The organism is Gilliamella sp. wkB72, assembly GCF_001693745.1.
In the GTDB taxonomy this organism is placed as follows: domain Bacteria; phylum Pseudomonadota; class Gammaproteobacteria; order Enterobacterales; family Orbaceae; genus Gilliamella; species Gilliamella apicola_E.
In genome coordinates, this window is sequence record NZ_LZEI01000009.1 from 115,343 (window position 1) to 173,013 (window position 57,671).

49 protein-coding genes, 1 tRNA gene, 1 other RNA gene, 1 CRISPR repeat array and 1 riboswitch (2 of these 53 running past the window's edge) are annotated in these 57,671 nt (G+C 35.6%); of the genes, 32 read left to right on the top strand and 19 right to left on the bottom strand.

The window, feature by feature from the left end:
• The 4 genes from A9G07_RS04975 to raiA all read right to left on the bottom strand — a co-directional run.
• Positions 1-840, bottom strand: partial view of an MFS transporter gene (locus A9G07_RS04975; protein ID WP_065734278.1) — the 5' portion only. It extends 345 nt beyond the left edge of the window; the window shows 840 of its 1,185 coding nt (coding positions 1-840); its start codon is at positions 838-840; its stop codon lies beyond the left edge, outside the window.
• 74 nt (positions 841-914) lie between these two features.
• Positions 915-1,949, bottom strand: coding sequence for an A/G-specific adenine glycosylase (gene mutY / locus A9G07_RS04980; protein WP_065734279.1), 1,035 nt, complete (start codon positions 1,947-1,949; stop codon positions 915-917).
• A complete protein-coding gene (gene pheA / locus A9G07_RS04985; RefSeq protein ID WP_065562227.1) occupies positions 1,949-3,100 on the bottom strand; it encodes a bifunctional chorismate mutase/prephenate dehydratase in 1,152 nt (383 codons plus the stop codon). The genes mutY and pheA overlap by 1 nt, the downstream gene beginning before the upstream one ends.
• Positions 3,101-3,194: 94 nt before the next feature.
• Positions 3,195-3,524 (bottom strand): ribosome-associated translation inhibitor RaiA, encoded by a 330-nt coding sequence (gene raiA / locus A9G07_RS04990; protein WP_065562226.1) that lies wholly within the window; start codon positions 3,522-3,524, stop codon positions 3,195-3,197.
• 246 nt (positions 3,525-3,770) lie between these two features.
• On the opposite strand from raiA, the gene trmJ reads away from it, so the two are divergent.
• Complete coding sequence (gene trmJ, locus A9G07_RS04995; protein ID WP_081303351.1) at positions 3,771-4,508, top strand: tRNA (cytosine(32)/uridine(32)-2'-O)-methyltransferase TrmJ; 738 nt, start codon at positions 3,771-3,773, stop codon at positions 4,506-4,508.
• A gap of 47 nt (positions 4,509-4,555) precedes the next feature.
• Here trmJ and cysS read toward each other — a convergent pair whose 3' ends face one another.
• From cysS to mog, 5 genes are all read right to left on the bottom strand, one after another.
• A complete protein-coding gene (gene cysS, locus A9G07_RS05000; protein WP_065734280.1) occupies positions 4,556-5,947 on the bottom strand; it encodes a cysteine--tRNA ligase in 1,392 nt (463 codons plus the stop codon).
• Between the two features lie 530 nt (positions 5,948-6,477).
• Positions 6,478-6,720: a GlsB/YeaQ/YmgE family stress response membrane protein gene (locus tag A9G07_RS05010; RefSeq protein ID WP_065562224.1), complete on the bottom strand. Its 243-nt coding sequence runs from the start codon at positions 6,718-6,720 to the stop codon at positions 6,478-6,480.
• Between the two features lie 301 nt (positions 6,721-7,021).
• The gene (gene lysC, locus A9G07_RS05015) at positions 7,022-8,383 is read right to left on the bottom strand and encodes a lysine-sensitive aspartokinase 3 (protein ID WP_065734282.1); all 1,362 of its coding nucleotides are present in this window, start codon (positions 8,381-8,383) and stop codon (positions 7,022-7,024) included.
• Positions 8,384-8,457: 74 nt separating this feature from the next.
• Positions 8,458-8,632: riboswitch (Lysine riboswitch) on the bottom strand.
• A 97-nt stretch (positions 8,633-8,729) separates the two neighbouring features.
• Positions 8,730-9,188: a transcriptional regulator ArgR gene (gene argR / locus A9G07_RS05020; protein WP_065734283.1), complete on the bottom strand. Its 459-nt coding sequence runs from the start codon at positions 9,186-9,188 to the stop codon at positions 8,730-8,732.
• Between the two features lie 184 nt (positions 9,189-9,372).
• Entirely contained in the window at positions 9,373-9,951 is a 579-nt protein-coding gene (mog, locus tag A9G07_RS05025; protein WP_218060001.1) for a molybdopterin adenylyltransferase, read from the bottom strand.
• 111 nt (positions 9,952-10,062) lie between these two features.
• Between mog and A9G07_RS05030 the strand changes: the two genes are divergently transcribed.
• Positions 10,063-11,001, top strand: coding sequence for an ABC transporter ATP-binding protein (locus tag A9G07_RS05030; RefSeq protein WP_065734285.1), 939 nt, complete (start codon positions 10,063-10,065; stop codon positions 10,999-11,001).
• Positions 10,994-11,764: an ABC transporter permease gene (locus A9G07_RS05035; protein ID WP_065562219.1), complete on the top strand. Its 771-nt coding sequence runs from the start codon at positions 10,994-10,996 to the stop codon at positions 11,762-11,764. Before A9G07_RS05030 ends, A9G07_RS05035 begins: the two co-directional genes overlap by 8 nt.
• Before the next feature lie 46 nt (positions 11,765-11,810).
• On the opposite strand, the gene A9G07_RS05040 is transcribed toward A9G07_RS05035, so the two are convergent.
• From A9G07_RS05040 to accB, 3 genes are all read right to left on the bottom strand, one after another.
• Positions 11,811-12,449 carry a bifunctional 4-hydroxy-2-oxoglutarate aldolase/2-dehydro-3-deoxy-phosphogluconate aldolase gene (locus tag A9G07_RS05040; RefSeq protein ID WP_065562218.1) on the bottom strand — a complete coding sequence of 213 codons (639 nt, stop codon included), beginning with the start codon at positions 12,447-12,449 and terminating at the stop codon, positions 11,811-11,813.
• Between the two features lie 65 nt (positions 12,450-12,514).
• Positions 12,515-13,861, bottom strand: a complete 1,347-nt coding sequence (accC, locus tag A9G07_RS05045) for an acetyl-CoA carboxylase biotin carboxylase subunit (RefSeq protein WP_065562217.1) — start codon at positions 13,859-13,861, stop codon at positions 12,515-12,517.
• Between the two features lie 40 nt (positions 13,862-13,901).
• The gene (accB, locus tag A9G07_RS05050) at positions 13,902-14,357 is read right to left on the bottom strand and encodes an acetyl-CoA carboxylase biotin carboxyl carrier protein (RefSeq protein ID WP_065562216.1); all 456 of its coding nucleotides are present in this window, start codon (positions 14,355-14,357) and stop codon (positions 13,902-13,904) included.
• 368 nt (positions 14,358-14,725) lie between these two features.
• Here accB and A9G07_RS05055 point away from each other — a divergent pair, with 368 nt between their 5' ends.
• The 6 genes from A9G07_RS05055 (at position 14,726) to A9G07_RS05080 (ending at position 20,911) form a co-directional block, all read left to right on the top strand.
• Positions 14,726-15,769 (top strand): rod shape-determining protein, encoded by a 1,044-nt coding sequence (locus A9G07_RS05055; RefSeq protein ID WP_065562215.1) that lies wholly within the window; start codon positions 14,726-14,728, stop codon positions 15,767-15,769.
• A 109-nt stretch (positions 15,770-15,878) separates the two neighbouring features.
• On the top strand, positions 15,879-16,718 hold the full coding sequence (mreC, locus tag A9G07_RS05060; RefSeq protein ID WP_065562214.1) for a rod shape-determining protein MreC: 840 nt from the start codon (positions 15,879-15,881) through the stop codon (positions 16,716-16,718).
• Positions 16,708-17,199, top strand: coding sequence for a rod shape-determining protein MreD (gene mreD, locus A9G07_RS05065; protein WP_065734286.1), 492 nt, complete (start codon positions 16,708-16,710; stop codon positions 17,197-17,199). The genes mreC and mreD overlap by 11 nt, the downstream gene beginning before the upstream one ends.
• Before the next feature lie 12 nt (positions 17,200-17,211).
• Positions 17,212-18,687, top strand: coding sequence for a ribonuclease G (gene rng, locus A9G07_RS05070; RefSeq protein WP_065562212.1), 1,476 nt, complete (start codon positions 17,212-17,214; stop codon positions 18,685-18,687).
• 49 nt (positions 18,688-18,736) lie between these two features.
• The gene (gene tldD / locus A9G07_RS05075) at positions 18,737-20,194 is read left to right on the top strand and encodes a metalloprotease TldD (RefSeq protein WP_065734287.1); all 1,458 of its coding nucleotides are present in this window, start codon (positions 18,737-18,739) and stop codon (positions 20,192-20,194) included.
• 30 nt (positions 20,195-20,224) lie between these two features.
• Complete coding sequence (locus tag A9G07_RS05080) at positions 20,225-20,911, top strand: DedA family protein (protein WP_065562210.1); 687 nt, start codon at positions 20,225-20,227, stop codon at positions 20,909-20,911.
• 2 nt (positions 20,912-20,913) lie between these two features.
• Here A9G07_RS05080 and rnpB read toward each other — a convergent pair.
• The 3 genes from rnpB to A9G07_RS05095 all read right to left on the bottom strand — a co-directional run bounded on the left by rnpB (position 20,914) and on the right by A9G07_RS05095 (position 22,334).
• Positions 20,914-21,302: RNase P RNA component class A (rnpB, locus tag A9G07_RS05085), an RNA gene on the bottom strand.
• A 178-nt stretch (positions 21,303-21,480) separates the two neighbouring features.
• Positions 21,481-21,843 carry an outer membrane protein assembly factor BamE domain-containing protein gene (gene bamE / locus A9G07_RS05090; protein ID WP_065562209.1) on the bottom strand — a complete coding sequence of 121 codons (363 nt, stop codon included), beginning with the start codon at positions 21,841-21,843 and terminating at the stop codon, positions 21,481-21,483.
• Positions 21,844-22,052: 209 nt separating this feature from the next.
• Positions 22,053-22,334: a helix-turn-helix domain-containing protein gene (locus A9G07_RS05095; protein WP_065562208.1), complete on the bottom strand. Its 282-nt coding sequence runs from the start codon at positions 22,332-22,334 to the stop codon at positions 22,053-22,055.
• A 177-nt stretch (positions 22,335-22,511) separates the two neighbouring features.
• Here A9G07_RS05095 and A9G07_RS05100 point away from each other — a divergent pair, with 177 nt between their 5' ends.
• The 20 genes from A9G07_RS05100 to A9G07_RS05190 all read left to right on the top strand — a co-directional run bounded on the left by A9G07_RS05100 (position 22,512) and on the right by A9G07_RS05190 (position 46,319).
• Complete coding sequence (locus A9G07_RS05100) at positions 22,512-22,868, top strand: DNA-binding protein (protein ID WP_065734288.1); 357 nt, start codon at positions 22,512-22,514, stop codon at positions 22,866-22,868.
• Between the two features lie 64 nt (positions 22,869-22,932).
• Complete coding sequence (gene proQ / locus A9G07_RS05105) at positions 22,933-23,469, top strand: RNA chaperone ProQ (RefSeq protein ID WP_065562206.1); 537 nt, start codon at positions 22,933-22,935, stop codon at positions 23,467-23,469.
• Positions 23,470-23,478: 9 nt separating this feature from the next.
• Entirely contained in the window at positions 23,479-25,551 is a 2,073-nt protein-coding gene (gene prc / locus A9G07_RS05110; protein WP_065734289.1) for a carboxy terminal-processing peptidase, read from the top strand.
• 29 nt (positions 25,552-25,580) lie between these two features.
• Positions 25,581-25,670 carry a cytochrome bd-I oxidase subunit CydH gene (gene cydH, locus A9G07_RS11945; RefSeq protein ID WP_141673908.1) on the top strand — a complete coding sequence of 30 codons (90 nt, stop codon included), beginning with the start codon at positions 25,581-25,583 and terminating at the stop codon, positions 25,668-25,670.
• 68 nt (positions 25,671-25,738) lie between these two features.
• Positions 25,739-25,826, top strand: a tRNA-Ser gene (locus A9G07_RS05115).
• 125 nt (positions 25,827-25,951) lie between these two features.
• Complete coding sequence (gene prmB, locus A9G07_RS05120) at positions 25,952-26,845, top strand: 50S ribosomal protein L3 N(5)-glutamine methyltransferase (RefSeq protein ID WP_065734290.1); 894 nt, start codon at positions 25,952-25,954, stop codon at positions 26,843-26,845.
• A 35-nt stretch (positions 26,846-26,880) separates the two neighbouring features.
• Positions 26,881-27,948 (top strand): chorismate synthase, encoded by a 1,068-nt coding sequence (aroC, locus tag A9G07_RS05125; RefSeq protein ID WP_065734291.1) that lies wholly within the window; start codon positions 26,881-26,883, stop codon positions 27,946-27,948.
• A 2-nt stretch (positions 27,949-27,950) separates the two neighbouring features.
• Positions 27,951-28,706 carry a TSUP family transporter gene (locus tag A9G07_RS05130; RefSeq protein ID WP_065734292.1) on the top strand — a complete coding sequence of 252 codons (756 nt, stop codon included), beginning with the start codon at positions 27,951-27,953 and terminating at the stop codon, positions 28,704-28,706.
• Positions 28,707-28,994: 288 nt separating this feature from the next.
• On the top strand, positions 28,995-29,948 hold the full coding sequence (cas1f, locus tag A9G07_RS05135; RefSeq protein ID WP_065734293.1) for a type I-F CRISPR-associated endonuclease Cas1f: 954 nt from the start codon (positions 28,995-28,997) through the stop codon (positions 29,946-29,948).
• Complete coding sequence (cas3f, locus tag A9G07_RS05140; protein ID WP_065734294.1) at positions 29,945-33,304, top strand: type I-F CRISPR-associated helicase Cas3f; 3,360 nt, start codon at positions 29,945-29,947, stop codon at positions 33,302-33,304. The genes cas1f and cas3f overlap by 4 nt, the downstream gene beginning before the upstream one ends.
• A 414-nt stretch (positions 33,305-33,718) precedes the next feature.
• Entirely contained in the window at positions 33,719-34,042 is a 324-nt protein-coding gene (locus tag A9G07_RS05145; RefSeq protein ID WP_065734295.1) for a hypothetical protein, read from the top strand.
• A 70-nt stretch (positions 34,043-34,112) separates the two neighbouring features.
• A complete protein-coding gene (gene csy1 / locus A9G07_RS05150) occupies positions 34,113-35,492 on the top strand; it encodes a type I-F CRISPR-associated protein Csy1 (protein ID WP_065734296.1) in 1,380 nt (459 codons plus the stop codon).
• Complete coding sequence (gene csy2 / locus A9G07_RS05155) at positions 35,492-36,415, top strand: type I-F CRISPR-associated protein Csy2 (RefSeq protein WP_065734297.1); 924 nt, start codon at positions 35,492-35,494, stop codon at positions 36,413-36,415. The genes csy1 and csy2 overlap by 1 nt, the downstream gene beginning before the upstream one ends.
• A gap of 30 nt (positions 36,416-36,445) precedes the next feature.
• The gene (gene csy3, locus A9G07_RS05160) at positions 36,446-37,450 is read left to right on the top strand and encodes a type I-F CRISPR-associated protein Csy3 (RefSeq protein ID WP_065734298.1); all 1,005 of its coding nucleotides are present in this window, start codon (positions 36,446-36,448) and stop codon (positions 37,448-37,450) included.
• A gap of 5 nt (positions 37,451-37,455) precedes the next feature.
• Complete coding sequence (gene cas6f, locus A9G07_RS05165) at positions 37,456-38,019, top strand: type I-F CRISPR-associated endoribonuclease Cas6/Csy4 (protein ID WP_065734299.1); 564 nt, start codon at positions 37,456-37,458, stop codon at positions 38,017-38,019.
• 349 nt (positions 38,020-38,368) lie between these two features.
• A CRISPR array of direct repeats spans positions 38,369-39,356; the repeat unit is 28 nt; unit sequence CTTTACAGCTGCATAAGTTGTTTAGAAA.
• A 201-nt stretch (positions 39,357-39,557) separates the two neighbouring features.
• Positions 39,558-40,481, top strand: a complete 924-nt coding sequence (locus A9G07_RS05170) for a LysR family transcriptional regulator (protein ID WP_065562201.1) — start codon at positions 39,558-39,560, stop codon at positions 40,479-40,481.
• A gap of 146 nt (positions 40,482-40,627) precedes the next feature.
• The gene (gene rpsO / locus A9G07_RS05175; protein ID WP_065562200.1) at positions 40,628-40,897 is read left to right on the top strand and encodes a 30S ribosomal protein S15; all 270 of its coding nucleotides are present in this window, start codon (positions 40,628-40,630) and stop codon (positions 40,895-40,897) included.
• Positions 40,898-41,214: 317 nt separating this feature from the next.
• Positions 41,215-43,329, top strand: a complete 2,115-nt coding sequence (pnp, locus tag A9G07_RS05180) for a polyribonucleotide nucleotidyltransferase (protein WP_065562199.1) — start codon at positions 41,215-41,217, stop codon at positions 43,327-43,329.
• A 25-nt stretch (positions 43,330-43,354) separates the two neighbouring features.
• Entirely contained in the window at positions 43,355-44,206 is an 852-nt protein-coding gene (gene nlpI, locus A9G07_RS05185; RefSeq protein ID WP_065734300.1) for a lipoprotein NlpI, read from the top strand.
• A 352-nt stretch (positions 44,207-44,558) separates the two neighbouring features.
• The gene (locus A9G07_RS05190) at positions 44,559-46,319 is read left to right on the top strand and encodes a DEAD/DEAH family ATP-dependent RNA helicase (RefSeq protein WP_081303352.1); all 1,761 of its coding nucleotides are present in this window, start codon (positions 44,559-44,561) and stop codon (positions 46,317-46,319) included.
• Between the two features lie 29 nt (positions 46,320-46,348).
• Here the strand turns inward: A9G07_RS05190 and A9G07_RS05195 are convergent, their stop codons facing one another.
• The gene (locus A9G07_RS05195; protein WP_065734301.1) at positions 46,349-47,746 is read right to left on the bottom strand and encodes an MFS transporter; all 1,398 of its coding nucleotides are present in this window, start codon (positions 47,744-47,746) and stop codon (positions 46,349-46,351) included.
• A 146-nt stretch (positions 47,747-47,892) separates the two neighbouring features.
• Here A9G07_RS05195 and A9G07_RS05200 point away from each other — a divergent pair, with 146 nt between their 5' ends.
• The 3 genes from A9G07_RS05200 to recB are packed head-to-tail and all read left to right on the top strand — an operon-like array spanning position 47,893 to position 52,092.
• Positions 47,893-48,189, top strand: a complete 297-nt coding sequence (locus tag A9G07_RS05200; RefSeq protein WP_065562196.1) for a YfcZ/YiiS family protein — start codon at positions 47,893-47,895, stop codon at positions 48,187-48,189.
• A gap of 25 nt (positions 48,190-48,214) precedes the next feature.
• Positions 48,215-48,658 (top strand): phosphohistidine phosphatase SixA, encoded by a 444-nt coding sequence (gene sixA, locus A9G07_RS05205; protein ID WP_218060002.1) that lies wholly within the window; start codon positions 48,215-48,217, stop codon positions 48,656-48,658.
• Positions 48,637-52,092: an exodeoxyribonuclease V subunit beta gene (recB, locus tag A9G07_RS05210; protein ID WP_065734303.1), complete on the top strand. Its 3,456-nt coding sequence runs from the start codon at positions 48,637-48,639 to the stop codon at positions 52,090-52,092. The genes sixA and recB overlap by 22 nt, the downstream gene beginning before the upstream one ends.
• Positions 52,093-52,144: 52 nt before the next feature.
• Here the strand turns inward: recB and A9G07_RS05215 are convergent, their stop codons facing one another.
• The 3 genes from A9G07_RS05215 to A9G07_RS05225 form a co-directional block, all read right to left on the bottom strand.
• Positions 52,145-55,231, bottom strand: a complete 3,087-nt coding sequence (locus A9G07_RS05215; protein ID WP_256122088.1) for a beta-galactosidase — start codon at positions 55,229-55,231, stop codon at positions 52,145-52,147.
• Positions 55,232-55,445: 214 nt separating this feature from the next.
• Complete coding sequence (locus A9G07_RS05220) at positions 55,446-56,450, bottom strand: substrate-binding domain-containing protein (protein ID WP_065734305.1); 1,005 nt, start codon at positions 56,448-56,450, stop codon at positions 55,446-55,448.
• A gap of 329 nt (positions 56,451-56,779) precedes the next feature.
• Positions 56,780-57,671, bottom strand: partial view of an alpha-galactosidase gene (locus A9G07_RS05225; protein ID WP_065734306.1) — the final stretch only. The gene runs 1,226 nt beyond the window's last position; 892 of the gene's 2,118 nt are visible here — the last part of the coding sequence; the start codon falls outside the window, past its right edge — the gene reads right to left on this strand; its stop codon occupies positions 56,780-56,782.

Here is a 57,671-nt window from a genome sequence, read left to right on the forward strand (position 1 = left end):
GGCTAAAAAGCCTTTTCCTTTGTCTGATAATTTGCCAACGATAGGTGAACCTAGTGCACCAGCGGCACCGGCTAGGCCGAATAAACCGATTATAAAATCAGAATAATAGTAAGGTTTATTACTTAATAAAAAGGCAAGCGGCGTCCATAACAGTGAAAATAACGCAAAGGAAATAACTGCCAACAATGAGCGAATTCGTAAAACAGGTTCTTGTTTATATAGTGAGCCAATTGATAATAACAGTTGAAAATAGTTAATACAGATGGTGTTATTATAAGTTGGTAATGATAACCAAAGTAGCAAAGTAACAATGATCATTACTGACGCGGCAATCCAATAAACATAATGCCAATCAGTCATCGAAGAAACAAAACCAGCGAATGCACGACCTAATAATATACCTAGCAACATACCACTCATCAATGTACCGACAATTTTACCTCGATGCTCTGGTCGTGATAGTGTTGCGGCAAATGGAATTAGTACTTGGGCTACGGTTGAAAATAGACCTGTCATAGCCGTACCAAGCATAAGTAACCATAAGTTTTGTGAAGTTGCACTAATAATTAGCCCACAGGTTGATAATATCATCAAGGTCAATATTAATCGTTTACGTTCTATTTTGTCACCCAGTGGGGTAATGAACAGCAAGCCAACAGCATAACTAAATTGTGCAGCCATAATGATAAAACCTGCATGTTTAATTGCAATATGTAAATCATTAGTTATCGAGTGTAATAGTGGTTGTGCATAATAATTACTCGCTACCGCGACGCCAATGGCAAATGCCATTAGGAATACTAACCATGCAGATAGCCCTTGAGCTTGTTTGCTATTCATAATAAACAATTTAGAAAATAAATAATGTGTAATTATATATCAAAAGGTTGTTAGATACTGATAGATTGTGTTGATTATTGATTTAATAGATTATAAATAGGTGTTGCTAAGCCAATTTTTGCATTTTCCGATTTTAGTTTATACCAATAACCATTCGATTCATCTAGACATTTAGTATTGCCTTTGATCTCACAGTAAATAGGCACAATATCTAAATGAAAATGGCTAAAAGTATGTCGAAATGCAATTAACTGTTTGGGTTTGCTAGTTTTAATACCATGGCTGTCTAGCCAGTCAGTTAATGCTTGCTCGCTTGCAAATTGTGGTAAACAATATAATCCGCCCCAAATACCAGCAGGCGGTCTTTTTTCAAGCCAAATCATGTTGTTATGTTCAAGCATTAAAAAGTAGGCGGTTTTTTCAGGAATAGTCTTTTTAGGTTTTTTAGTTGGATATTGTTGCCAACTGTCGGTCTTATAAGCAATACATAATTGATGTAAAGGGCATAAAGTGCATTTGGGTTTAGAACGAGTACAAACCATTGCACCAATATCCATCATGGCTTGATTAAATTTAGCAACTTCATTTTTAGGCGTGACTTGCTCACTTAATTGCCAAAGTTGATTTTCGACATTTTTATTACCAGGCCATCCTTCTATAGCAAAAGTTCGGGTTAAAACCCGTTTTACGTTACCATCTAATATTGGATAATGTTGATTTTGTGATAGAGATAGGATAGCCCCAGCGGTTGAGCGCCCAACGCCTGGTAAGGCGATAACATCCTCAAATTTGGTTGGAAATTTTCCCCCAAACTTGTCAGCTATAACTTGTGCTGCTTTATGTAAATTACGAGCACGTGCATAATAACCAAGTCCAGTCCAAAGATGTAAGATATCGTCAATTGGAGCCTTCGCTAAATCGGTAATTTTAGGAAACTGTTTAATAAAGCGCTTAAAGTATGGAATAACAGTTGCAACTTGAGTTTGTTGCAGCATAACTTCTGACAACCAAACATGATAAGGGCTTTTTTCAATTTGCCATGGTAATGATTTTCTGCCGTACTGTTCATACCAGTTGAGTACGGCATTTGAAAAACTTAAGTTAGTCATTACATGACAGCGGTAATAGAATCACTAGGATAACAACCAAGCACTTTAGTATATAAAGTGATGGAAGCTAATTCTTTAAGTGCGATCTGCATTTCGTAATCGTTAATATTACCTTGTAAATCAATATAAAACATCTCTTCCCAAGATGTGCCATGGATAGGGCGTGATTCAAGTTTTGTCATAACAATATTATGATTACGTAATACGGATAAAGCATCTACCAAAGCCCCAGCTTGTTGGCCCGTTTTCATCAAGATTGTAGTTTTGGCCGGAATTTGATCGGAAACTTCAATCGATTCACGCGATAACACAATAAAGCGGGTGATATTCTCTTTTTGATTAGCAAAATTGTGCTCCAGAACTTGTAAGCCATATAATTCACCACCGTCTTTATTTCCCATAGCTGCGATGTTTGGTTGATTTAATTTAGCTACGGTTTCCATTGCTGACGAAGTGCTATCACAATAAACAATTTTCCAATGAGGATACTTTTCTAAGAAATTACTACATTGTTGGAATGGTTGCGGGTGGCTATAAATAGTATCTATTTGCTCAAGTTTAGTGTTAGGAAGAGCTAAAATGCAGTGATCAATCATTAAGGATAGTTCACCAATAATATGTAAATTGGTTTTTTGTAACAAATCATACACTTCATTAATAGATCCCGAACTCGAGTTTTCTATCGGTACAATTCCATAATCAACAACTTTTGATTCAATCTTTTCAAAAACATCTTTAAATGTATTACAACTTGATTCAGTCAATTGATCAAAATGGGCGCTAGCATAACGGCGAGTTGCTGAATGTGAATATGAACCTTTTGGTCCTAAGAAAGCAATTTTAGCTGATGAGATAACGCCTTGGTTGAGTTTTTCTTGTAAAAACTTCTGTTGTAGTAGAACCGAATCTTCAATAATAATTTGGTATAAACGCTTAATTAATAGGTCATCAAGATGATATTGTTTACCTTGTTCGATTAATGCCTTAATCAATGAACGTTCACGATCTAAATCACGCACAGGGATATTTGCTTTTATTTTAGCCTGGATAACTTCGGCTGAAATTTGGCGTCTTTCAGCAATGATTTCAATTAATTTTTGATCAAGTTGGTTAATTTTGTTTCGTAAAGGCAATAAAGGACTGGTTGTCATATTCATTAATAGATTAAAAATTAGATGGGTAATATTATAACAAGCAAAAAAATAAAGGCACTATTAAAGTGCCTTTTTGTTAAATTATAAATTATTATTCTTCTTCAATTACTGTATTTTTAATACTGTCAAATGCACGGCGCGACTCACCTTTATGTTGGAGTTTATTTAGTTGTCTTTCAAGTTTACCAACTAAATCATTAATTGCAGCATACATGTCAGTGTGTTTAGCGGAAGCAACTAGTGGCGAGCCTTTGGTTGCAATGGTTGCATCAATAATAAATCCATCGGGCTCTTTAGATAAGATAAAGTGAGGGTTGATTAGTAGAGCTCTCCATTTATCTAATTTCGAAAACTTATCTTCAAGATAACTACGAATTGCAGGAGTAATGTCCATTTGTTTACTTGTGATACTTAAAGTCATAATTGACCTCCACTATGTTTACTTACTAATTGAGCCATTATTATATTGATTACATTGACAAATTTTTCACATTTCGTCAATAGGTTATTAGGTTTATATTAAGATTTTTGTGACTTTTGTCTAAAATAATTTATTGGTATTTGATATTAGGTAGCACAGAACTGCTTTTAATCTGTTTTTTATTATATACTGTGGTTTATTTAGATTGATTTAAAGTATTAAGTTTAGTTATTTAATGAGGAATATGTGAGCTATTTAGATAATGTTAAGATTGTTTTAGTTGAAACTTCGCATACTGGTAATATGGGGTCTGCTGCTCGTGCAATGAAAACGATGGGATTAACTCGTTTATGTTTAGTGAACCCTGTAATAAAACCCGATTCCCAATCGATTTCACTGGCAGCCGGGGCGAGTGATATTATCAAACAGGCACAGATTTTTTCATCCCTTGAAGAGGCGGTAGCAGATTGTTCTTTGGTTATAGGTACCAGTGCGCGTCCTAGAAGTTTGCAATGGCCAAACTTAACCCCGAAAGAGTGTGGCGACAAAATTATTGCTGAAACCGCGCATCATGCTCAAGTGGCTTTAGTTTTTGGTCGAGAAAGAGTTGGATTAACTAATGATGAATTACAAAAGTGCCATTTTCATGTTGGTATTCCAGCTAATCCAGATTATAGCTCTTTAAATTTAGCTATGTCAGTTCAGGTTCTAACTTACGAAATTCGAATGTCAATGTTGTCAACTTTAGAGGCATCATTAAAACATGATGATGACAATCTGAATGAGGTTCAGTATCCTAAAAGTGAAGATATTGAACGGTTTTATCAGCATTTAGAGCAGACGTTATTAAAAACCGGATTTATTAATCCTAATCATCCTGGGCAGATTATGGGTCGTTTACGTAGATTATTTACGCGAGCTGGTATTGAACAACAAGAACTCAATATTTTACGGGGAATTTTAACGTCAATAGATAAAAAATAGTGAGATTAGTCCCCTAGTTTTGTGTAAATCTAGGGGATTTTTTATTATTAAGTTTTTTTACGCCAAGTTGTGCCGTTAGCACCATCTTCTAAAATAATATTCATTTGATTGAGTTTATCTCGAGCTTCATCAGCTAAAGCCCAATTCTTACTTGCTCGAGCATCGTTGCGTTGTTTAATTAACGCTTCAATTAGCTGTGTATCTTCATCATCTTGACTATTACCTTGTAAGAATTTAACCGGATCTTGTTCAAGTAAACCTAGTACAGAAGATAAATAACGTAACTCAGCAGCTAGTTCATTAGCTAATGGCATGTTATTTTCTGCTTTAGCTTTGTTGATCTCTCGAGCCAAATCAAATAGAGTTGAATAAGCTTCTGGAGTATTAAAATCATCATCCATTGCCTGACAAAATTGTCGATGATAATCGCTATCTGGCGTGTTGTGCGGATAGTTAGCATCGGTGTCTCTCAAAGCCGTATAAAGTCTTTCTAAAGCGGTACGAGCTTGTTTTAGATTTTCTTCACTATAGTTAAGTTGACTACGATAATGGCCTGATAATAAGAAATATCGAACAGTTTCAGCATCATAATGTTTTAAAACATCACGGATAGTGAAAAAGTTATTCAGTGATTTGGACATTTTCTCTTGGTCTATCATTACCATGCCTGAGTGCATCCAATAATTTACATATTGGCCATTATGGGCACAGGTTGATTGGGCAATTTCGTTTTCATGATGTGGGAACATTAAGTCAGAACCACCGCCATGAATATCAAAATGGTTGCCTAATTGATGGCTATTCATTGCAGAGCATTCAATGTGCCAACCAGGTCGACCTTTCCCCCATGGTGAATCCCAGCTTGGTTCGTTGGGTTTTGACATCTTCCAGAGAACGAAGTCCATTGGATTATGTTTTACGTCCACTACATCAACTCGAGCACCTGCTTGTAACTGTTCTAAATTTTGGCGTGATAAAATACCGTAGTTAGGATCACTATCTACCGAAAACATCACATCTCCATTGTCAGCAATATAAGCATGATTTTTTCTTATTAACTCTTCAACAAGTTCAATGATTTGTGACATATGACGAGTTGCTCGAGGTTCGACATCTGGTCGTTTGATATTAAGTGCATCGAAATCGGCATACATCTCATTTAACATACGTTCAGTTAATTCGTCACAAGTTTCACCATTTTCTAATGCACGCTTGATGATCTTGTCATCGACATCGGTAATATTACGAACATAAGTGAGATCGTAACCTAAAAAACGTAAATAACGAGTAACGACATCAAATGCGACAAAAGTACGGCCATGGCCAATGTGGCATAGATCATAGATAGTAACACCACAAACATATAGCCCAACTTTATTTGGTGTAATTGGTTTAAATATTTCTTTCTCACGTGATAATGTATTAAATATTTTGAGCATTTTATCCTGCAGAATAAATTTGATAAATTTTAGTGTTTAATATAACAAAAAACTGGAAGTGGCGAAATTACTTCTTATAATCTCGTTAAATAAATTAAATGGAATTAATTGATGATATAAAAATTTGGGGTAGAAGCTTTCGGGCTAATTTTAATGATTATAATCACTGCCTTTCAAGTTATTTGTATTGCAATAGGCTTTAAATTTGATAATCACTTAGAAAAATTACTATTTTTGTTTACGTGGATTCTTTTAGCAATAGTATTCTTTGTGGTTTTTGTTAACAAGGATTTAGGAGGCTTTGGCAATATAGGGTTTTATAAGTTTATTGCACTTTTTGTTGGTTTTTTGGCATGTCTTCTAGCGTCTTTTGCTAATTTATCACTCACTATTATATATATATTAATTTTGATACTTAAAAAGCTATTTAAGTTAATAGGTTTTAAATATCGATATAAATGAGAGAACTTTGATTGGATAGATGAGTGAAAATTGGCGAGTAAACTCGCCAATTTAAATTGCTATTAAATTTATTTAAAAAGGCGGTAAAGATAAATAAGTAAAATAGAACCAAGCACAGAGATAAACAAGCTTGGGAAGTTAAAACCAGTCACACTACCCCAACCAAAGAAGGTACTGATATAACCGCCGACTAATGCACCAGCTACACCAAGTAGGATAGTTTTTATCACACCAACACGGCCTAATGGCATAAAAAACTTAGCGATCCATCCAGCAATTAATCCTAGAATAATCCAGCTTAAAATACCCATGATAATTTCCTTCGTCTAATTAAGTTGAAAGTTACTAGTATAGCTAAAAAATAACGATGATAGTTGTTGAACAGATATTAATAAAACGTAAATTTACAGCTTTAAAAATTGTTATCTAAATATGAAGAAAAATGATTATTATGTAGAACAGTATGAAGCTATAGATGTATGAAACACAAATTCATACAAATATTAGGCGTAGTTTACAATTATTTTTTCAATTATTCTAGGTATTTTGTTTAATTGTTGATTTATATGATTAATGATTTGGAGCGATAATGTAATCGCCCCTGATATTAAACTATTCGAAAATCGTTTTGTGTAGAACCTTTATTACATCTTCAGCATCATTGCTTCTTGCTAGAAGGCAAAGATTATGGGTGCTAGCACCGTAACAACAAAGTCGAATAATAAAGTCATCTAAAGCGCCAAAGACTTCTTTAGCGATACCTTTTGTTGTGGTTAGATTGTTACCAATGATGGCAATTAGTGCTAAATCTTCTTCAACTTCAACATGGCAAACTGTTGATAATTCATCGAATAATGCTTTTGTTAATAGGCTATTTCCATTGGTATTAGTGCCTGTAGTATCAATGGTTAATGCGATACTAACTTCAGAGGTGGTGACTAAATCAACCGAAATATTATGTTTAGCCAATATGGTAAAGACATTAGCTAAAAAACCTTGTGCGTGTAGCATATTTAAGCTAGTTAAAGTCAATAATGTTTGTTTGCGACGAAGCGCTAACGCTCTAAATGAAGGTAGTGCAGATTTTATGCTATGTGTGTTATAAACGATAGTTCCACCTGCTTCTGGCGCTTTACTTGAACCAACAAATACTGGAATATTGCTACGTACAGCAGGAACAAGTGTTGCAGGGTGTAGAACTTTAGCACCAAAGGTCGCCATTTCAGCTGCTTCAGCAAATGATATTTCGTCAATTCGTTTCGCACCTGATGTGATACGAGGATCGGTAGTATAAATACCAGCAACATCGGTCCAAATGTCTATTTGCGTGGCGTTTAAAGCCTCACCAAGAAGAGCTGCGGTATAATCACTACCACCACGACCTAAAGTTGTGGTTTTGCCCGTACTTTCACTACCAATGAATCCTTGAGTAACTACGATAGCTTCTGGATTCAAAGATTTTAAATGTGCACAGCAAAGTTGTTTAATTTCGTCAATTTTTGGTACGGCTTTACCAAACTTGTCATCGGTACGCATCACTTTACGTACATCAAACCATAGGGCATTTTTTTGTTTTTGTTTTAATATTTCGACAAATAGTTTTGATGACATTATTTCGCCATGACTGACTAATTCATCCGTCAAAGCAGGGGAAGTTGCCAAGCTTGCAGCTTCTGATAATGAGGCAATATTTGCAATTATTTGGTCAATTTCAGCGCGTAGGGTTGGATTTTCAGGAAGATTTTCTAATATGTTGTATTGAATCGATTGAATTTTAGCGATATGTTTTGCTCTTACATTGGCATCACGACCTTCAGCTAATGCTACCAGTAAATTTGTTATACCTGCAGAGGCAGACAACACAACAACTTTGACACTAGGATTAGCTATAACAATATTGGCACTATTAACCATTGCGGGATAATCTGCAACACTAGTACCGCCAAACTTAGCAATTATAAATGATCTTTCCATGTATTCCTCATATTAAAAATTTTTATTTTTAACAGAGATAGAGCGGGCATGTCCTAATACAGTTAAAAAAATACATACCATGAAGCGCTCCACCTGTTAGGGTGACAACCCAAGGGATTCAGCCCTTGCAGTCGATTTAATTGCTTTCTGGAATAACAATTAAACCTCGGCATTACATCCCCTCAATCATTTATTTGCGGCTCCAGTCCCTAAAATGATCTGCCTGAGTAATGCGCCTCTTCTTAATTCTGATTTCAGTGTCGTATAGGATTAACGATTTTACCAAATGTGTCAATAGGTTAAATATTAAAAAAAATTATAGAGCTTTGTTAAAATAAACTGTTAATTATAAACTCCGTTCAAATAATTCAATAATCGTTTGATATAGTTTTTTCACAGAACAATCTTTAGTTGGTGTGCTAAAAATTGTATCATCACCGGCAATTGAGCCTAAAATCCCTTCTGATTTACCGATTGAATCTAACAATCTCGCAATAAGCTGAGCTGCGCCTGGGCTTGTTCGAATAACAACCATTGAACTATTGTAATCAATATCTAATACTAAATTTTTTAATGGACTGCTTGTTGTTGGAACACTCATTTCAGCAGGCAAACAATAAACCATCTCAGATTTTGCGTTGCGAGTTCTTACAGCGCCAAATTTAGTTAACATTCGCGATACTTTAGATTGATTTATATTATCAAATCCTTGTTCTTGTAAGGCTTGTACGATACCTATCTGAGAACTAAACTTTTCTTGTAAAAGCATTTCTTTGAAAGTTTTAGTGAGATCTTTTTGTTTCATACTGTTCCTTTAAATTTAATTTATGACTAACTGATTAAAACAATAAGTCATATTAACGGGTTAACTAAAATGCTTGATTACGGTCAGTTATTTTTAATGATTGCTAATTAAGCAAGTGTTCTTATAAAGCTTCATTCAAATATTGAATATAATCTACATAATTATGCATGACATTTGCATAAAATTAAAGATTAGATTTTATAGCATTTTTGGGACGAAATGATTTAATGATGTGATCATGTGTTTCGATGTAAGGACCTTCTAGCAGATCAATACAATATGGAACACTTGCAAATATGCCAGTAACAATAGTGTTACCTTCATCATCCTTTACACCTTCAAGTGTTTCCTTGATTGATTTTGGTCGGCCTGGTAAATTCAAAATTAAACATTGCTTACGAATAACACCAACTTGTCTGGATAAAATCGCAGTTGGAACAAAATGTAAACTAATCTGCCGCATCTGTTCGCCAAATCCGGGCATTATTCTATCTGCGATAGCTAAAGTTGCGTCAGGTGTTACATCTCTTATTGCTGGTCCTGTTCCGCCTGTGGTTAAAATCAGATTACATTGCAAATCATCAACCAATTCGCATAATGTTTTTTCAATGATGATTTGTTCATCGGGAATAATGCGTTGTTCGGTAATAAAAGCTGTTTTCAATGCAGATTTCAACCATGATAACAAAGCTGGAATACCTTCATCTTGATAAACGCCTTGTGATGCTCTATCTGATATTGAAACTAATCCAATTTTAACCATAACATTTATTCCTTAATCCATATATTTATCTAAATATTAAACAATATTGTCAATTGATTAAACATGATATCATATTATTCAAATAGCAATTTACTCAATTAGGATACATTTATGTCGTCAACACCTGCACTAGAACTTATAGCGCTAAAGAAAAAATATAAAAATGGTGTAGAAGCATTAAAAGGAATTAATTTAACTGTAGCGGCAGGAGATTTTTATGCTTTACTTGGACCAAATGGTGCAGGTAAGTCAACCACCATTGGTATTATTAGCTCTTTAGTTACTAAAACCTCAGGCCAAGTTAAAATCTTTGGATATGACTTAGATACGGATCTTGTTAATGCAAAAAGACAATTAGGACTTGTTCCTCAGGAATTTAACTTTAACCAATTTGAAGAAGTAATCCAAATTGTTACCAATCAAGGTGGTTACTATGGGTTGCCACGAAAATTGGCTTTACAACGAGCTGAAAAGTATCTGCGTATTTTAGATTTATGGGATAAACGACATAGTAGAGCTAATATGTTATCAGGTGGGATGAAAAGACGACTAATGATAGCTCGCGCACTTGTCCACGAACCTAAATTATTAATTCTGGATGAACCTACTGCTGGGGTTGATATAGAGTTACGTCGTTCCATGTGGGATTTTCTACGTGAGATTAATAAACAAGGTATCACCATTATATTAACCACGCATTATTTGGAAGAAGCAGAAATGCTTTGCCGTCACATTGGTATAATTCAGCACGGAGAATTAATTGCTAACTCTTCAATGCGTGATTTACTAGCAAAAAGTCAATCTGAAACAATTATTATTGATTATGTACCAACATCAACACCAATCTCCCTTAAAGGGTATAATTATACTGATATTGAATCTGGCATGTTAGAAGTAAACGTAGATAAACAACAAGGATTAAATCAGTTATTTGAACAACTCAATCAACAAAACATAAAAGTGATTAGTGTTCGTAATAAAGCTAATCGATTAGAAGAATTATTTGTAGATTTGTTGCGAAATGATACCAAAGGAGCTATTGATGAATAATTTATATTGGATTGCCTTAAAAAGTATTTGGCGTAAAGAAGTTACCCGATTTTTAAGAATTTGGATCCAAACACTGATTCCTCCTGTTATTACAATGTCACTATATTTTATTATTTTCGGTAATTTAATCGGTTCGCGAGTTGGTGATATGGGTGGCTTTAGTTATATGGCATTCATTGTGCCAGGCTTAATTATGATGTCGGTCATAACCAATTCATATACAAACGTCTGTTCTTCATTTTTTAGTGCTAAATTTCAACGTAATATTGAAGAAATACTTGTTGCTCCTGTTCCGACTCATATTATTATTTGGGGATATGTTGGTGGTGGTGTAATGCGTGGTTTATTAACTGGTGTGTTGGTCACTGCTGTATCGTTATTTTTTGTTAGATATGAAGTTCATTCGTGGACTTTTGTAGTTTTCACCTTATTATTAACCTCAATTTTGTTTTCATTAGCTGGATTGTTAAATGCAGTATTTGCAAAATCATTTGATGATATAAGTATTATTCCAACCTTTGTATTAACACCGTTAACTTACTTGGGCGGAGTTTTTTATTCAATCACTATGTTACCGACTTTTTGGCAATGGGTTTCTAAACTTAATCCTATTGTTTATATGATTAATGGATTTCGCTATGGTTTTTTAGGTATTAGTGATGTTTCATTAGTCATTACTTTTTCGATGCTTATATTATTTGTTAGCATTTTATATTTTATAGCATGGCGAATAATTGAAAGTGGAAGAGGTCTTAGAAGTTAGACAGAACTGACTAAACCGCCGACCAATGTCGGCGGTAAGATAAAACTTATTTTGCTCCTGCAACGGCTTCTTTTGCCATTTCAGTAATTTTAGCAAAATCACCTTTAGCAATTGCATCAGTTGGAATAAACCAAGTTCCACCAACGCAAAGAACATTATCAAGCGCTAAATAATCGCGATAGTTTTTAGGATTCACACCGCCAGTAGGGCAGAATTTCATATAACCACAAGGACCAGCAAACGCTTTTAACGCAGCAACACCGCCATTAATTTCAGCAGGGAAGAATTTTAATGCTGTTAAACCATATTCTTGAGCTGTTAATAATTCTGAAATGGTTGCAATCCCAGGAATAACTGGCACAGGGCCTTCAACTGCTGCTTTTAAAATAGAGTCAGTAATACCCGGAGTGATGATAAATTCTACACCCGCCTCAGTTACTTGTTTAAGTTGCTCTACTGTGGTTACAGTACCGGCACCGACTACAGCTTCTGGAACTTCGTTAATAATTTTCTTAATTGCGTCAAGTGCACAAGCTGTTCTTAATGTGACTTCTAAAACCTTCACGCCACCAGCAATCAATGCTTTTGCTAAAGGAACGGCATCTTCTAAACGCTCAATAACAATAACAGGAACTACTGGACCTAATGTTAAAATTTCTTCAGCGCTTTTTTTCCAATTTTTCATATGTATTACCTATACTTTATTTACTTCTATACAGCAATAAGCCCTCAAATTATTGAGGGCTTATTTTACTCATAAATACCTAATTTCTTTTCTAAATAGTGAATGTTCGTGCCACCTTTTATGAAGCCTTCATCATTTAAAATCTCTAGATGAAGTTCGATATTGGTTTTTATACCATCAATAACCAGTTCTGCTAATGCATTCTTCATGCGGGCAATAGCGACTTCACGAGTTTCACCATAGGCGATTAATTTACCGATCATTGAATCATAATATGGTGGTACAGTATAGCCAGCATATATATGTGATTCCCAACGGATACCAAATCCTCCCGGAGCATGGAAACGTGTTATTTTGCCCGGAGATGGCATAAATGTTTTTGGATCTTCGGCATTGATTCGGCATTCAATTGCATGGCCTTTAATTTCAATGTCACTTTGCTTAATTGACAAAGGTTGTCCAGCTGCAATCAGAATTTGTTCACGAATAAGATCAACTCCAGTAACCATTTCAGTAACTGGGTGTTCTACTTGAATACGAGTATTCATTTCGATGAAGTAGAATTCACCATTTTCAAATAAGAACTCAAAAGTACCTGCACCACGATATCCAATCTCGATACATGCATTAACACAACGTTCACCGATGAATTTACGCATTTTGGGTGTAATACCAACCGCTGGTGCTTCTTCAAGTACTTTTTGGTGACGTCTTTGCATTGAACAATCGCGTTCACCTAAATAAACTGCATGACCTTGCCCATCAGATAAAACTTGTATTTCGATATGGCGTGGGTTTTCTAGGAATTTTTCCATGTAAACCATATCATTATTAAATGCAGTTTTTGCTTCAAGTTTAGTCATTTTGATTGATTGTTCGAGATCTTTTTCTTCACGAACAATACGCATTCCACGACCACCGCCGCCGCCAGACGCTTTAATAATAACTGGATAACCAATTTTTTTAGCAATTTGCTTATTAAGGTCCATATTACTGCCAAGAGGACCATCAGAACCAGGAACACAAGGTACGCCTGCTTTTTTCATTGCTTCAATGGCTGAAACTTTATCACCCATTAAACGAATAGTATCAGGTTTTGGACCGATAAATATAAAGCCTGAACGTTCAACTTGTTCAGCAAAATCCGCATTTTCTGATAAAAATCCATATCCAGGATGAATAGCTGCTGCGCCGGTTACTTCGGCAGCAGAGATTAATGCAGGGATATTAAGATAACTTTTGGCTGAAGCTGCTGGACCTATACAAACGGTTTCGTCTGCAAGTAGCACATGTTTTAAGTCTTTATCTGCCGAAGAGTGAACAGCGACAGTTTTAATTCCAAGTTCTTTACATGCTCTTAAAATACGAAGAGCGATTTCTCCGCGGTTAGCAATAAGAATTTTATCAAGCATATTCAATCTCTTAATCGTCTAAGTTAACAAATAATTCTGATTATTCAATAATGAATAGTGGTTGATCGAATTCAACTGGTTGACCATTTTCAACTAAGATAGCTTTAATAGTCCCTGCTTTTTCTGATTCAATTTGGTTCATCATTTTCATTGCTTCAACAATGCAAAGCACATCACCAACATTTACAGACTGACCGACTTCAACAAATGCTTTAGATTCAGGGCTTGGAGTTCGATAAAACGTACCAACCATTGGTGATTTTATGGTTGTGCCACTATTAGTTTCTGTGATGACTTCTGCTTCAACTGTAGCCGCAGTGACTGTAGGAGCAGGAACAGCAACTGGTTGGGGAATTTGAATGTTTTGCACTGGAGCTGTATAGGTAGGTGTCGACCGACTAATTCGAACCGATTCTTCACCCTCAGAAATTTCAAGCTCAGAAATACCTGATTCTTCTACTAATTCAATTAACTTTTTAATTTTACGTATATCCATGAATTACACCGTGTTTATTTGATATAAATAACAATTATTTTAATGTACCTTTAATATCTTAAAAGTAATCTTTTAATTCGATACTAAAAATAGTAACTCAACATTAACGCGGAAGGATACACTGTAAATCATAATTTGTCATTATATATCTCCTTTACAAACACTTGTTATACTATTTTCTAGGTATTATTTTTAAATTGCGATACAATATAACCCTTAATTATTATTGAGGCTGGCTGTGGTTTTTATCTGCTAAATGAACTATTATTTGTCGGATAAAATTAAAATATATATTTTGTAGACGCCTAAGTTTGCTTCTAATACTCAAATATATTTAAACAAGATTAATTCTAGGAAGAGTTTTTATTATGTTCAAAAAAGTTCGCGGCTTGTTTTCAAATGATTTATCGATTGATTTAGGTACAGCCAACACGCTTATTTATGTTAAAGGGCAAGGCATTGTGCTTAACGAACCTTCAGTTGTTGCCATTCGTCAAGATCGCTCAGGAACACCTAAAAGTGTTGCTGCCGTTGGCCATGCTGCGAAACAGATGCTAGGGCGAACACCTGGTAATATTGCAGCTATCAGACCAATGAAAGACGGTGTGATTGCAGACTTTTCCGTCACTGAAAAAATGTTACAGTATTTTATTCGACAAGTTCACAGCCATAGCTTCTTAAGACCAAGTCCTCGTGTATTGGTATGTGTGCCAGTTGGCGCAACACAAGTGGAACGTCGTGCTATTCGTGAATCAGCATTAGGTGCTGGTGCTCGTGAAGTTTATTTAATTGAAGAACCAATGGCTGCGGCAATTGGTGCTGATTTACCAGTTTCTGCACCAACTGGCTCAATGGTTGTTGATATCGGTGGCGGTACAACAGAAGTGGCTGTTATTTCATTAAATGGCGTAGTTTATTCCGCTTCTGCACGCATTGGTGGAGACCGTTTTGATGAAGCAATAATCAATTATGTTCGTCGCAATTATGGTGCATTAATTGGTGAAGCGACCGCAGAAAAAATTAAACACTTCATTGGAAGTGCTTATCCAGGTGATGAAGTCCTTGAAATCGAAGTACGTGGTCGTAACTTAGCTGAAGGTGTGCCACGTAGTTTTACACTAAATTCGAATGAAATCTTAGAAGCATTACAAGAGCCATTAAGTGGTATTGTTAGTGCTGTTAAAGTTGCTCTAGAACAATGTCCTCCAGAACTAGCTTCTGATATTTCAGAACATGGTATGGTATTGACTGGTGGTGGTGCATTATTACGTAATATTGATAAATTATTATCTGCTGAAACAGGGATTCACGTTGTTGTAGCTGAAGACCCACTTACTTGCGTAGCTCGTGGTGGTGGTAAAGCTCTTGATATGGTAGATATGCATGGTGGTGATCTCTTCAGTGAAGAGTAATAATATTACTAGCAAGTAACGAATATTTCATTTTTTCCGCCGACATTGTCGGCGGAGTCATATCTTAAAATAGTTAAATTCTAGATATATAACAGGTAAATACTGGACAATGAAATTACTTTTTTCTAAACGTTCGCCTCTGAGTGTTCAATTATTTATATCACTGGCACTCGCTTTGACGTTAATAGTGTTAGATATCAATTATCGTCCTTTTAAAGAGGTTCGTTATTATTTAGATACCTTAATTTCGCCACTTTATCATGTTTCAAATGCACCAAAATCATCATTTGATTCGCTGTATGAAATGTCGAAAACACAAGAGACACTAATTAAAGAAAATGCAGAACTGCAAGAAACCTTAATGCAACAAAAAAGTAATCTATTATTGCTTGAACATTTAAAGCATGAAAATGACCGCCTAAGAGGGCTATTAGGTTCACCTTTAAGACATGATGAACATAAAATGGCTGCTCAAGTATTATTAGCTGATACTGATCCTTACGTTTATCAGGTGGTAATTAATAAAGGTAAAAATGACGGTGTATATATAGGTCAGCCGGTAGTAGATGAAAAAGGTATCGTTGGACAAATTTATCAAACCGCTCAATCAACAAGCCGAGCGATCTTAGTTTGTGATTATCAACATGCAATTCCAGTACAAGTATTAAGAAATGATATTTCAATGGTAGCTGTTGGTAATGGATGCAGTAACGATTTAACGCTTGATTTTTTACCTAACAATGTTGATGTCAAAGTTGGTGATGTTTTAGTCACTTCTGGACTTGATGGTCGCTTCCCAGAAGGGTACCCAGTGGCTGTGGTTAGTTCAGTAAAGCTTGATATAAGTGATTCCACCCCCATTATTTCTGCTACGCCAACCGCAGATTTAAAACGTTTACGTTATCTACTGTTATTGTGGGGCGATCAAGGAGTAAAACATGAGGGGTAATAATCGAATTAGTATACTGGTTATTTGGTTAACGTTGCTAATTGGCTTATGTGTACAAATCATACCGTGGTCACCTGAATATAATATGTTTAAGCCTCATTTATTAATGTTAATTATGGCCTATTGGTTAATAGCATTACCGCACCGAATTGGTATGAGCATAGCATTTTTATTAGGTATCATTTTAGATCTATTCTCAGGATCGCTTTTAGGTATTCACGCATTTATTTTTTCATGCGTGGCTTATTTGTTAATGTTTAAATTCCAGTTAATCCGTAATTTAGCTTTATGGCAACAATCAATTATTATTTTTGCCGTTTCGCTTTGTTATAATATATTAGTATTTCTGTTTCAAGTCAGTATTTATCATACCATAACGATTTCACCTTTAATTTTAGTATCTAGTTTTGTTGATGGGGTATTATGGATAGTGATTTATCTATTCTTACGACTAATAAGACGGAACTTTGCTATTAATTAATAAGGGATCATTATGTCTGTCGAATTATTAATGAACGTAACGCCATCAGAAACTCGGGTGGCATATATTGAAGATGGGATATTACAAGAAATCCACGTAGATCGTGAATCACGTCGAGGTATTGTAGGAAATATCTATAAAGGCAAAATCATTCGTATTTTACCGGGTATGCAAGCTGCGTTTGTTGATATCGGTCTTGAAAAAGCTGCTTTTTTGCACGCCTCGGATATCATGCCGCATACCGAATGTGTATCGGACAGTGAACAAGAACAGTTTCAAGTTAAAGATATTTCTGAATTGGTACGTCAAGGCCAAGATTTAATGGTACAAGTTGTTAAAGATCCATTGGGGACTAAAGGTGCCAGACTTACTACAGATATAACTTTACCTTCGCGTTATTTAGTTTTAATGCCTGGTCCTAACTCTGCTCATGTAGCGACATCGCAACGAATTGAATCGGAAGAAGAGCGTGAAAGGCTTAAAAAAATTGTTGAACAATATGTTACCGATGAAAGTGGTTTTATTGTTAGAACTGCTGCCGAAGGAGCAAATGCTCACGAACTTGAACAAGATGCCAATTTTTTAAAACGTTTATGGGCAAAAATTCAAGAACGAATGGCGCGTCCAATCAGCAAATATTTAGTCTATGGTGAGCTTGCTTTATCTCAACGAGTATTACGGGATTTTGTTGGCGACCCAATTGAACGAATTTTGGTTGACTCTAAACTTACTTATGATTTGTTGGTTGAGTTTACACAGGAATTTATGCCAGAAGTTACCAACAAATTAACCCATTATCGCGGTAATATCCCAATTTTCGATCTGTATGATATTGAAAACGAAATTCAACGAGCGTTAGACCGTAAAGTCAAATTAAAATCGGGTGGTTATTTAATTATTGATCAAACCGAAGCTATGACGACCATTGATATTAATACTGGTGCATTTGTAGGTCATCGTAATTTAGAAGAAACTATTTTCAACACCAATATCGAAGCAACCATTGCGATTGCGCGTCAATTACGATTACGCAATTTAGGCGGTATTATCATTATCGATTTTATTGATATGCAAGAAGATATTCACCGTGAACGAGTGTTACTATCTTTACAAGACTTTTTAGCCAAAGACCGAGCACGAACATCCGTGAACACTTTTTCTGGTTTGGGGTTAGTTGAAATGACACGTAAGCGGACTCGAGAAAGTATTGGTCATATACTTTGTGAAGAGTGTCCTGCATGTAAAGGTCGAGGGATTGTTAAATCAGTAGAAACGGTTTGTAATGAAATACTCCGTGAAATTGTTCGTATATACAAAGCTCACCGCTCTGAATACTTTTTGGTTTATGCCTCAGCTGCAGTGGCTAATGCATTAACGACGGATGAATCACATGCGCTAGCAGAAGTTGAAGTGTTTGTTGGCAAACGTGTTGAAGTAAAAGTTGAACCACTTTATATTCAAGAACAATATGATGTAGTACTTATGTAATAATAAATTTTACAGTTTTTATATTGATAATCATTAGATTAAGGAATTTATGAACGTAGCCCAAGTGAGTGAACGGTTACTCAATCCAAATAACTTAAATCAGCAAGATATAGTAAATTTGCTTGATATGCTTAGTTCAAGGCAAATTGATTTTGGTGATTTATATTTTTTATCTGGTTATTACGAAAGTTGGTCTCTTGAAGATAGCATTATTAAAAATGCCTCTTTTCATCGCGATCAAGGTGTTGGTGTTAGAGCGATTATTGGTGAAAAAACAGGATTTGCTTATACTGATCAGCTTTCTTTAGCTCGATTAGAGCAAAGTGTATTAGCCGCAAACTCTATTACTAAAAATCAAACACCCATTATGGTTACTCCATTTAAAACGGCTAACAATATCATCAAGTATCCATCACTTAATCCGATAAATAGCTTTTCGCAAGAGCAAAAAATTGCCTTATTACACCAAGTTGATAAGTTAGCACGTTCAATTGATCCAAGAGTCATTGAAGTTTCAGCAAGCTTAATTGGTAGTTATGAAGACATTTTAATCGCAGGCACTGATGGTACCTTATGTGCAGATGTTAGGCCTTTAGTTCGCTTATCAGTATCCGTTCTTGTCGAACAAGATGGTAAACGTGAACGAGGGAGTAGTGGCGGTGGTGGTCGATTTAGTTATGACTATTTTTTAACGACTAATGCGAAAACAGGTGAAAGTTATGTAGATAGTTATACCCGAGAAGCTGTGCGTCAAGCTTTAGTTTTGCTCTCAGCCAAACCGGCTCCAGCAGGCACCATGCCAGTTGTTTTAGGTGCAGGTTGGCCAGGTGTGTTACTTCACGAAGCAGTAGGACACGGGCTAGAGGGAGACTTTAACCGTAAAAATAGTTCTGTGTTTTCAGGAAAAATTGGCGAACAAGTTACCTCAGAGCTTTGTACTATCGTTGATGATGGAACCATTGAAAATCGTCGAGGTTCACTCTCTATTGATGATGAAGGTACGCCAAGTCAAAAAACGGTATTAATCGAAAACGGTGTTTTAAAAGGCTACATGTTTGATAAGCTTAACGCAAAATTAATGAATTGCCATTCGACTGGCAATGGTCGCCGTGAAGGGTATGCCTGTTTACCTATGCCTAGAATGACCAATACCTACATGCTAGCGGGAACATCGAGTTTTGATGAAATCATCCAAAGTGTAGATTATGGACTATATGCACCTAATTTTGCAGGTGGGCAAGTCGATATAACTTCAGGAAAATTTGTCTTCTCAACTTCAGAAGCCTATTTAATTGAAAAAGGTAAAATTACTACGGCGGTCACAGGTGCAACGCTTATTGGATCAGGTATTGAAACGATGCAACAAATTTCAATGGTAGGCAATGATCTCGAACTTGATCCAGGTGTTGGTGTTTGTGGTAAAGCAGGGCAAAGCGTTCCTGTTGGAGTTGGTCAACCGACTTTAAAAGTGAATAATTTAACCGTAGGTGGTACTATTAACCACTAATAATAATACATTAATGAGAAAATAAGCTAAATGGATACAATCATTACACTATACCAAGCATTTGTTCATATGGATATAAAAACACTCTCAAACCCAGATGTGTTATGGATATTATATGGAATGCTATTTGTCATCATTCTATTAGAAAATGGTGTGTTACCCGCAGCTTTTTTACCGGGTGATAGTTTACTGTTTCTAACTGGCGTATTGATAAGTCTTGATGTTTTTCATTTTGGTCTTATAAACTTAATTCTAATTGCTGGTGCTGCCTTCGGCACATGGCTCGGTTATGCACAAGGCCGGTGGTTGGGTAATACCAAAACTGTACAGAATTGGATGGCACATTTGCCAGAAAAATATCACCATAAATCAGAGGTACTATTCCACAAATATGGCTTACAAGCACTATTTATTGGACGATTTATTGCATTTGTTCGCACATTATTACCAATGATGGCGGGGTTATCAGGTTTGCATAGCCGTAAATTTCACATCTACAATTGGGTAAGTGCAACATTATGGATATTTTTGATTGTTACATTAGGCTATTTATTTGGTTTATCACCAATTTTTAAAACATACGAAAAACAGATTATGTCTTTATTAATGTTAATACCAGTATTTTTATTGGTATTAGGATTAGTATTTTCGATTTGGTTAGCAGTAAAGCGTTGGTTAAGTAATAAAAAACAAGCAAAGCAAAACCGTAAAGAATAAAAAGGTGAAATTAACCGATAAGCCGGGTTCTGTCGTGGACAATCATTCCTCTAGGCTAATACTCACGCATTAGCTCAAGCAGTCTACCCGGATTCAACGCGGGCCGCGCCAATGAATCCCTATTTGACCTTGCTCCGAGTGGAGTTTACCGTGCCACAACTGTTACCAGTTGCGCGGTGCGCTCTTACCGCACCCTTTCACCCTTACCTGATCTTATTGCTAAGCCATCGGCGGTATACTTTCTGTTGCACTAGTCGTGAATGTTCGCTCTCGCCAACACTCCCCAGGCGTTACCTGGCACTCTGCCCTATGGAGCCCGGACTTTCCTCCCCTCTGTTTGTCTCCCTTTTGCAAGGGACTACAACAAAGCAGCGATTGTCTGGTTAATTTCGCAAACGAGTATAACGTAATAAAGACTTTTGTCCAGAGCGGAATAAAGTATATGAATGGAATCTAAACAAAATATGAAATGAAAATATGAGAATAAGGGGATTTAACGGTAAGAACAATCATTAAGCAAATAGATAAAAAAGCACATCTAATTGATGTGCTTAATAATCAAATGATAATTACCACTTCTTCTGTTTATTGTTTTGCGAATAGTTAAACCAAGTTACAACACCTTGGTTTACCACTACTTCTAACGTACCTTCAAGAATGTCGTATTGAGTTTCCCCAAAAATTGCATTTTTGGTTGAACTTTTTTTAAGATATGTATAAGTCCATTTTGATTCGTTAGCATTAATACTAACCTTACTTGCTGGTTGACCAAAAATATGCAGCAGTTGTGCCTCAGTGGTTGAGCCTTCAACAATTTTATCCACTTTCTCATGACTTAGTGGGGTACCTTGTTCTAAATAATTTTTTTGTGAACATGCGGATAATGCTAATACTGAAAATAAAAGAACCAAAATTTTACTAAGATTTTTCATAATAATTGCCTATTAAACTATGATTTATATCAAAAGATGGCTAATCATAGCATAGGATTAATATTGATGAAAATAATCAAGTTAGTTTAAATAAGGAAAATAGATGAATTGAATTGATAAAAGAATAAAGCAAAAACGAACACATGAAAACAAGTGTTTCTATATGTTTCCATATGTTTGTAAAAAAGTGTTAATTAGATTGTTGTCAGTTAATGATTTGAAGATGTATTATCTGAACTTTTTCTCAAAACTCGCTTAATTGGCTGTCTTGTCATTGAATTTATATAACGGCTTGGCCAAATTTGCGAGGGTTTTAAATTGAGTGCTTTAGCGATAATTGACTCTCCTTTTGTCCAAGGTCTAACAAGCGCATTGCTAAGTGTTGAGGAACTTAGTCCGGATTGACGAGATAGTTCAGCGAGAGTTGTCCCTTTCTTTTTTAATGCGGCAATAATGTCTGCTTTATGCCAATCATTAGATTTAATCTCCATTTTTTTCTTCCTTCTTAGTTTATAACCTTAAATATCTATGTTATGCTTTCTAGTTATCAAAACCAGTAAGTTTATAATTTAACTTTAAATAACAATGGTAAGTAGTTTCTTAATATTGTATCAAAGTTTCTTTAATTTCTATAACTTTTTCTTGTTTCTTAAAATAGGATTATTAGAATGAAAGAGTGGTTCTCACCAAAAGAACTATTAAGTATTGCAGGGATGCCATCAACAACACAAGGTATAAATCGTAAAGCAAGATCTGAAAACTGGACTTCTCGTAAACGTTCAGGCGTTCGTGGTAAAGCTATTGAATATCACATTAGCAGCTTGTCAATAGATGTTAAAAAAGCTTTGTATCTAGAGGAAGAGAGTGCAACTTACGTTGTTTCGCCAATTAATCCATTACAACTGTGGATGACAGCATTTGAACAATTATCTACAGAAGAACAAACGATTGTCAGTTCATGGATAATGCGAAATGGTATCAAAGATTTTATTTCTTTTATTAACAAACACAAAAAAGATAATTAGTGTTATTGTACAAGCTGAGATATACTTTATCGTCAGAAAATTATTAGTAGCAATGGAATAATCAATGGAAAATCAGTTTCAATTAACAAATACTAAAGAGATTATTAATTATTTAAACCAGCAGTTTCCTAATTGTTTTACTATTGAAGGGGAAGCAAAGCCTTTAAAAATTGGCATCTTTCAAGATATTATTTCTCGCCTAGAAAATAGTGAATTATTGAGCAAAACCAAACTTCGCATTGCACTTAGAGCCTACACCATGGGTTGGCGCTATCTATATTGCATAAAGGAAGGTGCAAATCGCGTTGACTTAGATGGTAACCCAACTGAAGTTATTACCAAAGAACAAATGGAACATGCTCAGCAACAATTAAAAGAAAGCAAGGAGCAAGCTAAGGAAAGGGCAAAACAAAAACGTAAAGCAGCCCCTAAACCTTCTCGAAAACCTAGAGCTTTGAAAATTGGTGATTTTGTTCGAGTCAATGTTGGTCAAAAACCAGTCAAAGGACAGATCATCACTATTGAAAAAGAGCACATCAAAGTCAAAGTAGGAACAGGAATGGAACTAACAGTCAAACCTGAGCATATTATTAATCGATAGAGAATTTATATGAATAAGTTACTGAAAGGTTTTGTTAAATTCGGTCTCATTTTATGTATTATTAGTACAACGGCTCAGGCCAAAGCTCCTGCAACGGAACAAATTCCAGTTCTAAAACAAGATGAAGTACATCAAGTTGTCGCCAAACGAGTAACTAATTTCTTTACTCAATCACATTATCGTGATTTTTCCTTAGATGGTGCATTTTCAGCTAAAATTTTCGATCGCTATTTCAAATTATTAGATGGTAATAAAACTATCTTTCTTCAAGATGATGTAAACAAATTCCGTATTTACCAAGAACAATTAGGTCAAGAATTAAGAGATGGCGATCTAAAAACAGCTTATGATATCTACAACCTTTTTTTGCAAAAACGCTACAACCGATATCAATATGCGCTTGAAGTATTGCAACGTCCAATGGACTTTAGCGCTAAAGACGAAATTAATTTTAAGCGTGAAGACCTAGCATGGGCAACTAATGAAAAAGAACTTGATGACTATTGGGAAAAACGCGTTAAATATGACGAGCTAAATTTAGCATTAACGGGTAAAAACGAGACTCAGATTCGTGAAGTATTAACTAAACGATATAAACGCGTATTAAAAACTATTGAACAATCTAATAATGAAGATTGTTTCCAAGTCTTTATGAATGCGTTTGCTCGCGAAATTGACCCTCATACTAGCTATTTAGCGCCGCGTAAAAAACGGGATTTTGATTCTGAAATGAGTTTATCTTTTGAAGGAATCGGTGCCACACTTAGTCAACAAGATGATTATACTGTAATCATGTCATTTGTAACTGGCGGCCCAGCCGAAAAAAGTAAATTATTAACAGTTGGCGATAAAATTATCGGGGTTGGGCAAAGCAATTCTCCTATAGAAGATGTAATCGGTTGGCGTTTAGAGGATATTGTTGACAAAATACGCGGTCCTAAAAACACCATAGTAAAATTAGAAATTTTACCAGCGGGCAATAACAGCAAACCTAAAATCATTGAACTTAAACGTGACAAAATTCATTTTGAAGATCGAGAAGCAAAATTAAAAGTTATCAATAATAGCCGAGGCAAAGTCGGTATTATTGAAATACCAAGCTTCTATATTGGGTTAAGCAAAAAGGTTCAATCATTATTAATGGAAGCTAACAGCGAAAAATTACAAGGCCTAGTTATTGATTTGCGCAATAATGGTGGTGGTTCCTTAGCTGAAGTTATTGAGTTAACAGGTTTATTTATTGACAATGGTCCAGTCGTACAAGTGCGTGATAACCTTCAAAAAATCACGACTTATGATGACAAAAATAAAGGTATTGACTACAGCGGTCCAATTGTTGTGATGATTAACCGTTATAGTGCTTCAGCATCAGAAATTTTCTCAGCAGCAATGCAAGATTATGGTCGGGCAGTAATTGTTGGTGAAACCACCTATGGCAAGGGAACAGTCCAAACTTCACGAGGTATTTCATACCCAGTTGATGCTCGTTTACACCCAAGCTGGCCTGAACTTGGTGGTGCTCAATATACTGTCCAAAAATTCTATCGTATTAATGGTGGCAGTACCCAATTAAAGGGTGTTGATCCTGATATTGAAATGACCAAAAGCCAATATGTTGATGAAACTGGTGAACGATTCTTAGATAATGCTATGCCATGGGATAAAATTCCTTCTGCAGACTATTTAACTGTAGCAAACATCAAACCACTATTAGCAAACTTAAAATCGCAACATGAAGCTCGAATTGCTAAAAACCCAGAATTCAACTATATCGAAGAAGACATTAAAGAATTTAATAGCAAAAAAAATGACAATCTCACTGTCTCATTAAATAAAAATGAACGTGAAACAGAGCAAAAAACTAAAGAAGAGCGAGACCTTAAGCGTATGAATGAACGTTTAAACCGTGCAGGTCTAGCACCTATTAAAAATTTAAAGGAACTACCTAAAGATTATAAACAGCCAGATCCATTCTTAGATGAATCGGTAGAGATCTTGTTTGACTTAATACCTAATTACCCAAGTATTGAAGAAAGTAAAAACTTAGGTGGATTTTTATCTTTAGATACACCAATTGAATAGTGTTAAAACAAAAGTAAGGAGAAAAGACTATGTGTACTGACTTAAAATATGCTTTAGTTGCAACCGTATTAATTTTATCCATTATTGCAGCTTTTGGCGTTGTTGTTTGCATGAATTAAGACTTGATTAATTTGGTCCAGATAATTATAGTATGCACCCTGCTTTTTTAAAGCGGGTGCTAAATTAAGGTGAGGTGTCCGAGTGGTTGAAGGAGCACGCCTGGAAAGTGTGTATACGGCAACGTATCAAGGGTTCGAATCCCTTCCTCACCGCCATTAAAATTTATTTAGTCATTGCAGCAAAGAACCCAGAGGTTCTATCTCATTACTGGTGACATATTCGCACAAGGTTAATGACCTGACGAGTAACCTCATCTTCTCCTTGATCTTCCGGAGTTAATATGGAAAATTTACGCACCGTTCAGGATTATATACGCTGGACCACGTCACAACTTAGTCAATCAGATATCTTTCTAGGGCATGGAACAGATAATCCTATAGATGAAGCTAAACAACTTATCTTAGCAACGTTAGGCTTATCATTATTTATTCCCCCTGAGTTTTATGCATCAAATCTAACTAGCGATGAAAAACAACAATTAAATGCGATCATTAATAAGCGAATTACTGATCGCTTACCAACACCTTACTTAACCAATCAAGCATGGTTTTGTGGTCACTGCTTTTATGTTGATGAAAGAGTATTAATACCTCGCTCTCCGATAGGCGAATTGATTAACAATCAATTTAAAGACTTAATTATTAGTCAACCAAAGAAAATCTTAGATCTTTGTACCGGTAGTGGCTGTATTGGGATTGCCTGTGCTTATGCCTTCCCTGAGGCGCAAGTTGATATTACCGATATCTCACTTGAAGCTCTTGATGTTGCTCAAACCAATATTGAAATGCACGATATGCAATATCAAGTCACCCCAATTCTATCTGATCTGTTTAATGGATTACCTGATAACAAATATGACTTAATTGTCACTAATCCGCCTTATGTCGATGATGAAGACATGAATGATCTTCCAGATGAATTTTTATATGAACCAAAATTGGCGCTTGAAGCTGGGCTTGATGGGTTAGATTTAGTGAAAAGAATTTTACATGATGCAAGTAACTATTTAACACCAGAAGGCTTATTAATTTGCGAAGTCGGCAACAGCTGGGTATCTTTACAAGAACAGTATCCAGACGTACCATTTAACTGGATAACTTTTGAACATGGTGGACTAGGTGTATTTTCACTGACCTATAATGACCTTAAAGCTTATCAACATTATTTTAAATAAATTAAATATAAAAAATAAAATCGGAATAGAGAACTATGGCAGGAAATTCAATTGGTAAATTATTTAAAGTCACTACCTTTGGTGAATCACATGGCATTGCATTAGGATGCATTGTCGATGGTGTACCACCAGGACTGAGTTTAAACGAATCCGATATGCAACATGACCTTGATCGTCGTCGCCCAGGATCATCTCGCTACACAACTCAGCGTCGCGAAGCGGATCAAGTAAAAATTCTTTCAGGTGTATTTGAAGGGGTAACTACAGGAACCAGCATTGGATTACTTATTGAAAATACTGACCAACGTTCGCAAGATTATAGCAAAATAAAAGATATCTTCAGACCTAGTCATGCTGACTACACCTACCAAAAAAAATACGGAATTCGTGATTATCGTGGTGGCGGTCGATCATCAGCTCGTGAAACCGCCATGCGAGTTGCTGCAGGTGCTATTGCTAAAAAATATTTACATGAAAAACTGGGTATCACTATTCGCGGCTATTTAGCTCAAATGGGTGATATCGAGTGCCAACTAAAAGATTGGCAACAAGTAGACCAAAATCCTTTCTTTTGCCCTGATCAAAGCAAATTGGAAGCTCTTGATGAATTACTAAGAAAACTAAAAAAAGAGGGTGATTCTATCGGTGCTAAAGTTTGTATAGTGGCTGAGCATGTGCCAGTAGGGTTAGGAGAACCAGTCTTTGACAAACTCGACGCCGATCTTGCCCATGCCCTAATGAGCATCAATGCCGTCAAAGGGGTAGAAATAGGTGACGGATTTGCTACTGTCAACAAACGCGGAAGTGAAAATCGTGATGAAATTACCCCTGAAGGTTTTTTATCTAATCACGCTGGCGGTATTTTGGGTGGAATTAGCTCCGGGCAAACCATTTTGGCAAGTATTGCTTTAAAACCTACGCCAAGTATTGAAATTGCCGGGCAGTCGATTAATGTTTATGGTGATAGCGTTGAAGTATCGACGCATGGTCGACATGATCCTTGTGTGGGGATCCGAGCAGTACCAATTGCTGAAGCAATGGTTGCAATTGTTTTAATGGATCATTATCTTCGACACCTTGCACAATGTGGTGATGTAAAATAATCATGAGTTACGAATTACTGGCTTTACTTTTTTTTATAGCCATGTTGGCTGGTTTTATTGATTCTATCGCTGGTGGCGGTGGGCTGTTAACGGTACCGGCTCTTTTGGCGGTAGGCTTACCGCCAGCCAGCGCTTTAGCCACCAATAAATTACAAAGTACTGGGGGATCTTTCTCTGCCAGCCTTTACTTTATTCGTGAACGCATGGTTGATTTAAAACAGCAAAAATTCGCAATTACCTGTGCCTTTATTGGCTCGGCGCTTGGCACATTATCCGTCATGCATATACAAGCTGACTTCTTAAAATTACTCTTACCGATCTTAACTATTAGTGTTGGGCTCTATTTTTTACTCTCCCCGACCATTGGGGAAAATGATCGTAAAAGTCGCCTAACCATAATCCAATTCGCCTTATTACCAGCATTAGCTATCGGATTTTATGACGGTTTTTTTGGGCCCGGAGCTGGCTCATTTTACGCAGTAGCCTATATCACCCTTGCCGGTTTTAATTTAACCAAAGCCACTGCACATACCAAAGTACTCAATTTTACCTCTAACTTAGCGGGCTTAATCTTTTTTATTGTTGGTGGAGAAGTGGTATGGTCAATTGGTCTTGTTATGCTTGTTGGTCAATTTATTGGCGCAAGATTAGGGGCAAAAATGGTTATCGCTAAAGGGCGAAAATTGATAAGACCAATGCTTATTACCGTTTCCACTATTATGAGTATCAAACTCATCTATGAAAACGTCTTCTCTTAGAGAATAAAAAGATACTTACGATTAATCACAAAACCCCGCTCCTGAAAATTTTTTGAGGAGCGGGGTTTTTGCGCTTTAAAATGCCCTGATTTTAATGGCTGGAATTGTCATTGTATTTTATTTAAACAACGATCATCTTAAACTGGTTAATAATTTATCATCTTATAATTAGTAAAGCGATTTATTGAATTAGCTTTTATAAAAATTGTTATTTAAAAAAGCTCGTTTTTTACATAAAACAGTGTTAATTTGTCATTATGTAAAAATTGAATTTATTTTCTTATAATCATGGATTTGATTCACTCTTCTGATCTTAAAACCATTTTACATTCCAAGCGTGCTAATATTTATTATTTAGAACACTGCCGGGTTTTAGTCAATGGTGGTCGAGTTGAGTATGTCACCGATCAAGGGCTGCAATCATTGTATTGGAACATTCCGATAGCTAACACCACCTGCATTTTGCTTGGTACCGGTACTTCATTAACGCAAGCTGCTGTCCGTGAACTTTCAAGAGCCGGGGTAATGATTGGATTTTGTGGTGGCGGCGGAACACCACTATTTGCTTCGACCGAGTCAGAGTTTGCTTGTCAATTTTTTTCACCTCAAAGTGAGTATCGTGCAACTGAATACTTACAAAGTTGGTGCCAATTTTGGTTTGATGATCAGCGCCGATTACAAGCCGCTAAAATGTTACAACAGCATCGACTTAATATCATTCAATCGAGTTGGTTAGAATTTGATTGGACAGTAGATCAAAATCAATTAACTAACATTATCAACGATGCCAGAGAACAGTTTGATACGGCTAAAAATAGTCAATCTCTGTTAACAGCAGAAGGACGATTTAGCAAAAGATTGTATGCAATGGCAAATCAATTAACGTTGCAAGATGACAAATTTAAAAGAGAGCATGCCACTCGAAATAAAAGCCATGATCCTGCTAATCAATTTTTAGATCATGGTAATTATTTAGCTTATGGTTTAGGTGCTACGGCTTGTTGGGTATTGGGTTTGCCACATGGTTTAGCTATTTTACATGGCAAAACTCGACGTGGCGGCTTAGTTTTTGATGCTGCTGATATTATTAAAGATGGTATGGTTTTACCTCAAGCTTTTATATCTGCTATGCAAGGTGATGATGAGAAAACATTTCGTCAATCTTGTATTTCACAATTCGCGCAATTAGGCGCGCTCGATATGATTATTGATACGTTAAAACAAATTGCGGATAAAACATGAATATTTTACTTGTGAGCCAATGCAAAAAAAGAGCATTAACAGAAACCCGCCGAATCATCGATCAATTTGCTGAGCGTTGTGGTGAACGAACTTGGCAAACACCGATAACTTCAGCCGGTTTACAAACGCTTTATAAATTATTACGAAAAACCGCTCGAAAAAATACTGCTGTTGCTTGCTACTGGACACATGGAAAAAATCAAACTGATCTCCTTTGGATTGTCGGCGATAAAAGCCAATTTAACCAGCAAGGACGAGTGCCGACTAATCGTACAAAACGAAATATTTTACGAAGTGATAACGAAAATTCTTGGCAACATGCTATATCCATACAACTTATTGCAACTATTGCTGCATTATTGCATGATTTAGGTAAAGCGACAGTTGGTTTTCAAGATAAATTACGTAAAGCTTCAATAACTGGAGATCCATATCGACATGAGTGGATTTCATTACAAATATTTTTATTAATGATTAAAAATTGTACTAGCAATCAAGCCGTATTGGAACGGCTAGCCAATTTTTCAGAATATCAAGAGCAAAATCCAAACTGGCATCAAGATTTAACATGCACCGAAAAAGGTGATTTAACTCAAATACCCTTATTAGCTCAATGGATTGCTTGGTTAATTGTTTCACATCATCGAATGCCTTTTTTATCGGATTCGATGGGTGGTGATAAGAAAAAAAAGCAGAAGAATGAACTATTACTTGCTAACTTCAAACAAGACAATTTTTATAAAACACTAAAAGCCGTTGAAGGTTGGGTTAAAAATAAAAATAGCCAACATGCTAATCCAAACTCTTTTTGGCAGCTTAAAGATGATATAACGTTAAGTAATGTATGGTTAAAAAAACTCTGTCGTTATGCAAGTAAAGCACTTAATCACCCGCCTTTAATGCAGCTAACTACAATTGATCAATTTTTATTACATATATCTCGTTTGAGTTTAATGGTTGCTGATCACAATTTTTCAAGTTTATCTTTGGTAAATGATGAAGCAGGTAAAAATAAAGAAATCTTGATTGCCAATACCAATTATCAAAAAAAACCGAAACAGCGCTTAGATGATCATTTAATTGGTGTTGCTAACTTATCAGCTCGATTTGTTCGATTGCTACCCAAAATGGCAATGGAATTACCAGCAATTAACCACCATAAAGCATTTACACAACGTACGACAATCAAACGTTTTCAATGGCAAAATCATGCATTTGATTTGGCTAAAAGTTATCAGCAAACTAGTGATGAAAACGGCTTTTTTGGTATAAATATGGCATCAACAGGTTGCGGTAAAACGTTAGCGAACGGCCGAATTATTTATGCATTAGCTAATCCTAAACGTGGTGTGCGTTTTACCATTGCGTTAGGTTTGCGGGTATTAACATTGCAGACAGGTAAAGCACTTAGAGACAGACTACAACTGACAGATGAGCATGTGGCAACCTTAGTTGGTGGTAGTGCGTCAAAAACCTTATTTGAGTTAGAAAATGATGCAAAATCAGAACAAAAGAGACGAGAACATAACACCTATAACGAGCAAAATTCACAGAATCATAATCCTGAAAGTTACGGTAGCGAATCTATCGAATCTTTAATGGATGAATACATTGATGTCGCTGAAACAGGCATTGCTGATACCGAATTGGGTACTATTATTGAAAACAGTAAAGCTCGTCAATTACTTTATACCCCAATTGTCACCTGTACTATTGATCATATTATTCAAGCTAGTGAAGGCACTCAAGGCGGTAAATATATTGCACCAACATTAAGATTGCTTACTTCTGATCTCATATTAGATGAACCCGATGATTTTGATCAACACGATCTTCCTGCTTTAGCTAGATTAGTTCATTTAGCAGGACTTTATGGTAGTAAAGTATTGCTTTCTTCTGCTACTTTAACCCCCGATCTGATAGCTGGTTTATTTGACGCCTACCAAGCCGGAAGGAAAATATGGAATCAAAATAATAGTAGTCAAAGCAGTAATCGTATTATCTGCGGTTGGTTTGACGAATATCATCAGTCAGTCATGCCAATTGATGATCTTAATCATTTCAAAAATGAGCATCAACATTTTGTTCACTCACGCATAATGCAGCTAGAAAAAGAAGCGATTCGTCGTAAAGGACATATTCTAAAATTACTCGATTATCAAACAAATAAAAAAGCGAATGAAAAACTCAATTACCATATTTTAGCAAAGCAAATTCTGGAACAAGCAAGCCTATTTCACGAGCTATATCATCAGACTGACGAGACATCAAAAAAACAGGTCAGTATTGGTTTAATCCGATTTGCCCATACTGAAGATGTCATCGCAATTACTAAACAGATATATCAGCAACACACATTACCTGACGATACTGTATTTCATATTGTAGTTTACCATGCCAGACAACTTTTATTGCTACGTAGCCAATTGGAAGAAAAACTAGATAGAATTTTAAACCGTAGCGATCCGAAAGCATTATTCAACCAACCGGAAATTATTGAAGCAATAAAACACAGCAAAATACAGAATCACATTTTTATCGTCATTGGCACACCTGTTACTGAAGTTGGGCGTGATCATGATTATGATTGGGCAATTGTCGAGCCCTCATCTATGCGTTCCATTATTCAATTAGTCGGACGCGTTTGGCGACACCGCCCTGATAAATCTACGCATAGCCCAAATGTAGCAATCTTAGGCAGTAACATCGAATCGATAAAAAAAGGAAACAACTATGGTTCAGTGGAAGCTTGTTTTGCCAGACCGGGTTTTGAACAAGAGCCTAATTTTTTACTAAAATCACATAAAAGTGAAGAAATTATACCAAGCAAACAACTCGAAAATATTAATGCTATTCCACGCATAGTTTCATCACCAGAAGATGGTTTAACGCTTGCTGAATTAGAGCATAATGTCATGGCGGACTTATTTGCCATTAATGCTCATACAAGCAACTATGTTACTTGTTATTGGCAACCTAATTTGGCACATCATCATTGTGTGCATTTGCAAAAGATCTCGCCATTTAGAATGAAAAGCCCAAAAGAAGATGATTACGTCTGTCAGTTAGATGAAGATGGTAATCACAATTTTAGTTATGCTGAAAATGCATGGCAAAAACCAGATGAACAATGCCCTGAAACAGAAAATTACGCTATCCAATATCAAAATTGGCAGTTAGATAACCCAAAAGTACAAATATGGCTATCAAATACCGTACAACAAGCCATGGAAAAACTAGCCGAACATTTGCCAAATAAAAACCAATATCGGCTGGCAAACGAATTTTGCACAGTTAGTTTAGCAAGTGGAACACGCTGGTGCTTTAATCCTTGTTTTGGGTTTTATAAAGAATAGAGGGTGGTCAAATCTTTTAAAACTAAATTTAATGTAAGATATTTTCGTCTATCCAATAAAATATAGCTGTCATATCCGATGAAATGTAGTAATACAAAAGTAATTATTTTATAATAATTAACACTACCGTATAGGTAGCTTAGAAACGTGAAATTACCATATATCACGATTATAACCGCCGAATAGGCGGTTTTTCATTATTATTACTTACAAAACTATTGAAATTATTTTTTAATTGTCCCCGTGAAATTATAATATAGATTGACTTTGTTTTCTTATATTATTAATATGACAAATATGTAATCTAAATTACATAAAACACCATTTTTAATTAAATGTTGTAATGGAAAACCCCAGATGGACCAGATCTGAGGTTTAAAATTTCATCCACGCGTAATAAAGTAGGACAAAATTATGCATAAAAATAAATCTAAGTTGATTCAATGTCAAATATCTATTGAAAAATTAGAAGTAAATGATTTACAGCAATTTGAAATTAATGGAAGAGCAGCGAATGATGAATCGTTTATCGTTACACAAGAACCTTCTAAATTTTACTCTATCAAAAAGTTAATGAATATTCTAGGTTGTTCAACAATTAAAGAAGTAGAATATTTAATAAAAAAATTAGGTTTAGATCATCCTAAATATAGATGTAATAATTTTTCTGATGAGTTGTTGTTTAATGAAAAAGCACTTCAATTGTTACATTTGTATATAAAATTTAAAGCATCATAATGGAGAAACTAAGGACTTATATTTAAATATAAGTCCTATTTATAATATTTTTATTAATATAGGAGGGCCAATGAATAGTATTTCTTGGCAAGATATTAGAAAGGTAATCATAAACTTTCTAACGCAACGGCTTGCTAATAATAGTAGCTACAAAAGTGAGCTTGTAAAATTAGCTAAAGCTAGAGAAAACAATGATTCATTAGCAATTACTGAATCACAACAAAAAATTAATGATTTATTAAAGCGTTATGATTTTGAAACTTGGATGGAAGATGCGGCAACCAGAAGGATATTCTGGATATCAATAGCTTCTCATATTAGCAAAGGGATCCATTCTTCAAGTCTAGGTGATAATAATAATTATCTAACGCAGACTAAGCCAATCAATCAGACAGTTATATCTTCCGCTACACTAACTACGTTACCACTTGATTGTTCAGGCAATGCTGCAGCTTTAGATATATTTTCATTATTAAATCAAGTTGTAACCGGTGAAACAACACTATTGCAATTGATTATAGAAGATAACCCTGCAGTATTGGATGCTTTATCTGACGATAAACAAAAAGCATCGCTTTATTTAGTCAATTTAAAAAAAGCTATATTTAATGAATTTGAACATCCTAAAGCTTCAGAACTCAATAAACAATTTTATTGGCCAAATAGCCAAGAAAGCTATTTAGCTCATCTAGAAAATAATTATCGGTTATTAGTTCCATTGCATCCTAGTTCGTTATGTCATGTAGTTTATCAGAAAGTGCAAGAAAGGTTTTCCGAACACAATAAAAAAGCCCGTGAACAAAGAAGGATAAAAGATGCAGTACATGAACCCTATTTTTCTTTTCAAAATTTAGCTGTGGTTAAGTTGGGTGGCAGTAATCCTCAAGGTGTAAGTCAATTAACCAGCAATCAAGGTGGTCGAAATTTCTTATTACCTTCAATACCACCCGAATTCAAAACTTCCAAATTTCCGTCGATTACCGATCACAAACAAAATATTTTTGATAATTCAATGCAATATTTTTGTCGGTTTGGTTTTAGATTACTCTTTGATATGGTTCAGGCGCCTAAAAATGTCGTTGAAGAAAGAGATAATCGTAAAGATGCTTTAGATATTATCTCATCTTATGTCCTTAAGTTTGCTAAGCATATCCAGCAAACCATGCCTGCTGGTTGGAGTAGGGAATACTCTCTAAAATTTAGCCAAAAGCTTTGGCTAGACCCTAATCGAGCAGAGTTAGAAAATGAAGAAGATTTCAAACAACACTATGATAAAGGTGATTGGCTAGGTGATATTAAACAAGATTTTGCTTTTTGGATTCAATGCGTGTTGAAAAATAAATTTAATAATATCAGTGAGCAATTTTCAGATCCTGAATTTAATGAATGGTGTAGCGAATTTAGCGCAGCGGTAAAAGCGAGTCAACGTAAAAAAGAGGGGGTTTTCTAATGACTTCGTTAAATTATTATCTACTTTTTGACCATGTTAAAATTCACAATGCTAATGCTATATCAAGCCCATTGACTTATGGTTTTCCGGCTATTTCTGGATTTTTAGGTGCTATTCACGCTTTAAATCGAAAAATTGAATCCAAAGAACCAATTTATCTTGACGGGGTATTAATTGCTTGTCATGAGTGTGATGTACAAGTTTATCGCCCTAATGATTATTCAGATTATATTTTTCGGTTAACTCGCAACCCATTAGCAAAAAATGGTGATACTCGCTCAATCATCGAGGAAGGTAAAGTTCATCTTGATGTGAGTTTATTAGTAGAAGTGAAAATCGAAAATATCGATACGCTCTATGATGAAGAACAACAACAAGCATTTGTTACGCAGATGAAGCAAAAACTTTATCAACAACGTATAGCGGGTGGGCACATAGTCTCAATTGAAAATGTAAAATTAATTTCTTCTGATGAATCAGATAAAACCTTAGCTAATTTGTTGCTGCCTGCATTTGTTTTAGTTGAAGCACAACAAGAGTTAGAAGATATCACTGCTGAATTACAACAAAAGAATCCTAATGCCACGCAACTCGATGCTTTAGTTGAAACTGCAATGCTTCATCATCAACCGCAAGAAAAAGATCATTGGCAAACTACTTCAATAAAGGAAGGGCGAGGTTGGCTAGTGCCTATCCCACTCGGATATCAAGCTATTTCACCACTATTTCAAGCCGGAATGGTTGAAAATGCACGTAGCAATGAATATGCAACACAATTTGTTGAATGTATCTATGGATTAGGTAAATGGGTATTTCCTTTACGATTAAAGGGACATTTATCCCAAGCTTTTTGGCGTTATCAGTGTAGTGAATTGCAATCGAATAACGCAGACATTTATATGATTAATCAAAGAACCAATTAAATATTTAGCATTACTAAAAAGGATGAAATTATGAGTAAAGATAAAATCGCAACCGCTTCAGTTTTAGCATTCGAACGCAGTTTTGATATTTCGGATGCCGTTTTTTTACAACAAGTTGATACAGACGATAACAATTTATATCCTGTTTTTATATCAGAAAAATCCGTTCGAGGGACAATTTCTAATCGCCTTAAAAATGCTGTTACTAATGATCCCGCAAAATTAGATGCCGAAATTCAAAAGGCTAATTTACAAACGGTTGATACCGCTGCGTTAGATACCGATAAAGATACATTAGTGGTTAAATGGAGTTGTAAAGTTCTGCCATTTTTAGGCAAACCATCAGTATGTAATAATATCGAGTATCAAGAAGAATTAACAAAAGTGACCAACGATTATATAAAATCTAACGGTATGAAAACGCTTGCTAAACGTTATGCCATTAATATACTTAATGGTCGTTGGTTATGGCGTAATCGCATGGCTGCTGAACAAATCACTATTTCGATCATTCACAATAATAAACCTGTTATTCATGTAAATGATGTTAAACAATATCAACTTAACTCATTTGATTACGAAGATAAAGCAATAGAAGATCTTGCTAAACTTATCGAAGCTGGACTATCTAACAAAGAATTTATTATCTTCGACATAGTAGCCAAATTAAAAATGGGCTTAGGTCAAGAAGTGTATCCTTCACAAGAGTTAATCTTAGATACTGGAAAAACAAAAAGTAAAGTACTTTATGAGAAAAACGAATGTGCAGCTATGCACTCGCAAAAAATCAGCAATGCTATTCGAACCATTGATACCTGGTATGATGACAAAGCTGAGTTTCCGATTGCTATCGAGCCTTATGGTGCCGTCACAACTATGGGGCATGCTTTCCGTCAACCTAAACAAAAACATGACTTTTACACGCTATTTGATAACTGGGTACTAAAAGGGGAAAAGCCATCACTTGAACAACAACATTATGTCATAGCAGTACTGATTCGCGGTGGTGTATTTGGTGCAAGTGGTAAGGAGTAATTATTATGCTCACTCACTATTTTGAACTAAGAGCAATCCCACAACTTGAGATAACCGAAACAGAAGTGATTAATCAAGTTATGCAATCACTTCATCAAGTTTTGGTTAATTATCAAGGTAATATTGCGGTCAGTTTTCCTTGTTATAATGTTAATCGCACATTAGGCGGAATTATTCGATTATTTGGTGATGAAGTTCAGTTACAACAATTTAAAACTGCCTTGCAGACGGTGGTTAGTGATTATACTATCGCCTTACCAATAACCCCGGTTCCAACTAATATTAAAGGTTACCTACGTTTAATTCGCGTCAATCCTAAAGGGCAAAGCGCTTTAAGACGAGCTGAAAAACGTTTAACTGCACAAGGTAAATGGTCAGATGAAGTAAAAAATAAAATGATTGAAAAATGGAGTAGTGTTCAATTAAATTATCCACATCTTCATTTCACCAGCAAAAGCACTGGTCAAAACTTTATCATGTGGTTAAGACAAGAAAAATGTACAACACCTGTGCAGGGTAAATTTAACAGTTATGGACTAAGCAAAATAGCAACCATCCCTGATTTTTAATTAAGTATTAAGGGCATTATCATAATGCCCTTAACGCTTTTTATCATGCTCAGTAAGATAAACTTCAAAATTTTTTGAAGAAAGCTTTTTTCAAATGCAAAAAATACCTTACAGTGTTGCCGTGAATTTACTTTAAACTAAACAGTTTTTTTGGGCTGTTTCACAGCAAAAAAGTTGAGGAATGGGATTTTGTGGAGTTCAAAATATAAACTTTAATAACCCTTTTTTTTAGCTAAAAATAAAATTATTAAAAATCAATATATTGTAAAATCGTTAAAAAAAAGGGTTTTGAAAACTAAAATTACTCTTTGTCTTTTTATAAACGATGTTTATAGTATGTAATGTTCTACTTTACAGCTGCATAAGTTGTTTAGAAATGCATTTAAAACATTACCCGCATTTATACCAACTTTACAGCTGCATAAGTTGTTTAGAAAACGAAATTAGATCACTAGCTGAACGTCTATATCTTTACAGCTGCATAAGTTGTTTAGAAATGTTTCAGTTTTAACAAAATTAGATAATTGTTCTTTACAGCTGCATAAGTTGTTTAGAAATTTTAATGTTGTCATTTCCATTTATGCCACCTCTTTACAGCTGCATAAGTTGTTTAGAAAAGCAAAGGCAATGCACTCGTTACTCAGTGATGCTTTACAGCTGCATAAGTTGTTTAGAAAAATATAATCGTTTACGGTTTTGCGCTGATACCCTTTACAGCTGCATAAGTTGTTTAGAAATTGTCGATGTAGTCGAAGATGTTAGATGTCATCTTTACAGCTGCATAAGTTGTTTAGAAATTTTTCTTGATAGAGCGTTGCATATTTACGAGCTTTACAGCTGCATAAGTTGTTTAGAAACTCGCCTAAAGTCTTTTCTTTAGCCTGATACCCTTTACAGCTGCATAAGTTGTTTAGAAATTGAATTGAAATTATTTACCATGGAAAACCATCTTTACAGCTGCATAAGTTGTTTAGAAAAGCGAGTTTTTAAAACGATTCCCAATATTAGTCTTTACAGCTGCATAAGTTGTTTAGAAAAGCAGGAATCGAAATAAAGCCATAACAAATTACTTTACAGCTGCATAAGTTGTTTAGAAAATGCTGACGCAGTGCTTCGTTGGTCGGCAGCTCTTTACAGCTGCATAAGTTGTTTAGAAATCAGGGGCATTCTGCATATCCTGCGGGTTTTTCTTTACAGCTGCATAAGTTGTTTAGAAATAACACATAGTCTTGAATTTTTTCAGCATCAGATTTACAGCTGCATAAGTTGTTTAGAAATTTATTTCAACCTCGAAAAACTCATCTGCAATCTTTACAGCTGCATAAGCAGTTTATAAACCCTATCAATGGTGAATGAGGACACAATAAAATCTTATGAAAGAGAAGCATAAAAAGTTGAGGAAAGGGGTTTTTGAAACTTAAAAATACACCGATTAATCCTACAAACAAGCTATTTTCCTTTTTCTGTACAATTATACTTACAATGTTTATAGTAGCTTATATTCTTAATTAAGATTAGTTTTGGTCGCTTGTAATATTATGAAACTTCAACAATTACGTTACATTTTAGAAATAGCTCGCTCAGGCTCGATTAATGAGGCTGCTAAGAATCTTTATATTACTCAGCCTAGTCTTTCTACTGCGGTTAAGGATTTGGAAGCCGAATTCGGTATCGAGATTTTTGTAAGAACATCAAAAGGGGTTTCACTCTCGGCTGATGGTGTGGAATTTTTGGGGTATGCTAAGCAGGTTTTAGATCAAGCTCAATTGTTGGAGCAACATTTTTCAAAAAAAGAACCCTCTAAGCAGTTATGCAGTATTTCAACGCAACATTATGCGTTTGCAGTTAATGCGTTTGTTAATTTAATCAAGAAGAATCATACAGATGAATATGAGTTTACCTTACGTGAAACGCGGACTTACGACATCATTACTGATGTTGCCAATTTGCGTAGTGAAGTGGGTATTTTGTATCTGACCGATTTTAATCAAAAGGTGATTTTGCGTCTGCTTAAAGAGCATCGTCTTACTTTTAATCCTTTGTTTGAAGCCGATCCTCATGTGTTTATTAGCACCCATCATCCTTTAGCTGCTATGAAGTCGTTGACGCTTGAAGATTTGGAGGATTTTCCATATCTCTCTTTTGAACAGGGTGAATATAACTCTTTTTATTTTTCGGAAGAGATTTTAAGTACCGTCTATCATAAGAAAAGTATTCATGTAAGTGACAGAGCGACGTTGTTTAATTTATTGCATGGGTTAAATGGTTATACAATTAGTACTGGCGTGCTCAGTACTGATTTGAATGGTTCGGATATTTTGTCTATTCCTTTAGCCGTTGATGAGAAGATTTTAATCGGTTGGATAACTTCGCAAAAAGCGCAATTAAGTTTGTCGGCGCAAAATTATATTGAAGCGTTGAAAAAGCTTATCCAAGAAGAATATGGTTTTAAACTTAAATAAGCGTTTTAAATTACTAAATCAAATTGCTATTTCAATAAATTCCAGTATAATTGCGCACAATTCATATATTGATTATATGAATACCGAGGAATGTCTGAATTAGAGATCGGTCATTCCATTTTTTTATTTATTTTAAGAGGTTTATTATGTCTCTAACTGTAGAAGCAAAAGCGAAAATCGTTGCTGAATATGGTCGTGGTACTAACGACACTGGTTCAACTGAAGTTCAAGTCGCTCTTTTAACTGCGCGTATTAATGATTTACAAGGTCATTTTTCTGAGCATAAGAAAGATCACCATAGCCGTCGTGGTTTATTACGTATGGTTTCTAGCCGTCGTAAATTATTAGATTATTTACGTCGTACAGACTTTGACCGTTATAACCAGTTGATTCAAAAACTAGGTTTACGTCGCTAATATTTATCTACTTGAAAAGAGGCTTAGGCCTCTTTTTCGTTGTATAAATTTAGGGCTTTGCTATAATGCTGAGCTCGAAAAGCATGTTTAATTGCTTTGTAGAGAAAAATTAATAAAAATAGAAGATTATGTCTCATGTTTCGCGCGACTAATGAGAGCTCTATAATTTATAGATTTGTCATTAGTCGTGACAGTGAAATAATCTTTTGTTGAGTATCCCCCACATGGTTGAAGTGTGTATCAATATGTTCCAGCATTGCGCTGCTTCCTGTCGAAATATCAAACTTCAACATGATTTATAACAAGAGGAATTTATTTTGTTTAATCCGACATATCAAAAATTTCAATATGGTCGTCATACAGTTACATTAGAAACGGGTATTATGGCGCGTCAAGCAACAGCTGCGGTTATGGTCAATATGGACGATACTGCGGTTTTTGTGACTGTAGTAGCTAATAAGAAAGTGAAAGAAGGGCAAGACTTCTTTCCTTTAACCGTTAACTATCAAGAACGTACTTATGCAGCAGGCCGTATTCCAGGTGGTTTCTTTAAACGAGAAGGTCGTCCGAGCGAAGGCGAAACGTTAATTGCTCGTTTAATTGACCGTCCACTTCGTCCTTTATTCCCAGAAGGTTTTGTTAATGAGATTCAAATCATTGCAACTGTGGTGTCTGTAAATCCAGATGTTAGCCCTGATTTGGTGGCGATGATTGGTGCATCGGCTGCGCTTTGTTTATCTGGTGTACCGTTCCATGGTCCAATTGGCGCAGCACGTGTTGGTTTTATCAATGATGAGTTTGTGCTAAATCCATCAGTTAAAGAGCTAGCATCAAGCCGTTTAGATTTGGTTGTTGCAGGTACCAAAAGTGCCGTGTTAATGGTTGAATCAGAAGCTGATTTGTTAACTGAAGATCAGATGTTAGCTGCGGTGGTTTTTGGTCATGATCAACAACAAGTTGTTATTGATAATATTAATGAGTTTGTAGCGAAAGCGAATTGTGAAAAATGGGATTGGGTTGCACCTGCTAAAAATGAAGAGCTGTTTAATGCTGTTTCTGACTTAGCTAAAGCTCGTTTAGGTGAGGCTTATCGTATCACTGAAAAACAAGCTCGTTATGCACAAATCGATTTGATTAAAGAAGAAGTGTTAGCGGTACTTAAAGAGAAAGACGAAGAGCTTGATGAAAACGAAGTTATCAATATTATTGTTGATTTAGAAAGTCAAATCGTTCGTCAACGTGTTATCGCTGGTGAGCCACGTATTGATGGTCGCGAAAAAGATATGATTCGTGCGCTTGATATTCGTACCAATGTATTACCAAGAACGCATGGTAGTGCTTTATTTACGCGTGGTGAAACTCAAGCACTAGTGACAGCAACATTAGGAACTGAACGTGACGCTCAGATTATTGATGAGTTAACTGGTGAGTATACTGAGCGATTCTTATTACACTACAACTTCCCTCCATACTCAGTAGGTGAAACTGGCATGGTTGGTTCGCCAAAACGTCGTGAAATTGGTCATGGTCGTTTAGCTAAGCGTGGTGTTGCTGCTGTAATGCCAAGTAAAGAAGAGTTCCCATATACTGTTCGTGTGGTTTCAGAGATTACTGAATCTAATGGTTCTTCTTCAATGGCTTCAGTTTGTGGTGCTTCATTAGCGCTTATGGATGCTGGTGTGCCAATTAAGTCTTCTGTTGCAGGTATCGCAATGGGGCTTGTGAAAGAAGGCGATAACTTTGTGGTGTTATCTGATATTTTAGGTGATGAAGATCATCTAGGTGATATGGACTTCAAAGTAGCCGGTACCCGTGAAGGTGTGAGTGCGCTTCAAATGGATATCAAAATTGAAGGTATCACTAAAGAAATTATGCAAGTTGCATTAAATCAAGCTAAAGGTGCTCGCTTGCATATTTTAGGGGTGATGGAACAAGCAATTAATAAACCTCGTCAGGAAATTTCTGAATTTGCTCCTCGTATCTATACGATGAATGTTAATCCAGATAAAATACGCGATATTATCGGTAAAGGTGGTGCTACGATTCGTGCACTAACTGAAGAGACTGGTACTACCATTGAAATTACTGATGATGGTACAGTTAAAATTGCGGCAACTGATGGCAATAAGGCTAAAGATGCAATCGAACGTATTAATAATTTAGTTGCTGATGTTGAAATTGGTAAAATCTATACTGGTAAGGTAACCCGTATTGTTGATTTCGGTGCTTTTGTATCAATTATTGGTGGTAAAGAAGGACTTGTTCATGTTTCTCAAATTGCTGATCACCGTGTTGAGAAAGTTGCAGACTACTTGAAAGTAGGTCAAGAAGTGAATGTTAAAGTACTTGAAATTGATCGCCAAGGTCGAATTCGTTTAAGTATGAAAGATGCTGTTGAGCCGAATTCTGATGTTGAGCCAGCAGCTGAATAAGATATTATTCACCAGGAGTTAAAAAATGAGATTATTCAACCTGAGGATGTTGTGCTGTATTCTTGCAGTCATTATTTTGTCAGGTTGTTCAAATTCTCAGCCGTTACTTGTTGCTCCTGAGCAAGTTACCTATGACGATGAATTGAAAATAGCGCAAATTAGTCAGCAGTTATCAAGTCGCGATCTTGATACCCCATCTAGGATGCAGCTTATTTTTGAACGAGGAATTATTTACGATTCATTAGGTTTTAAAGCATTTGCACAAAGTGATTTTAACCATCTTTTAAGCTTTAACCCAGAAATTCCAGATGTATATAATTTTCTGGGTACTTATGCGTTAAGAGACGGTGATTTCGATAATGCGATGATGGCGTTTAATACAACATTAGAGCTGGATTCTTCTTATGCTTATGCCTATTTTAATCGTGCAGTAACTCTGTATCGTACAGGGCATTATCAAGCTGCAAAGCTTGATGCAGAAAAATTTTATAAATATGATGTCAATGAGCCTATTCGAATTTTATGGCTTTATTTGATTGAAAAAGAAATAGATAAACAAGCTGCCTTAACTCAGCTACAAAAACGTTACGATCTTATTAACGATAAATCGAGTTATGGCAGTAATATCATTGCATTTTATTTAGGTAAGATAAGCGAATCTAAATTAATGCAAAACCTTCAACAAGGTGTTGAAAATGATCGGCAATTAGCCGAGCGCCTTTGTGAAGCTTACTTTTATTTAGGTAAATATTACCAAAGTAAAGGTAACAATGAGCGTGCCAAAATGTTATTTAAATATGCTTTAGCAAATAATATTTATAACTTTGTTGAACATCAACAGGCGCTCTATGAAATTAAGTTACTTGACGAAAAGTAACAAGGGTCATGCCAGTTTAAAAGTGAAAATATTGTTATAGCGTAGTTCTGATTTGCCCAAAATATATTCTCGATTCTTTACATGTTTCTTATCAATTGTATTTTTTCAAATATCAATTGCATTAGAATAAATGGCTATTTGATTGAGTAAGTATTGGTTGTTAGTTATTGGGGTGAGTTGTAAATTTTCAATTTAGTGAGCTGGCATAAATTTATATAGGCTTCTTTATTTTGGTATAGTCATAATTTGTGATGTATGCAGTAATCCTCATGAATTATCTTGATTAATAACGATCAAATGTAATCCTAACCAAATATTAAGCGTATATAGGCAAATTTATAAGCGAGTTTACATGACAAAAGAAATATCTTTTATTGACCTTGGTTTATCTGAGGAAATCCTTAATGCATTAAATGATCTTGGTTTTACGAAACCATCACCAATCCAAGCTGAATGTATTCCCTTACTCTTAGAGGGTAATGATGTATTAGGTATGGCTCAAACAGGTAGTGGTAAGACTGCAGCCTTTTCAATACCTTTTTTAATGAATATTGATGCTAATTTGAAAGCGCCACAATTATTGGTTTTAGCACCAACACGTGAGCTAGCTATTCAAGTTGCTGATGCTTGTGCTGAGTATTCTAAATATGTAAAAGGGGTTAAAGTATTAGCTCTTTATGGTGGTCAACGTTATGATGTGCAATTGCGTGCATTAAAACAAGGCCCTCAAATTGTTGTGGGGACACCTGGTCGTTTATTAGATCATTTAAACCGTAAGACTTTAGATCTTTCTAATCTTAAAGGTTTAGTATTAGATGAAGCTGATGAAATGCTAAGAATGGGCTTTATTGATGATGTTGAAAGCATTATGGCTTCAATTCCAGAAGATCATCAAACGGCGCTGTTTTCAGCAACTATGCCAGCCCCAATTCGTCGTATTACTAAACGTTTTATGCATAATCCAAAAGAAGTGCAAATCAAAGGGACTAATCAAACGGCTCCCGATATTGATCAAAGCTATTGGTTAGTACGCGGTATGCGTAAGAATGAAGCAATTGTGCGCTTCTTAGAAGCTGAAGATTTTGATGCTGCGATTGTTTTTGTGCGTACTAAAACTGCAACTTTAGAAGTAGCAGAAGTATTAGAAAAATATGGTTATAGTTGTGCAGCCTTAAATGGTGATATGACGCAACAACTACGAGAACAAACACTCGATCGTTTACGTAATGGTCGGTTAGATATTTTAATTGCAACCGATGTTGCAGCACGTGGGTTAGATGTTGAGCGTATTAGTTTAGTAATTAACTATGATATTACACTTGATTCTGAATCGTACGTTCATCGTATCGGACGAACTGGACGCGCTGGACGAGCAGGGCGAGCGATTTTGTTTGTGGATAGTCGTGAGCGTCGTTTGCTTAAAAATATTGAGCAAACTATCAAGAAACCCATTCCGGAAGTGGCACTACCATCTAAAGAATTGCTTGAAAAACGTCGTTTGGCTAAATTTACTCAGCAAGTTCAACAACAACTTGAGAGTGCGGATTTAGATCAGTATCAATCGTTATTAACTCAAATCCAAGCTGATAGTGGTGCAGATCTTGAAACGATTGCAACTGCACTGTTACGTTTAGCACAAAGTGATCGTCCGTTAATTCTTCCTCCTGATCCGGTCTTTAAACCAACAAGAGAGTATCGTGATGGTCGAAGTGGTGAGCGTCGTTTACGAGGCGATAATCGTGAGTCTCCAAAACGTCGTGAGCGTCGAGATGTTGGCGAGATGGATATGTACCGTATTGGAATTGGTAAAGAAAACGGTGTTGAAGTGCGCCATATTGTTGGTGCAATTGCCAATGAAGCTGATATTAGTAGTCGCTATATTGGTAATATCAAACTTTACGAGACTTATTCAACAGTAGAATTACCAAAAGGTATGCCTAAAGATATCCTTAAGCACTTTGAGCGCGTTAGAGTGCTAAATCAACCGATGAAAATGAGTTTAGTTACAGGTAAACCATCTGAAGCTAAGCGTGGAAGTAGAAGTAGTAAACCTGAGTCTAAGGATAAAGGTTTTGCGAAAAAACGGGGTCGCCCATCAGCACCTAAGTTTTAGGACTTTAATTCATCTTAAACCTCTGCATCTTATGGCAGAGGTTTTTTTTCATTTAAATTGTTGCCAGCATTTTTGGGTAACGTGATAAAATCAATCATCGCCAATAAAGTCATTCCTGCCACCATAAATAATGCTAACCGAAAATCTTCAACCATTATCTGATTATGTCCATTATAGCTTGACGCAATAAATAGAAATAAGGCACTTAAAACAATGCCTAGCACGTTGTTTAGTTGTTGAAAAAGGGTTGATAAAATATTAGCGCTTTGCATTTCGTTTTTTTCAATTTCTGAAAAACTTAAGGTTGTTATTGTAGTAAATTGGATCGATCGTGCACCACCAGAAAAGAATAAAACCAATATAATCCAAATGATTGGTGTTTTTGGTGTGAAGAGCGCACACAATACAAAACTAAATGATAATAATAGACCATTAACGATTAGAATTTTACGAAACCCAAACTTGTGAATTAAAGGTGTATTAATGGTTTTGAAAATGATATTTCCTGCAAATAGTGAAAGTAATAAGGAACCAGCTGTTAATGGTGACCATCCAAAACCGATTTGAAACATTAGTGGTAAAATAAATGGAGCGCTGTTCAAGCCCATCCGTATTAGTGAGCCTCCAAAGAAGGTCATTCTAAATGTGCGTTTTGAAAATGCGTATAAGCTAATTAATGGGTATTGTGTGTGCGTGAGATGATAATAGGCGAAGATTAATATTAGGCAACCTGCAAAGGAAGTGCCGAGAGCTAGCCATAAACGACTATTTGAGTGGGAAACCATTTCAAGTCCATACACAAACAATAATAAGCCTAAGCCACAAGCGATAAATCCTACAATATCAAATGAGCGTTTTTCAGGTAGTTCTTTAGGTAATAGGTGATGAGCGAAAAATAATGCAATAAAGCCTAATGGAATATTGAGGATAAATATCCAATGCCAAGTGAGATATTGGGCAAAGAATCCACCAATAATTGGTCCCATCAATGGTGCAATTAAACCTGGCCAAACGAGAATTGATATTGTGCTAACAAGATGCTGTTTTTCCGTTCGACTTAGTACTACTGTTCTACCTACTGGCACCATTAATGATCCCCCTAAACCTTGAATCAATCTTGCGATAGTAAACATGGTTAGGTTAGTCGATAAAGCACACAATATTGATGCCAACATAAATAATATAATTGAAATCGAGAAGACACGATAAGCTGTAAATCGATTTGCGATCCAGCCACTCGCGGGAAGGCCAATTGTAAGTGCTAACATATAGGCGCTAATACCGATAGATAAATCTTGTGGATTAGTTAAAAATGATTTCGCCATTGCGGGAATTGCTGTGGTTATCACCGTAGCGTCTAGATTTTCCATGAAGAAGGTTGCCGCTACTAAAATAGCCATTTTACGAACGTGATTATACTGTTCCATAATATTACAAATTAATTCAAAAATATAAAAATTAGGAACTAATATACGCTAAAAATTTTTGCCGTGGTAAAGCTTTTTTACATTTTGCCCTTGGTGTTTATTCAGAGTATACTAATACCAATTCAATCGGTGAACAGAGGTATAGGATGACAGATTCTCTAAATAAATGTAAAGCTAATGAAACACCAGCTTGTTGTTGTGTTGATGTCGGCACAATTATTGATAATGAAGATTGTAGTGCAGAATATGAAAATATTTTCACAACTGAATCAGAAGCAAAAGCAAAATTAGCCTCTTTGACACAAGCAGCTAAAGATGTTGAAACAGAACCTTGCGAAATCAATAGCAGCATCGATAAAGTAGAAAATGGCTATAAATTGACAGCTAAATTTACTTTCTGTTGTGGTGCAGAATGTATGATCTTCCAATTAAAATTACGTTAATCCCTGTTTTATGAAGATTTGTATTATGAGGCATGGTGAAGCAGGTTTTTCTGCTTCATCTGATGCAAGTCGATCATTGACTGATTTTGGTAGAAAACAAGCCAGTTTGGCTGGTATATGGCTTAATCAGCAAGATTTCAAATTTGATTTAGGGTTAGTTAGTCCTTATCTAAGAGCACAACAAACTTTCTCTGAATTGTCTTCATACTGCCACATACCTAAAGTTGAAACTGATAATTTTTTGGTGCCAGGTGGAAGTCCTTCCCATATTGCCGATTTATTAATGACACTTCCCGCTCGAGGGATCGAGAATGTAATTATTGTTTCCCATCTTCCTTTAGTTGGTTATTTGGTTAATGAATTATGTCCAGATGTTTCACCACCAATGTTTCCTACAGCTGCTATTGCTTGTGTTGAACTATCACCCAATGCGGCAGGAAAGTTAGAATGGTTTCATGTAGTGGAATAAAAAAACTTAATCTTTTTGATTTACCGTTAACAGGTCGAACGCTGATCGAAGCGTCGGCTGGGACTGGTAAAACCTATTCGCTCGCATTCATTTATCTCCGGTTATTACTTGGGATTGGTAAAAATAACTATCCTACACCGCTCGAGGTTAATCAAATTTTAGTTGTGACTTTTACAAAAGCTGCAACTCAAGAACTTCGATCGCGAATAAGACAAAATATCCAAGAACTGCGTTTAGGACTTTTACAAGGTCGTCATGAAGATCCTATCTATCAACAGCTAATTGATTTAGTTGAAGATACAGATGATGCTATCCAAAGACTAACTCAAGCTCAGCAATCAATGGATGATGCAGCGATTTATACTATCCATGGTTTTTGTCAACGCATTTTAACTAGCCATGCTTTTGAATCTGGGGTACTGTTTGAGCAGACGCTAATTACTGATGAGCAAGACCTAAAGTTACAAGTTGTCCAAGATTTTTGGCGTCACTATTTTGTTCCGCTTGATAGAGAGTTAGTTTATTTAATTCTTGATTATTGGCAAGATCCAAAATCGTTATTATCAGATATTAATCCTTATTTAAATTTTGAATTTGATCAATCGCAAGAAGAGAATTTTGACATTACTAAAAAGATCGAGCAGTTTTATCGAAAACATTTTGAGCAGATCGAATTAGTTAAAAAACTGTGGTTAGATTCTGTTGCAGATCTTCCTGAAATCATTGCTCGATCAGGAGTTAATAAACAATCTTATAATAACCGCTTTTTACCAAATTGGTTTGCTAAAGTGACTGCTTGGGCTCAATTACCCACCCAATCATTCAAAATACCTAGTGAATTAACGAAATTTAGCCAATCGATTTTAATTGAAAAAACTAAGCAAGATAAAGATCCTCCTGTTCATGTTGTTTTTGAAAAGATCGATTGGTTATGCAATAGTGCTATTGATTTACGTAGCGAAATTTTAATGGATATCGTTCGCGTTATTCAAAAAGGTATTTATGCGCAAAAAGTTAAACTTGGTAAGATGAGTTTTGACGATTTATTAAGCCAGTTAAATCGCGCCTTACGAGCTAGAAATGGAAAGCGATTAGCACAAAGTATTGCGCAAAAATATTGCGTGGCTTTGATTGATGAATTTCAAGATACTGATCCTGTGCAATATAAAATCTTTGATCGTATCTATGGTCGTTATCCTGAATCAACCGGTTTACTGTTTATTGGTGATCCGAAGCAAGCTATTTATAGTTTTCGTGGTGCGGATATTTTTACTTATCTAAAAGCGAAATTATCAACCGGTGAAAATAATTTTACTATGCAGGTTAATCATCGCTCCTCATCGTCTATGGTTGATGCAGTCAATGCACTATTTAGCAATCATGATAATCCTTTTATTTTTGAAAATATTTCTTTTTTTCCAATGGAAAGTGCTGAAAGAAATCAGCATAAAGGATTGATCATCAATCAACGTGAAGTTAATGCGTTAACAGCCTATTTATTACCTGATGAAGTTACCACAAAAACAGATTATCAAGAACATATTGCTAGCTGTTGCGCTAAGCAAATTGTGACTTGGTTGACAGATCCAACAATTTTGATAAAGGATAAAGATGAGCATCGTTCAATCACCACTGCTGATATTGCGATTTTAGTCCGAACTGGGCGCGAAGCCGAAATCATCCAACAAAAATTGGCTGCTTTTGGGGTTAAAAGCGTTTATTTATCCAATCGCAATAGCGTATTCCTATCTAAAGAAGCACAAGAGATTCTTTATCTATTACAAGCTGTTTTAATGCCCGAAAATGAAGCGGCTTTGCGTTTAGCTTTAATGACGACACTATTAGGGCAAACAATGGCCGAGCTGGAGCAAATTATCGATGATCAAGATAAATGGGAAGGGTTGATAGAGGAGTTCAAACAGTACCAGATTATTTGGCAATATTATGGTGTATTAGTAATGTTGCGGAGGATGATGAAAAAGCGTAAGTTAGCTGAAAATATCCTAGCTAGCCCAAATGGTGAACGTACATTAACTAACTTTATGCATTTAGGCGAATTGCTGCAAGAAGCCGCTGATGAACTAGATAGCCCGCATGCTTTGGTTCGTTGGTTATCTAGGCAAATTGTCAGCCCTGACTCTAATATAGAAAATCATGAACAACGCTTAGAAAGCGATGAAAATTTAGTAAAAATTATTACGATCCATAAATCAAAAGGTTTAGAGTTTCCTATTGTATGGTTACCATTTGCTGCCCAATTTCGTAATTCAGATAGTCAGTTTTATCATGATAAAAATAATGATTATCAACCCACTTATGCTTGGTTATTAACCGATGATGTCAAACAACAAATTGAAGATGAACGTTTAGCTGAAGATCTACGATTACTTTATGTGGCGATGACGCGCTCAATCTATCATTGTAGTGTTGGCTTAGCATCATTGAAAAAGAGTCAATCAGCAATTGATTATTTATTAAAAGGCCAATTACGCTCGATTGGTAAATTTGCTGATTTGGTTGAACTACAATTACCTATATTGGGGGAGCAGTATACTGCCACAGAAGCTCCTAATATGTTACTGGCTGCTAATGAATTTAAACGTAAATTATCTAATAGTTGGCGAGTGACAAGCTATACCGAGTTACAAAAACATAACAATGGTTTTAATTTAGCTAGTGATTGGAGTGAGAGTCTTGTACCGCCAGATGCTTCTTTATTATCTGAGGTGCAATATGACATTCATCATTTCCCCAAAGGTGCTTATGTTGGTACATTGTTACATTCCATTATGGAAAATTTAACGCCAAGTAATGCCGATGAATTATGTACAACTACGATTAAAAAATTGGGTTTAGATGAACCTTGGTTAAGGGTACTAAATGATTGGCTTCAACAAGTATTAACAACTAAGCTACATCAAGATTGTTCGACATTAGCCAGTATTTTAAATAGCAAATGCATTAATGAACTACAATTCTATTTTCCTATTCGCCATGCCGTAACTAGCTCGCAACTAGATAGTTTATGCAAACAATACGATGATTTATCTAAACAGTGTCCACCTTTAGATTTTGAAACGGTACAAGGCATGTTAAAGGGATTTATCGATTTAGTGTTTGAGTATCAAGGTAAATATTATATTGTTGACTATAAATCAAATTGGTTAGGTGATGGTATAGAGGCCTATACTGAGCAAGCATTAAATCAAGTAATGTGTGAGCATCGTTATGAATTGCAATATCAACTTTATTGTTTGGCGTTGCATCGATTTTTGCGAAGTCGTTTACCCGACTATCGATATGAAACTTATTTTGGCGGAGTTTACTATTTATTCTTACGTGGGCTTCCTGATAAAGGTATTTTTTACCACCTACCAAAACAAGAGTTTATTGAGAAACTTGATAAATTGTTTGATGGTGAGAATTTAGCTTAAATAAAAAGGCACAAATAGTTGTGCCTTTAATTTTTTGAAGAAATTATGTGAATCAACATTTAAATTTTAGTTGATATCGATAATGTTTATCGGTTAGTAAATATTCACTGTGAACATTTGGTGTCCAAGAATCATCACCGCCTATTCCCATATGATAAGCATCAATACTGACATAGGCGTCTTGTTGTGGTTCTAATAAGTGTCTATGGCTTTTTTCCATCAACTGTTTTGTTCCATATTGATTGATGTTAAATTTAAATTGATGACCAGTAATCATCATCTCATTAAGTGTTAATTGTTTTACATCACAGCGTAGGCCGTTTTCACATGGATAAATGTAAGGTGTGTAAAGTTCAGAAAATGGTAATGACCAATCACCAAAAATCGCTGAAGTTTTTCGATCTGGATAATTTTCATGTGGTCCTAAGCCAAGCCATTTCACCTGTTTTGGTATCCCTTTTAATTGATACGTCAAACCTATACGAGCTGGTGCTGGCATGTCATTGGCTATGTCCACTTCAACTGAGATAGTTAAGATACCATCTTGATCAAACTGATGTACCCACTTACTTTGAATAACTTTGCGTTTTTTCACCGAGTAGCTGTGCAAAACTTCAATGATCACATAATTCTCAGTTTGTGATGCTCTTATTGCTAAACATTTGTGGCTTAAATCAAAGTAACCCGCCGCCTTCCACTGTTCGACCCATGCATATGGATTGTTATTACTGTCAAAGTCACCACTAATTCCAATATCATTATCGATTGGTGCTCGTATAAACTGATCTGCAATAGCGCTGGCTAATAGTGGTTTTTTGTTTTTGCTCCATTGACTAAGTTGGCCAGTTTTTTTGTTGATTTGCCAACTCTGGTTCTTCCAATTAACAACTAATTCGGTTTTATTTTCAGTTAATTTTAGTGATGTTTTGTTGTTACTAAATGCTAATTGTGGAATAAAACTATTGGTTAATTTAAATTGTTCCCAAGCCACAACGTGTTTTGCTGGAGACCAAGTAGTAGCTCTATTTTGGATGACTCTGAGTGATAAGTGTAATTCTTCACCATCAAAGTTATTATCAATGTCATCTATAAGTTTGAGTTCAATAGGGTTATTAGGTGAAATAGTCAGTTTAACTTTACCACTCAGTTGGATTTTACCATCAACCAACAATTCCCATTCTAATGTTTCATTGTTAGTAGTATAAAATAAATACTCACTCTTTACTTCAATAACTAATGGTTTTTGGTTTACAAGTTTAAATTGGAAAGGTTGTTGTACTTTTTTAGCTTCAATTAAACTTGGGTGTGCTTGGCGATCAGGAAACACTAAACCGTCTAAACAAAATTGTCTATCATGATACGCTTCACCAAAATCACCACCGTAAGCCCAATAACTTTCGCCAGATTTGGTATGGCAACGAATACCATGATCAGCCCATTCCCAAATAAATCCTCCTTGTAATCGAGGATATTGTCTAAAGGCTTGCCAATATTTATAGAATGCACCTAGACTGTTTCCCATTGCATGAGCATATTCACATAAAATGAGTGGTCGCTCTTCATCTGGCATGGATATCCATTTTTTTATCGCCCATTTAGGCACATTAGGATGAGGTTGATCTTGTTCAACTCGGGCATACATAGGGCAAATAATGTCAGTAGCTTTAGTATTGGCACCACCACCTTCATATTGCACTGGACGAGTTGGGTCATTGCTTTTTATCCATGAGTATAGTGCATCATGATTTGCCCCGTGCCCTGATTCATTTCCTAATGACCAAATAATTATGGCAGGATGATTTCGGTCACGTTGAACCATGCGAGTTACTCGTTCACTATAAGCTGCTAACCAACGAGGATCGTCAGATAATCGAGACATTGGGAACATGCCGTGCGATTCAATATTGGCTTCATCAACTACGTATAGTCCAAATTCATCACAAAGTTCATACCAACGAGGATCGTTAGGGTAATGGCTGCAACGTACAGCGTTGAAGTTGTGCTGTTTAATTAACTTGATATCGTGCAACATGGCTTGTTCGGTAACAGCATAGCCCATATCAGGATAAAATTCGTGACGGTTAGTTCCTTTAATAAGAAGTGGTTTACCGTTTAAACAGAGTTGCCCATGTTTGATTTCAACAGTTCGGAAACCAATATTATAAGCCTCTGATTCAATCAAGCCGGTTTTCTTATGATTTAAGCTAACAACTAGTCGGTAAAGATTTGGGGTTTCGGCACTCCACAATTGTGGTTTATTGACGGGAATATGGCATGTCATTCGGTCATTATATCCACCTTTTTCATCAACAAAAGATATTCCGATTGGTTGCGTTTGTTCAAGAATGAGTTTGTCTTTTTGCCATAACTCAATACCGACATTTAGCATGTCCATCTCACTGTCATGCTTTACGTTAACTTGCAATGTTAATATTGCATTTTGATAGCAAGCGTCAAGCTCTGTTTTAACATGAATATCACTCAAATGTGATTTTGGTTTGTTAAGTAGTGAAACTCCACGGAAAATACCACTTAATCGCCACATATCTTGATCTTCTAAATAACTACCATCACACCATTTCAATACTAATACAGCAATTCGATTTTCACCTTCTTTTAAAAAAGGCGTTAAATCAAATTCAGCAGCGATGCGACTGTCTTGTGAATAGCCAACCCAATTGCCGTTACACCAAAGATGAAATGCTGAGCTGACACCATCAAATATAATTCTTGTGTCCCCTTTATTTAACCATTTTTTATCAATTTTAAAATAGCGAGAATAGCAACCAGTTGGGTTATCTTCAGGAACAAATGGGGGATTATAAGGAAATGGATATCGGATATTAGTATAAACAGGCGCATCATAGCCATGTAATTGCCAATTTGATGGAACTGGAATAGTATTTTTATCTATTTCTTTTTTTAACCATGATACAGGTACTTGTTTAGGATTTTGATAATAACTAAAAAACCAGTCACCATTAAGTGAAATAATGGCACTTGAATCAGCATTATTTTTAGCACTTTGCTTGTTTCGCCAACTATGAAATTTTGGATGGGTATCAAGTTTGTTCATGCTTAATACAGATAGATTATTCCAATCTTGTCTGTTGATAATATCATCTAGGGACGGATTCATAAGCCTCTCCATTTGTTCAAGTATATCTGATAATGTCTAAAATCTTTTTTGACTTTTTAATTATAATGATTCAATTATTGAAAACAGTGATCAAGTTAACATTTGTGTAATCGAATACATTTTTATTTGATTGACTTTATTTTTATAATTTTAATTTTTTATGTATGCGATTACATTGGTAGGTATACTTTGATTAATTTATACTTTGTATCAATTATTCAATTGGATAGACTGAATACCGTTTAGAGAGGGTGGGCGTATATATATTAATTAAATTTGCTGAAGGTGATTCGCCTTTTGCCAAGCATAATGCCAGTTCCGCAGCTTGTTCAGCCATTGTATGAAGTGGGTAACGGATGGTGGTTAATTTTGGATGTAAATAGCGCGCAAGTAGCAAATCATCAAATCCAATAATGGAAATTTCTGCTGGAATTTTTATGTCGTTATCATATAACACTGACATTGCACCAGCGGCCATTGAGTCGTTATAACAGGCAATTGCGGTAATTTCTCGATTACGTTCCAATAGTGACATCATTGCTTGTTCTCCTCCTTCTTCATTAGGTGAGGAGAAGGCAATAAAGTTTTCATTAACATCAATATTGTGTTCAATTAATGCATCTTTATAGCCTTGTAACCGATCGGACGAGTCAGAAATTTCATGGTTAGAGCATAAATATCCAATTTTAGTATGTCCATGCTGGATTAAATGTTTTACGGCTAGATATGAACCATAACGGTCATCTAGAGCAATACAACGCTTTTCAAAACCTTTCAATAGCCGATTGATTAATACCATCCCTGGCACTTGCTCCATTAATTTTATCAATCTGCTATCGGGTAACATTTTTGCATGAACGACTAGTGATGAGCAGCGATGCTCTATTAAGTGAGTTATTGCATTATATTCTTGTTGTTCATTATGGTAACCATTACCAATTAGCAAAAAATGTCCTGTTTTGGATGCAACTTTTTCTACCGTGCTAACCATAGCGCCAAAAAAAGGATCGGATACGTCAGCCACAACAATTCCAATAGTATTAGAGTTTTGTTGTGATAATGCACGAGCATTAGCATCAGGATAATAACTTAATTTTTCCATGGCTTTTTTTACGGTTTCGCGTGTGGTATCACTAACGTTTTCGGCGTTGTTAATCACTCGCGAGACTGTCGCAACAGAAACTTTAGCTAAATGTGCAACATCTTTTATTGTCGCCATAAAAAAACCTTTTAAATTATTACCGTAACTTTTTTAAAGTTTATTATTAGTTTGGTGTTGGTATCAAGTTAAGTAGAACTGTTAATAACTAAGCCAAAAATGATTCATAATGAAGTTATGAAATATTACAGAATACGTTCTTACTTATCTTAAATAGCTGATACAGATATCTGCTCACTTTTATGACTTAATGTATGATAATAAAGCAAAATTTTGGCTTTGCCAACAAAGCATTGACGCCTGAATCGTTTCAGTTGTAATTTATTAATAAGGGGAATGATTAATTGACTAAATTCCCCTCAAATTAGTTAAATTTTAACTAGTTCGTACTATTTTGCCGTAACTTTTATTAACATTGCGGTAGCAGGATCGAGTACAGGTAATGGTAAGCCGATATTCATTAACCAATCTCCTGACAGTGTGGTATCTGTTGTCATCCATTTTGGAAATGATTTCATGGCGTGACCATTTACTTTCGGATCAATGTGATCAGGTAGATCTAGAATTTCGATTTTGTATTGCTTATCAGCTAATAATCCAACTAAGCGTAAGTTACCACTTAATGCATAAGTCGGTAATGCCAATTGCGCTATAATAAATGCTGCTTCTTTTTTATCCTGACTGACCACACCATAGCTTTGCATAGCTGCGCTATCATCAACATCTAAACGTACACTATTACCACTATGCAATAATGGGCGTAGCTGTTTATGTAAACGGATATAATGAGTAAAACCTTTTTGTTCTTCTGCCGATTCTTTCACTGGATCGAGCTCAACACCCATATGTCCAAATAATGCTGTTAAACCTCGTAAATTCATATCTAATTCACGATAGGTGGTGTGACAAGTTTTGCCACCGATATGAGCACCCATTACCTCAGGTGGGAAGAAGTAGCTCATACCTCGTTGTATGATTTGTCTATCTAATGCATCATTTGAATCTGAGGCCCAAAAACGTTGAGTACGTTTTAACACTTCAAAATCTATACGACCACCACCAGAAGAACATGATTCAATTTCAACATTAGGATATTTTTCTAGCAGAATATCCATTAAACGATAAACCGCATTAGTTTGTCCAACTACAGCTGGGTGACCTTCGTGGCCTGCCTGAACAATTTCTCTATTCATATCCCATTTAATATAGTCAATATCATAACTACCGAGTAACCAATTTAATCTTTCGAGTAGATAATCAAATACCGCTGGATTTTGTAAA

Coding starts and splice junctions, on each gene's coding strand:
- mutY (WP_065734279.1), bottom strand. CDS start 1,949: ATGACTAACTTAAGTTTTTCAAATGCCGTACTCAACTGGTATGAACAG.
- pheA (WP_065562227.1), bottom strand. CDS start 3,100: ATGACAACCAGTCCTTTATTGCCTTTACGAAACAAAATTAACCAACTT.
- raiA (WP_065562226.1), bottom strand. CDS start 3,524: ATGACTTTAAGTATCACAAGTAAACAAATGGACATTACTCCTGCAATT.
- cysS (WP_065734280.1), bottom strand. CDS start 5,947: ATGCTCAAAATATTTAATACATTATCACGTGAGAAAGAAATATTTAAA.
- A9G07_RS05010 (WP_065562224.1), bottom strand. CDS start 6,720: ATGGGTATTTTAAGCTGGATTATTCTAGGATTAATTGCTGGATGGATC.
- lysC (WP_065734282.1), bottom strand. CDS start 8,383: ATGGAAAGATCATTTATAATTGCTAAGTTTGGCGGTACTAGTGTTGCA.
- argR (WP_065734283.1), bottom strand. CDS start 9,188: ATGAAACAAAAAGATCTCACTAAAACTTTCAAAGAAATGCTTTTACAA.
- mog (WP_218060001.1), bottom strand. CDS start 9,951: ATGGTTAAAATTGGATTAGTTTCAATATCAGATAGAGCATCACAAGGC.
- A9G07_RS05030 (WP_065734285.1), top strand. CDS start 10,063: ATGTCGTCAACACCTGCACTAGAACTTATAGCGCTAAAGAAAAAATAT.
- A9G07_RS05035 (WP_065562219.1), top strand. CDS start 10,994: ATGAATAATTTATATTGGATTGCCTTAAAAAGTATTTGGCGTAAAGAA.
- A9G07_RS05040 (WP_065562218.1), bottom strand. CDS start 12,449: ATGAAAAATTGGAAAAAAAGCGCTGAAGAAATTTTAACATTAGGTCCA.
- accC (WP_065562217.1), bottom strand. CDS start 13,861: ATGCTTGATAAAATTCTTATTGCTAACCGCGGAGAAATCGCTCTTCGT.
- accB (WP_065562216.1), bottom strand. CDS start 14,357: ATGGATATACGTAAAATTAAAAAGTTAATTGAATTAGTAGAAGAATCA.
- A9G07_RS05055 (WP_065562215.1), top strand. CDS start 14,726: ATGTTCAAAAAAGTTCGCGGCTTGTTTTCAAATGATTTATCGATTGAT.
- mreC (WP_065562214.1), top strand. CDS start 15,879: ATGAAATTACTTTTTTCTAAACGTTCGCCTCTGAGTGTTCAATTATTT.
- mreD (WP_065734286.1), top strand. CDS start 16,708: ATGAGGGGTAATAATCGAATTAGTATACTGGTTATTTGGTTAACGTTG.
- rng (WP_065562212.1), top strand. CDS start 17,212: ATGTCTGTCGAATTATTAATGAACGTAACGCCATCAGAAACTCGGGTG.
- tldD (WP_065734287.1), top strand. CDS start 18,737: ATGAACGTAGCCCAAGTGAGTGAACGGTTACTCAATCCAAATAACTTA.
- A9G07_RS05080 (WP_065562210.1), top strand. CDS start 20,225: ATGGATACAATCATTACACTATACCAAGCATTTGTTCATATGGATATA.
- bamE (WP_065562209.1), bottom strand. CDS start 21,843: ATGAAAAATCTTAGTAAAATTTTGGTTCTTTTATTTTCAGTATTAGCA.
- A9G07_RS05095 (WP_065562208.1), bottom strand. CDS start 22,334: ATGGAGATTAAATCTAATGATTGGCATAAAGCAGACATTATTGCCGCA.
- A9G07_RS05100 (WP_065734288.1), top strand. CDS start 22,512: ATGAAAGAGTGGTTCTCACCAAAAGAACTATTAAGTATTGCAGGGATG.
- proQ (WP_065562206.1), top strand. CDS start 22,933: ATGGAAAATCAGTTTCAATTAACAAATACTAAAGAGATTATTAATTAT.
- prc (WP_065734289.1), top strand. CDS start 23,479: ATGAATAAGTTACTGAAAGGTTTTGTTAAATTCGGTCTCATTTTATGT.
- cydH (WP_141673908.1), top strand. CDS start 25,581: ATGTGTACTGACTTAAAATATGCTTTAGTTGCAACCGTATTAATTTTA.
- prmB (WP_065734290.1), top strand. CDS start 25,952: ATGGAAAATTTACGCACCGTTCAGGATTATATACGCTGGACCACGTCA.
- aroC (WP_065734291.1), top strand. CDS start 26,881: ATGGCAGGAAATTCAATTGGTAAATTATTTAAAGTCACTACCTTTGGT.
- A9G07_RS05130 (WP_065734292.1), top strand. CDS start 27,951: ATGAGTTACGAATTACTGGCTTTACTTTTTTTTATAGCCATGTTGGCT.
- cas1f (WP_065734293.1), top strand. CDS start 28,995: ATGGATTTGATTCACTCTTCTGATCTTAAAACCATTTTACATTCCAAG.
- cas3f (WP_065734294.1), top strand. CDS start 29,945: ATGAATATTTTACTTGTGAGCCAATGCAAAAAAAGAGCATTAACAGAA.
- A9G07_RS05145 (WP_065734295.1), top strand. CDS start 33,719: ATGCATAAAAATAAATCTAAGTTGATTCAATGTCAAATATCTATTGAA.
- csy1 (WP_065734296.1), top strand. CDS start 34,113: ATGAATAGTATTTCTTGGCAAGATATTAGAAAGGTAATCATAAACTTT.
- csy2 (WP_065734297.1), top strand. CDS start 35,492: ATGACTTCGTTAAATTATTATCTACTTTTTGACCATGTTAAAATTCAC.
- csy3 (WP_065734298.1), top strand. CDS start 36,446: ATGAGTAAAGATAAAATCGCAACCGCTTCAGTTTTAGCATTCGAACGC.
- cas6f (WP_065734299.1), top strand. CDS start 37,456: ATGCTCACTCACTATTTTGAACTAAGAGCAATCCCACAACTTGAGATA.
- A9G07_RS05170 (WP_065562201.1), top strand. CDS start 39,558: ATGAAACTTCAACAATTACGTTACATTTTAGAAATAGCTCGCTCAGGC.
- rpsO (WP_065562200.1), top strand. CDS start 40,628: ATGTCTCTAACTGTAGAAGCAAAAGCGAAAATCGTTGCTGAATATGGT.
- nlpI (WP_065734300.1), top strand. CDS start 43,355: ATGAGATTATTCAACCTGAGGATGTTGTGCTGTATTCTTGCAGTCATT.
- A9G07_RS05190 (WP_081303352.1), top strand. CDS start 44,559: ATGACAAAAGAAATATCTTTTATTGACCTTGGTTTATCTGAGGAAATC.
- A9G07_RS05195 (WP_065734301.1), bottom strand. CDS start 47,746: ATGGAACAGTATAATCACGTTCGTAAAATGGCTATTTTAGTAGCGGCA.
- A9G07_RS05200 (WP_065562196.1), top strand. CDS start 47,893: ATGACAGATTCTCTAAATAAATGTAAAGCTAATGAAACACCAGCTTGT.
- sixA (WP_218060002.1), top strand. CDS start 48,215: ATGAGGCATGGTGAAGCAGGTTTTTCTGCTTCATCTGATGCAAGTCGA.
- recB (WP_065734303.1), top strand. CDS start 48,637: ATGGTTTCATGTAGTGGAATAAAAAAACTTAATCTTTTTGATTTACCG.
- A9G07_RS05215 (WP_256122088.1), bottom strand. CDS start 55,231: ATGAATCCGTCCCTAGATGATATTATCAACAGACAAGATTGGAATAAT.
- A9G07_RS05220 (WP_065734305.1), bottom strand. CDS start 56,450: ATGGCGACAATAAAAGATGTTGCACATTTAGCTAAAGTTTCTGTTGCG.